Origin of the sequence: Corynebacterium sp. sy017, assembly GCF_017918135.1 — a bacterium.
Classification (GTDB): Bacteria; Actinomycetota; Actinomycetes; order Mycobacteriales; family Mycobacteriaceae; genus Corynebacterium.
In genome coordinates this window covers 1-57,671 of record NZ_RZUE01000004.1, presented here as the reverse complement: position 1 = coordinate 57,671, position 57,671 = coordinate 1, and the positions used below count along the sequence as shown (strand labels likewise).

Genomic DNA, 57,671 nt, shown 5'->3' with positions numbered 1-57,671 from the left:
TTATCCGCATATGACCGTGCGGGAAAATATGGGCTTTGCGCTAAAAATCGCTGGTGAGCCTAAGGATGTCATCAATCAGCGAGTGGAGCAGGCGGCGAAAACTCTTGATCTGACTGAGCTATTGGATCGGAAACCAAAAGCGCTTTCTGGTGGTCAGCGTCAGCGTGTTGCAATGGGGCGCGCTATTGTGCGTGAGCCGCAGGTGTTCCTCATGGATGAGCCATTGTCAAACTTGGATGCTAAATTGCGTGTGCAAACCCGTACCCAAATAGCTAGTTTGCAGCGTCGTTTAGGCGTTACCACGGTGTATGTTACCCATGATCAGACTGAGGCTTTGACAATGGGGGATCGTATTGCGGTGCTTAACCAGGGAGAATTGCAGCAGGTGGGTACTCCTCGGGAGCTTTATGAGCACCCTAATAATGTGTTTGTGGCAGGATTCATTGGTTCGCCTGCTATGAATATCGGCACCTTTGCTCTAGACGATGATGGTTATGCCACTTTAGGGCAAGCACGAGTCCGGGTCCCTGAGCAGGTGCGTCAAGCCTTGACAGCTGAGGATAAGTCCCAGGTAGTGATTGGGTTCCGTCCGGAGGCGTTGGAGTTGGTTTCTGAGGCAGAGGCGGCGAGTGCTACCGAGGGCATTATTCCGGTGCAGTTGGATTTCGTCGAGGAGCTTGGTTCGGATTCTTATCTGTATGGGCGTCTTGTTGGTGGCGGGCAGTTGAGTTCTGGTGCTGAGCAGAATCCGGAAAAGAGTGATCAGATTGTGGTTCGTGCGTTGCCTCACGTGGCACCTCAACCAGGTACTGTGGTGTATGCCCGTATTCGGGAAGATGGTCAGCATTTCTTCTCGTCAACAACAGGGCAGCGTCTTGTAGACTAATGTCCCTTGCACTTTCGACGCCTACCCTATGATTTGGTTAATCCCAAGATCATAGGGTAGTGTGTCTTTTTGATCCCGATTATCTATGGGAACCTGTCATCATTTCTTATGGATTTCTTGTAAAACCATGAGGCGTGATGTTCTGGGAATCTCGGAAGTGGCCCCGATAAAGAGCCCCTTTTTTGTCGTGTTTGGGGTCATTTCCATGTAAAAGTCATTGGTGCTGCACTGTGCAGTGCTGGGGCGTTAAGAAAATTACAGAAAGACGGTTCATGCCTACTATTCAGCAACTTGTTCGCAAGGGCCGCCACGATAAAGCAGCTAAGGTAAAGACAGCTGCGCTGAAGGGTTCTCCTCAGCGTCGTGGCGTGTGTACTCGTGTTTACACAACTACACCTAAGAAGCCTAACTCAGCTATTCGTAAACTCGCTCGTGTGCGTTTGACCTCTGGTATTGAGGTTTCTGCGTATATCCCAGGTGAGGGTCACAACCTCCAGGAGCACTCAATGGTGCTTGTTCGTGGTGGTCGTGTAAAGGACCTTCCAGGTATTCGTTACAAGGTTATCCGTGGCGCACTTGATACTCAGGGCGTAAAAGACCGTAAGCAGGCTCGTTCTCGTTACGGTGCAAAGAAGGAGAAGTAATCAATGCGTAAAAATGCAGCTCCAAAGCGTCCTATTGTTAAAGATCCAGTGTACGGCTCTCAGGTTGTTACTCAGCTGGTAAACAAAGTGCTTCTCGACGGTAAGAAGTCCACTGCAGAGCGTATCGTCTACGGTGCACTTGACATCTGCAAAGAAAAGACTGGTACCGACCCAGTGCTTACCTTGGAAAAGGCTCTTGGAAACATCAAGCCTGACCTCGAGGTTCGTTCTCGTCGTGTTGGTGGTGCAACCTACCAGGTTCCTGTTGAGGTTCGTCCTGATCGTGCTAACACTCTTGCACTTCGCTGGTTGGTAACTTTTACTCGTCAGCGTCGTGAGCACACCATGATCGAGCGTCTTGCTAATGAGATTCTTGATGCAGCTAATGGTCTTGGTGCTTCTGTGAAGCGTCGTGAAGACACTCACAAGATGGCTGAAGCTAACCGTGCATTCGCACACTACCGCTGGTAAAATATCTTATGCAGAAACTAACCCAACCATGTATGCGTCATCTATGGCTCAGTGCATTAGATGTTATGCCCTGTGGTTGGGTTCTTTTTCCGTCTGCTTAAACTCGTGCTGAAAGTTCAGCAGTTTTTTGGCAAGATAAATAATTACTAAACAGACATATCCGTATAACGGGCGCTTTCGGGCGCTTGGGCTACACAGTTAGGGAATAACGTGGCACCTCAAGAAGTGCTTAAAGACCTCAACAAGGTTCGCAACATTGGCATCATGGCTCACATCGATGCTGGTAAAACTACTACTACTGAACGTATCCTCTTCTACACCGGTATCAACCGTAAAGTAGGCGAGACTCACGACGGCGCCTCCACCACAGACTGGATGGAGCAGGAAAAAGAGCGCGGTATTACTATTACCTCCGCTGCTGTTACTTGTTTCTGGAATGGTAACCAGATCAACATCATCGACACCCCAGGTCACGTGGACTTCACCGTTGAGGTTGAGCGTTCTTTGCGTGTTCTTGATGGTGCAGTTGCTGTGTTCGACGGTAAAGAGGGTGTTGAGCCTCAGTCCGAGCAGGTGTGGCGTCAGGCTGCTAAGTACGACGTTCCACGTATCTGCTTCGTGAACAAGATGGATAAACTTGGTGCAGACTTCTACTACACCGTTCAGACCATTATCGACCGCCTTGGTGCAAAGCCATTGGTATTGCAACTTCCAATCGGTGCTGAAGATGACTTCGACGGTGTTGTCGATTTGCTAGAAATGAAGGCAATTACTTGGCGCGGTAAAGTAGAGACTGGTGCTGAGCCTACAATCGAGGAAATCCCAGCTGACCTTCAGGAAAAGGCTGAGGAATACCGCGAGAAGCTCCTTGAAGCTGTTGCTGAGTCTGATGAAGAACTCATGGAGAAGTATTTTGGTGGCGAGGAGCTTACTCTTGAAGAAATCAAGGGTGCTATCCGCAAGCTCACCATTGCGTCTGAAATTTACCCAGTTCTTTGTGGTACTGCATACCGCAACAAGGGTGTTCAGCCACTTCTCGACGCAGTTATCGACTTCCTTCCAACTCCACTAGACATTGGTGAGGTACACGGTACTGCTGTTGGTGATGAGTCCAAGGAAATCACTCGTAAGCCTTCTGTTGATGAGCCTTTCTCTGCTCTTGCTTTCAAGATTGCTGCGCACCCATTCTTTGGTAAGCTCACCTTCGTTCGTGTGTACTCCGGTATTGTTGAGCCTGGTACTCAGGTTGCTAACTCCACCAAGGGTAAGAACGAGCGTATCGGTAAGCTATTCCAGATGCACGCTAACAAGGAAAACCCTGTTGAAGAAGCGCGCGCGGGTAACATTTACGCTTTCATTGGTCTGAAAGACACCACCACCGGTGACACCCTATGTGATAAGAACAACCAAATCATCTTGGAGTCTATGGACTTCCCAGATCCTGTGATTAAGGTTTCCATCGAGCCTAAGACTAAGTCTGACCAGGAGAAGCTCGGTACTGCTATTCAGAAGCTCGCTGAAGAAGATCCAACATTCACCGTTGAGCTTGATGAGGAATCAGGTCAGACCGTTATTGGTGGTATGGGTGAGCTCCACCTCGACGTTCTCGTCGATCGTATGAAGCGTGAGTTCAAGGTTGAAGCTAATGTGGGTAACCCACAGGTTGCTTACCGCGAGACTATCCGCAAGGCTGTGGAGAAGGTCGAGTACACTCACAAGAAGCAGACTGGTGGTTCAGGTCAGTTCGCTAAGGTTATCATTGCCCTTGAGCCATATAACCCAGATCCAGAGACTCTGGAAGAGGGCGAGAGTGCAACTTACACCTTCGAGAATGCTGTTACCGGTGGTCGTGTGCCAAAAGAGTACATTCCTTCTGTGGATGCTGGTATCCAAGACGCTATGCAGTATGGTTACCTTGCAGGCTACCCATTGGTAAACATCAAGGCTACGTTGCTTGATGGTGCTTACCACGAGGTTGACTCCTCTGAAATGGCCTTCAAGCTCGCTGGTTCCCAGGCGCTCAAAGAAGCTGTGGCAAAGGCAAAGCCAGTATTGCTTGAGCCTTTGATGATGGTTGAAGTTATCACTCCTGAGGACTACATGGGTGATGTTATTGGTGACATCAACTCACGTCGTGGCGAGATTGCTTCTATGGATGATCGCGCAGGAGCTAAGGTTGTGAAGGCTAAGGTTCCTCTTTCTGAGATGTTCGGATATGTTGGTGACTTGCGTTCCCGTACTCAGGGTCGTGCACAGTACACCATGATCTTCGACTCTTATGCAGAGGTGCCAACTAACGTTTCAGCTGAAATTGTTGCTGAGCGTAATGGTACTGCCTAGAATTTAATTAGGTACTGCTGCCTGCATTTTCTCAGTTGCGTGTCAGTTGCTGGGGAAATGCGAATCGGGTAGTGGTCTGCTGATTATTCAGAGTTCTGTTCGTGCGTTATTGCTGTAGAAAACTGAGTAATGAGCAGGCCGTTACCCGCTATGATTCCCTAATAGTGCTGCGCGGCTTGAAAAATTAGGCGTGTGGGAATAGCATTATGTAACTGGCACAATTTTGTAATGTGCTGTGTTTGCCAGGCTGCCGAATTAGCAGCTGAAAGCACAGTGTTTGTAAACCATGTGGCTGCGAGAGTCGTGGTCACCGCGAAGTCCAGGAGGACATACAGTGGCAAAGGCTAAGTTCGAGCGTACTAAGCCGCACGTAAACATCGGTACTATCGGTCACGTTGACCACGGTAAGACTACCACCACCGCTGCTATTACCAAGGTGTTGGCTGACGCTTACCCAGATCTCAACGAGGCTTTCGCTTTCGACGCTATTGACAAGGCGCCAGAAGAGAAAGAACGCGGTATTACCATTAACATCTCCCACGTGGAGTACCAGACCGAGAAGCGCCACTACGCACACGTTGATGCGCCAGGTCACGCTGACTACATCAAGAACATGATTACCGGTGCTGCTCAGATGGACGGCGCTATTCTTGTTGTTGCTGCTACCGACGGTCCAATGCCTCAGACCCGCGAGCACGTTCTTCTTGCTCGTCAGGTTGGTGTTCCTTACATCCTCGTTGCACTTAACAAGTGTGACATGGTTGACGATGAGGAAATCATCGAGCTCGTTGAGATGGAAGTTCGTGAACTTCTTGCTGAGCAGGAATACGATGAGGAAGCTCCAATCATCCACATCTCTGCATTGAAGGCTCTTGAGGGTGACGAGAAGTGGACTCAGTCCATCATCGACCTCATGCAGGCTTGTGACGACTCTATCCCAGATCCAGAGCGTGAGACTGATAAGCCATTCTTGATGCCTATCGAGGATATCTTCACCATTACTGGTCGTGGTACTGTTGTTACCGGTCGTGTTGAGCGCGGTTCCCTCAACGTTAACGAAGAAGTTGAGATCATCGGTATCCGTGAGCAGGCTCAGAAGACTACCGTTACCGGTATCGAGATGTTCCGTAAGCTTCTTGACTACACCGAGGCAGGCGACAACTGTGGTCTTCTTCTTCGTGGTCTTAAGCGTGAAGATGTTGAGCGTGGACAGGTTGTTGTTAAGCCAGGTGCTTACACTCCTCACACCGAGTTCGAGGGTTCTGTGTACGTTCTTTCTAAGGATGAAGGTGGACGCCACACCCCATTCTTCGATAACTACCGTCCACAGTTCTACTTCCGCACCACCGACGTTACCGGTGTTGTGAAGTTGCCAGAGGGTACCGAGATGGTTATGCCTGGTGACAACGTAGATATGTCTGTTACTTTGATCCAGCCAGTTGCTATGGACGAGGGTCTACGCTTCGCTATCCGCGAGGGTTCCCGTACTGTTGGTGCTGGTCGCGTTACCAAGATCATCAAGTAATATCCCTAGAATCTAGGATTAAAACCGCTCTGCTTGTCAGGGCGGTTTTTCTTATTGTTCTATGCCATAATGAGCTGCGTGCCCTTTTCACAGAAAATATCCAATCCCAGGCTCGCCATACTATGTTGCGGTATCCTCAGCGCATTCGTAACATTGCTGGCGCAATGGGCTTCACGACGAGGTGCGGAACCATTTTCCCCATCACTATTGATGAATGCTACCGAAGATGATCCGATAGCTAGTTATATCCAAACACGTGACCCTAGTTTTCGGCTTTCGTCTAACCCGGAAGATCACTATGACGGGGTATATCTATGGGCAATGGCAGCTGATCCTTTTGCTCGCGGCAGCGCACATGATCTCATTGACCTGGCGGCTTATCGCTATGGGCACCCGTTTTATGCGTGGTTGATCCGTGTTTGTGCATTGGGGCAGGAGCATCTTTTTGACACCGTTGCATGGGTTTTGGCGATAGGGTCTGCAGCGGCAGCGGCCATGAGCATTGCCTATCTTGCTTATCGCCTTGGGGGAAGTCCTTGGTGGGGGCTGCTTGTTCCCATGAGCCCGGGTTTGTTGTTTTCTACCACTACGGTGCTTACGGAACCTTTCCAAGTATTTATGCTTGCATTGGTACTTCTGGTGTATGGTAGTCGACGTTCGCGATGGCTACTCATGCCCTTGAGCATTGCAGTGTGCTTAACAAAAGAGCAGCTTAGCCTCGCAATTTTGGCGCTGATAGCCCTAACTGTATGGCGATGGCTTGTAGAGCATAACCTTTCTTGGCAGCGGGCAAGGACGACAATTTTTGCCCTTGCTATAGGGCCACTTAGTTTATTGTGCTGGTTGGTGTATGTGCGTAGTAATTTTGATGCTCAGCAGCAGGAGTATGATAGCGGCAATATCGGAATCCCATTTTCTGGTTTCTTGGGCATTGTTGACTACGCAGCGCAGTTACGAGCAGGGGATGCACTCTCGAATCAAATCGGCAGCACCACGACGTCGTTTAGCATTGCACTCATTGTTGTAATCGTTGTGGGGATCATTGTGGGACTCTGGCGTCGCGACGCACTGGGGTGGGTGGTTGCCTCGCAATTGGTGATGATGTCTATGCTTGGTTGGCGCACACTGGTCTATCCGCACGAAATGTTCCGCATACCGGCTATGACCTTAGTATTCTTTGCGCTTATGCTGATTGTTCACTTGCCGAGTCAGAGGGGTGGTGCTGCTAGGAAAGTTAATACATGATAAATAATGGATAAAATGTTACCTCAATCACTTGCCCGCATGAACGGAGTGAGCCATACTAACTGTAGTTGTATAGGCTATGCCCAGAGCTAACCGTGATGGATACACAATATGCCGTGGCAAGTAATTTTTGAGTTGGGAGATCATCATGCATGGGAATTCTTCTAAAATGTTTTTACCTTTTTTGATAATCTTGCTTGCAACGCAAGTCACGTTTCTCGTGCGAAGTCCGTCGGTAGAGCACTTTGTATTCTCTGCTGTGGTGGTGCTTGTTTGTTGCGCAGCCTACTTCGCAATTGTTAAATTAGCGGAATCCTTGAGGAACCGTCGGAAACAGCGCTGATAGCTGGTAAAGTGCATGCAACTACAATTAGCGGTCGTTGATTTGGAGCGCTAAACCAGACGGATCAATCACTCGTAGGGAAGTGCCGAAGTCTTCTTCTACGATTGTGCCTGGATCAAACCCAGCAGCTTGTAGTGATTCTTGTATTTCGGTTAGGGCGGTGTCGGCGACGAAGCACAGCTCAATTCCTTCTTTAGGGTAGTTCGCGCCTGATGCTGTGTGTAGTGCAAGAATGCTCTGGTCGCCACTGAGCTCTACCCAAGAATCTCCGTCACTTCCGACGCTGAGGCTAAGCCCTAGCGCCTCATAAAATTTGATAGAAGCCGCTGTTTCATCTGTGTACCGAATAGCCAAAAGTTTCATACGACCACGCTCCTTCTAGTTTTGTTGAGTTGCCTATGTGGCGATGACGCTTGTATTTTTGCAGTTCAGTGGTAGTGTTTGTCGTTAACGAATACACAATCTTTATTTTCTATAGTTCAATAGAGTAATACATAGAACATGATTATGTAGTGCTTTGAGTAAAAAACTCGTTGTTGTTTGTATTTGTTTTAAGGAATGGTTCACATAAAAGAGACAAAAGAGACATTCTCTCGCCAAGAGAAACTATTTTTCGCTGCTACGTTTGTTTCTATCTGTGGTGATGTGCTTATCCCCACCGCATTCATTCTGGAATCGCTGAGAGTGGAACCACAGGGGACAGGTTTCACATTAGTGCTAATCGCGCTATGGCTTGGTCGTTTTGGTGGTACGCTAGGGTTTCGTCGAATACCGCATATTGCACTCAAAAGTATTCTGATTGGCGCTGATAGCGTGCGTCTTATCGCTCAACTTGGGCTGGTGGCATGGATTATGCTGCGTCAGGATTCCATTGTGGCAATGTGTATATCTTCTCTGCTCTACGGGATCGCTACGTCATTTTTTATGCCGGCACGTTTTGCCATTACACCTGATATCGTCGTCAGGTCACGCTTGCAACGTTTCAACTCCGCCGCAGATTTGGCGCATAATATATTGATGTTCGCGGCACCCGCTGCCGCTACCTTTTTCTTTCTCAAAGCCGGGTTTGTACCGATTCTGCTTTTCGACGCTCTCACTTTCCTCATTGGGATTGCACTATTGCTCAGCATCAAGATTGATCCTCGTATCCAGGAAGAATATGAGTATGAGGAGGAATATAGTGCTGGCTCGACGTCGGAAAGCGAGCCTAGGCGGATCCGTGATATGCGTTTCTTTCCTCGTTGGGCAGTGTGGGGTTTGTGTTCATGGGCGTGTATCACATTGCTGATGGGGTACTCCGGGGCAGCAGGTCCAGCGCTGGTGATCCAACGCTTCGATGCGACCGGCTGGGCAATTATTTCCACTGCTTTGGCCTTAGGCGGGGTAGTAGGTTCTGCGGGGCAACTAATGGGTATGCTGCAAAAGTTTTCTTGGCCACTATTGCAGACCGCCACAGCGACGCTTATCGCTGCTCAAGTAGTATCTTTTTCCCTGAGTCGGTCCGTGATGGTGATTGCGCTACTTGCATTTAGCACCGCATTTATGATGAGTGCTGCCGGTATTGCTTGGGATACTCGGATTCAGCAAAGCCTGGAACCCGGCAGGCTGCGTGCTTTTGCAAACTGGGAAGAATTCCTGACCACAGGAACTATTCCGCTGGGTATGGTTGCTTTTGGGTTGGCAACGACATTTAGTGTGCAATTGCCAGTGAGCGTGGTCATGGCACTAGCGTGTGTGCTGGTCTTATGCCCAATTATGGTGAAGTCGAAAAGCTCTGGTGGTTCGTAGCGTACTGCCCAGGTAGGGATTTTCGTCGAAAGCGTAGCGGATTGCTTATCGACGGATTATGCTAAGAACATTCTTATTCCGCTTACTCAAGGAGAATGCCTTATGTCAGTCGATGGTTTCTCTGCGCAGTTCATGCCGCAGAACAAGAAAAAGAAGGAACATCCCATGACAGCATAAGGACTAAGAATGAGGTTTAGGTGTGAGTAATTCCCCAGCTTTATTGGTAGAAGAAATATCAAGAACGTACCAGCGTGGGGAAATAATCGCATTAAAAAATGTATCTTTTTCGCTAGCACCTGGTGAGATTCTCGGCCTGGTCGGGATCAATGGTGCTGGTAAAACTACCACGCTAAAAATATGCGCCACCATTTTAGCTCCCAGCAGTGGTCGCGTAGCAATAACCGGGATTGACGCTGTTGCCTACCCAGAACGCGCACGCGCGCACATCGGCATGATGTTTGGGGTAGAACGTGGCTTTTATGCTCGCGCTTCATTGCACAGTAACCTAAGGTTCTTTGCTGATTTAGCAGATGTACCCTATCGGGCGCAGCGGGCGGAAATTGACCGCGTATTGTCCTTGGTCGGGTTGTCTGAGCTGCGTAAACGCGCAGTGTCTACGTTGTCGCATGGGCAAAGACAACGCGCGCATATTGCGCGAGCACTGCTCGGCAATCCTGCCTTAGTGCTTCTCGACGAACCAACAAGCGGTTTAGACCCTGATGTCTCGGTACAGATTCGTAATGTGGTGCGTCAGGTAGCCGACTCTGGAACTGCCATTGTGCTAAGTTCGCACTCCATGGCTGAGATTGCACAGCTGAGCAATAACATTGTGCTGCTCGACCAAGGTGAAGTGCTCGTCTCTGGCAGCGAGCAGCACATATTTGATTTTGCACAATTAGCAACAGTGGTGCAGTTCTCCCATATTCCGCACTCGGAAACAGAGGTCGTTGCCCTGCGTACTGCTTTGGCTTCTCTGGGAGTATGCTCACTCCACGCGCAGGGTGGAACATGGTGTTTTAGCATTTATGTGCCGCCACCATACAACCGGGCAGAGATTTATCATCGGATACAACAGGCGTGTGCGTCAGCTCGAGTAGCTATGCCTCACGATGTGACTATTCGCGATGCTGTATTTGAGGACGCTTTCCTTGCTTTAGCAGCAAGGAGAGCACAATGAAACACATTGCCAGATTTGTGCGTATGTCATGCTTTCACATACGTGAGCTCGCCCGCACTAGCTATTTCCTGGAATTGGTACTGAGTGCCACTCTTGCCACCGCACTCATCCAGCTCCTTGCACTTAACGCATGGGGTGGGCAACCGTGGGTGGGTTTTATCCGAACAATTGCGATTGGGATGTGGACTGTGACTGTCACTGCCTCCGGTATTTTAGGCTTTGAGCGTGTCAAGGGCACATTAGTATTTTTAGCCCATAGTCGACTTGGCACCTTTGCTGGTATTGCGCCAAGCATTACTGCCTGCGCTACATTCGGGCTGCTAGCCATTCCGATTTCTGCTGCTATATGGTTTTTCCCTGGGGCTGTGCGTACGTTGCCGACACCCCAAGTATTCCCGACATTCCGGTGGAATCAGTGCTTATTATGCGTGCTAGGCGCATTATTGCTGTGGCTGTCCTTGGTGGTGATGAGTTACATCATTGCCGTGGTTTTTCTCGCCACTCCACACGCCTTAGTGTACGAGGGGTTGCTACTTGTCCCACTCATAGCATTGAGTGGGATTTTCGACATCTCTCTCGGCGGCACCAGCTTGAGCCAATGGAGCAGATTCTTTGTGCCCAGCGCTGGCAGTGTTCGATTCCTGATGGATTTTCAGCTTCTCGACGCCGCCCTATGCGTTGTGGTGTGCGTCGTCTGGCTGATTGCAGCGAAAATGATTGTGCGACGCACTGCGAGTCTGGCACGCAAAAATGCGACGATTGAGCTGGTGTAATGATGGGTATCTACGCGATCATAAACGCTGTGCGAGTGTTGGCACGGTCGTCGAACGCTACTTTTGCGAGTGTGCGTACTTTTATTGTCACAGTTTTTTGTGTCCCAGCTTTGGGCATAAGCCTCGACGTACTCCTCGGCAATGGAGTTGGGGCGCCAGAATTGGTGCCGATTGTGGTGGCGTCTTTGGTCATTAGTTCGTTTTCGTTGGCGGCAGCGATTGTGGTGGGTATTGTGGTTCACGATCGCAATACCGGAATCGCACTGGAGATCTTTTCTCGCAGGCGCATTCCGCTTGCATATTGGTGTGGGGCAAGCATTCTTGCCTGTGCTACCTCAGTGCTGGGCAGTGTAGTGGTGCTGGCAGTATTGACGCTCACCGCAGGGGTGTCATGGTCTTTGCTTTTCCAACTTGTTGTCCCCAGTGCGTTATGCGGAGTTGGCTTTGGTATGTGCGCTGCTGGTGTTGGATTATTGCGCGCTAACCCCTACGTGCTGCTCAATTGGGTGGTCGCCTTATTGCCGCTGAGTAGCGGTGTGGTGGTACCACTTGAGTTTTATCCACCACCCGCTGCTGCATTGTTGCGTATGCTACCGCTGACGCAGGTTGTGCAGGCATGGCGTGGTGGCAGAGTGCCAACCTACCACGATAACTTTGCGACGTTACTCTCTTGTGCTTTGCTTGCTGTTTTAGGCTGCTTGATTGCCCAAAGGTTTAGCGCGCGTATGCGCAAAGGGGTATTGCTACAAACCTAGAAGTGCTAGTGGAATGACAGCTACGCCGTCTGCTCGTCGATAAGCACGCTCACCTGTCGTGAGGATAATGGTATCGGTGATGTCTTGGGGTAGCTGTTTTTTCAACCATAATAGATGTCGAACATCCTCATCACGCACGTGAGCGGTGAGTTTTACCTCGATAGCGAGTAGGGAACCATTTTGATCTTGAGCGATAAGATCTACTTCATGATCTCCTTTTTGAGTTCGGAAATGGCTCACAGTCCCCAATAAGGCATGGGTAGCTACGCGCACTGACAGGGTAGCCAGTGACTCAAATAATGGCCCTATGAGGTGCGAGAATCGGGAACTGAGTAGTTGTGATTCATTGATGTTGAGCAAGCGCAGCACAAAAGCAGGGTCGGCAAGCTGGTGCTTCGGGGCACGCGCTAGACCGGTAAAAGGCGAGCGACTAAAGTCCCACGCAGGTACTTCATCGAGCATCCATATTTCTGCTAGTTTTTCTCGGTACACCAGGGTGGTGGTTTTTGCCGGTTTTTGACCTTTATCAGAAATAGCCATATTGCGGATTGTGGAATAACTGGTGGTAGTGGAACTAGCAGCTGCATAGGCACGTAACCACTGCAGTAGACCTGCGCGATTGCGTACCGTATAGCCTTGGTCGGGTAAGTCACGGTCGACGATTCGATTCAAGTAGGAATCTAACTGAGCGTTGCGCACGGGTTCTGGAGCTTCATAAAAACCCGGAAAACCACTGCTTGCTATGGCATGCACATAGTTTTCTAGTGTGAAATGTGTTTGCCCAGAGATAGTGGCAGTACCAGAGAAAAGCTCGCGCAAGGAGATTGTTGCGTGTTGGGGTGTTCGCTCAAAAAGTGCCAGTGGACGCATTCTTAGCGAGAGGATTCTTCCTGCCCCACTGTGGGTATCTGTTCCTGCAATGGGAGTTGCTGAACCAGTCAAAATGAATCTTTCGGCAGGTGCGCCAGCATCAATGTTTCGACGTACATAGTCCCATGTCTGAGGGAGTTTTTGCCATTCGTCGAGCAGAATTGTTCCTTCTGGTGCGAAAGTAAAATATGGATCAGCGGCGATGATTTGTTGGTCGCTTGGGTAGTCAAGTTTTAAGGTGGTGGTACTTCTGCGCTGTGCAGTTTCAGTTTTTCCCACTCCTTTGAGCCCCTCAATGGCAATAGCGCTTACATAAGGAAGAAGTTGGTCGAGTTGCTGGTCTGCTGCTCGGTGTAAATAGGACATAATCTGCTTCTTTACATTTTCTATTTGACGTATGCTACCAATTTTCCGTAACTTACGCTACCAATTTTCCTTTTTTATTCCTGTCCTGCTCTTAATTGGATAACTGTATAATGATAGTTATTTATTGAAAGGGGATGCTATGCCACAGGATGCAACGTCGAAGTCAAAGCCGACAAACCGTGAGTTTCAGCTGTATCTTTTCTCTGGCGTAGCGTCGCAGGTAGTGGGTGTTGCTGTAGCTTTAGCGATTCCGTTAGTTATTTATCGGCATACTCAAAGCCTGGTAGCTGCCGGAATTATCGAGACTATTCTGGCACTGGTATCCCTGGTAGCAGGAATTATTGGTGGCAGCTTGGCTGATATGAAGCAACGGAAAAAGATCATTCCTATTGGTGAGGTTCTTGCTGCTCTTACTGCTTGTGCCACGGCGGTACTTATTGCTAGTGATACGTTCAATATCATTGCTTTTGGTGCACTGTTGTCGCTAGAAGTGTCGTGTAGTGCTGTTTCGGGAGCCAGCATCGGTTCTTCTTTGCCGCAGCTAGTGCCTAGGGAAAAACTTGCTAGTGCAGAAGGACTGATGCAAGCCCGTATGCAGGCAGCAGGATTAGTGGGACCTGTGTTCGGTGGTTTTCTGCTTAGCATCAATGATTGGTTGCCCTTTCTGGCTAGTGGGCTAAGTGCTCTTATTTCTGCTGCGTGTTTTGTGCTCATCAAGAGTCCGTTGGAACCACAACAACGAGCACAAACCTCATTGCTGAAAACCACAATGGGTGGTTTATCCCTCGTCATTCGCAATGCCTTTGTGCGTAACTTAATTATTGTGCAGCTATTTCTCAATAGCGCGATGTCGGGAGCTCTCTTTTTATCTGTCATAGCTTTGGAAGAAGCGGAATACAATAACTACATTATTGGTTTTGCTAGGGCGGCAATTGGCGTGATTGGTGTTCTTGGAGCGTTGGCAACGGGCTATTTACAGAAAAGATTTTCCTTGCGTACGCTCATGTTCCTCAATGGAATCAACCTGACGGTTATGCTTTCTGCCGTGGCACTGCTGACTCCTACATTAGCTATGGTTATCCCCTTGGGATTATGCGTAATTTTTGCTCCAGCTGCTAATGCTGTGGTGTATGCGAAAATGTATGACCTACTTGATGAAGATATATTCGGGCGGGCAACAAATACTCAGGTAGAGATTGTTACTGCTGGTAGTGGGTTATGGAGTACGCCGCTAGGCTATATTTCTCACGCATGGTCAATTACCATAGGCGTGTGGTCGTGTGCCTTACTTGCGTTGGGTGGATTGTGTAGCACATTTTTCTTTGACAAGGCAGTGCGTGCTCTTGAAGTAGAGCAGAACTAAACAGAAATTGTTAATCTTGGGCAGACAGGCGCACTACTTTATCGTCTGCGCGTATCGGTGCGGAGCTGTCGTGTGTCGCAATAATAACAGTGTTTTCGTACGCTTTTTCTTCGATAAAATCCCATGCCAAGGCGCGTGCGGTGGCATCCAGACCACTTGTTGGCTCATCAAGAACAATAAGAGTTCCTGGTGCGTCGCTCAATGCCCGAGCAATGGCGATGCGTTGGCGTTCTCCACCGGATACTCCACCTTCTTCACCAGCGACGTCACGCCCATGCGCGGAACCATCCAGAGCAAACATCTCCAAGCCAAGGCGAGAAAGCGCGGAACTTGCAGTTTCTACGGGTATCTCTCGACCAAAAATAACATTATCCATTGCGGTTGCGTTGAGTAACCCTGGTGTTTGCTGTGCATAACCACGCTTGACGACGTCAGTCTGAGGCTGTGAAGTGTTAAGCCCGAGAAGTCCCTCAAGAACAGTGGTTTTCCCGGTGCCACTGGCACCTAGTACCCAAATTGGTCTGCCTGAGTGTTGTGCCTGCTCAGATGTAAGAAGTTGTGCGAGTTCGTGAATGTGCTTTTGCCAAGGTGCTTGCGAGGATTCTTCGTTAGGAAGATCTGTATCTGAACGTGTGGGGTTGATTTTTGCTCTGGACTCTTTCTCATGGGTAATGGCAACCGCAAGGGAGGAGAACCCAAAGCCTACGGTTTGGAGTGGGGAAATGGCTGCAATGGCGATACCGACAGTGGACACAATAGTGCCGATTGCGGTAGCAGGGTCAGAATGGGTGCGGAAACTAATTGTGAATATGAGTGCACAAATGGTCAGTGCCAAAATAGAATTTTGTGCAACATATAATTTTCTGGTGGCTGCGTAAGCATTTTTGCCAGCATTTTCCACTGGAATGCGATCTTCCCGATAACGCGTTGCCAGAAAATGAGGGACAGAAAAGACCATAGCCTCTTTCCATAAGGAAAGAGAGTTTCCCAATACCCCAAAACTACGCATATTCTGCTGGAACATCTCTGTTTGTGCCGCCTGATGTTGACCAATGAGACTGCGAGTTATGAAGCCATAGAGCACAATAGCTGCAAGGAGGATCAGTCCCTCAACCCAAGTGCTTGCATAGATGACTGTACCGATACCAGCGGTAAGAGAAATAAAAGCAGGTAGTAGTGATAGATAAAGCCCGCTTAATGTGTCTCGATATGCCCCTGCCTCGGTGTCGATAGCAAAGGAAACTTCTGTATTGTCAATGCGATGGCGCATCTGCGCATCTGCTGTAATGCTATCCGACAAGGAACGAGCCATAACATCGGATTGCAGTTTCTGCTCGATAAGCCCATAAATTGGATAAGCCATATAGCGCAAAGTGGAGCCAATAAACCACAATAGCGAGTATGCGATAGCCATAATGCTGGCTGATCGGAGAAATTCGCCCCTATCGGAGATTAAAACTATCGACGCAACTCCTTGACCTAAAACATATGGTGCTATTACTGAGCATAGTGCCGATAGGATAATCATGAGTACCATGACCGCATTACGCCACGGTGATAACCTCCATGCTTGTGTTATGACGCGAACAAGAAAATTCATGATACCTCCTGCATGGTAGAGGTTTGTAACGGCAGGTAATCAGTATGTTAGATAACTGTCGATTGATAGTAAAGGGGTGGGGGTAACAAAAATGCCTAGGCTATTGCAGCCTAGGCACCTTAAAAGAAACCTTATGAACTATTAGCTCTCTTTGAGATATCCAATATCTTCTTTAGGTACTGTTGCGAAAGTAAGTGGACCGAAGTTCACTAAACCTTTCTTCATTGCTGAGATACTTACGCCAGTGAGAACTGGGATTAAGCCATATTCTGCAAGAGCTTCTTTCTCTAGTTCATTGCCGCGTTTGTATTGTTCTTCTATTGTAGGAAGTTTTTGTAATTCACGGATTTTTTCATCAAACTCTGCAGAACCAAGACCTGATTTATTGAGTTCAGAATCAGAGAGATATTGCTGACCGAAATTCTGTACGGCATTAGCTGAACCACCACCAACACCAGAGAGGAGCATATCAAAGTCTCGATTAGCCATAGTGTTGGAAAATTCGGATCCAGGGCGTTGGTCTATTTGTAGATCAACGCCAATATCCTTGAGCATTTTTTGGATAGCAGAGTCCATTGCTTTGCCATTCGCATCATCCGAGAAAGATACAAAGTGTATAGTCAGCTTCTGGCCATCTTTTTCGCGGATACCATCGGAGCCTTCGACCCAACCGACCTCATCCAGGATTTTTTTTGCTTCCTCTTGATTGTATTCTGCTACTTCACCGAAATTATCTTCATAGTATTCCTGGAATGGCTTAGCAATAAAGGAACCTGGCAAATCCTCAGTGTAATCCAAACCGTTATAGCGGATGGTAGCAATTTGCTTGCGGTCGACAGCTTTAACTATTGCTTCGCGAACTTTAATATCTCCAAGTAAAGGTGATTTGGAGTTGAGTGTATAGTAGAACACAGAGTTACGGCTTGCTGCCCGGATATCTACACTATCTCCCATATCCTTAGCGACTTTAAGACGATCTTTGGTGGAAACACCGGTAGCATCAATTTCTCCAGCCTGGAAAGCATTAATAGAGGCATCAGAACTCATGTACTTGTAGGTGATTTTTTCCAGTTTTGCTGGATCTCCCCACCATTTTTCATTACGCACAAATGTAGCAATGCCAGCCTGGCGATCGATTTTTTCTACCTTGAATGGTCCTGCACCTAGTTCAGACGCCGTAGCATCGAGATAAAGCGTATTAAATTGTTCTGCTGTGGTGATACTTGGATGCAAAATTGAAGTGAACATATCTTCCCAGAAAGGGAACTCATGAGTATAAGTAACAACAGCTTGTTTGTCATTCTCTCCTGGTGTCACTGACTCAATATCAATATATCCATCTGTACTACTAGGTACTGCACCTTCTACGGAACCGCTCATGAACTTGCGTGTAGTCTCAAAGCTGCGCCAGTCAATAGGAGTTCCATCATTGAATGTTGCTTTTTCATTGAATGTGTAGGTGACTTTTGTTTTCCCATCCACTACTTCTTGTTTCATGTCGGTAATGTAGTCTTCATTTGGATAGGCTTTACCTGCGCCATCTGACAAAATAAGGACAGGGTTATATGTCTGCCACAGTGTGCGACCATCTAACACGCTATCTGCTTGTAAGTCATTGAGCTGAGCTGGAATCTCATCAATCGCAAGCGTGAGCGTGCCGCCGTCTTTGATCTTATCGCGCTCAGTAGGAGCATAGTTTCCTGCTTGCTCAACGCTAATGCTAGCGCCACCAGCGGCAGAATCAGAACCATTGCTACTACATGCAGTCAGTGTAATGGATAGGGTTGCTGCCATAGCGATGGCAGTGGAACGAAGAAGTGACTTCATCAATCTCATCTCCTTTTTTCGTAGTGAGGGGTATCGTCGTGAAGCAAAAATCTTTTAAGGAACTCTCGACGAATAGTCTTGTTTTTCCCGCTGAATTGTGGGATCGGGGATGGGGATAGCCGCTAGTAATTTTTGGGTGTATTCATGCTGTGGATTATCAAAAATTTCGTCGACGCTGCCTTCTTCAACGAACTCCCCTTGATACATCACAGCAACTCGGTCGGAAAGGTGCCGAACTACAGAGAGATCATGGGAGACAAAAAGATAAGACAATCCAAGTTTGCGTTTTAGCTCATCGAGAAGATTGATAACGCCTGCCTGGATAGACACATCCAGTGCGGACACTGGTTCGTCGAGGGCGATAATTGATGGATTGGTGGCCAGGGCACGTGCTAGGCCGATGCGTTGGCGTTGACCACCAGAGAAATGGCCAGGGAATCGGTCTATCTGGGAGGCGTCTAGCCCAACAAGACCCATCAACTCGGATACACGCTCGTCGATATTGCCCTGGTAGCCGAGGGAATGAAGCGGTTCGGCTAGAACTTCTTTAATAGTCATGCGTGGGTTGAGGGAGCTCATGGGATCCTGGAACACCATTTGGATGTGGGATCGTGCCTTGCGCCGTTGGCTGCGAGACATTGCGTGAGCGTCCTGTCCATTGAGGATCACGGTGCCGTCGCTGGGATTCAGGTCCATAATTTCGCGCAGAGTGGTTGTTTTACCGCAGCCGGATTCCCCCACGATAGACATACATTCACCAGCGCGAATATCAAAGGTTAGACCATTAACCGCCTTTTTAACACCCACTTTGCGCTTTAAGAAAGCACCTTTAAGAATGGGGAATTCTTTTTTTAATTCCGTTACTGAAAGCACGCTATCGCGCTGTTGCCTTGGTATATCCGCGTACATATCGTCGGGAAGCTCCGGCAGTGGAAAGAGGCGCTGACCATTGATTTTCTGGTCGTGAATATCGGCACTGCGCACACACGCAGCATGGTGCGCAGGCTGTGTGGTGATTGTTTCTAGCGTCGGTTCGGCATGAGTACATTCATCAATCGCGATGGGGCAACGGTTAGCGAATTGGCATCGCTGCTCAAGGTTCACCAGGATCGGCGGAGAACCCTCAATGGGGGTTAGCGGTTGGTGTGTTTTCTGATCCACCCGTGGAGTGGAACCCAAAAGGCCAATGGTATAAGGCATTTTTGGTTGCTTGAAGATGGTGTACACGTCCGCTTTTTCTACCGGGCGCCCGGCATACATCACCATGACATCATCAGCGATACCCGCAACCACACCCATATCGTGTGTAATCATAATGGTCGCCGCGCCTGTTTCTTTCTGAGCCAGCTTGATCACATCAAGAATCTGCGCCTGGATTGTGACATCCAAAGCAGTAGTTGGCTCATCGGCAATGAGCACCCGAGGATTATTCGCGATTGCCATAGCAATCACCACGCGCTGGCGCATACCACCAGAAAATTGGTGTGGGAAAGAATGAACCTGCACATCAGGATTGGGGATACCCACAAGATCTAAAAGCTCAATGGCTTGTTTCAAGGCTTGTTTTTTGGAGATATGCTGGTGTGCCTGAATTGCCTCGATGAGTTGCGCGCCCACGGTGAGTACCGGGGTGAGCGCGGACAGTGGATCCTGGAAAATCATACCGACGCCATTGCCCCGGATTTTAGACATTTGTTTGTCGTTGAGATCTAGGAGCTCGGTGCCGTCGAATGAGATGGAACCCGTGACCTTTGCATACTGCGGCAGTAGTCCCATGACTGCCAATGAGGTGACAGATTTACCGGAGCCGGATTCTCCCACAATACCGAGGGTGCGCCCTGGGTAGAGGTCAAAATCTACTCCGCGTACTGCGGAGACTGTTCCTGCTTCTGAGGGGAAGGATACGGTGAGGTCACGCACGGACAGGACGGGTTGCTGGGCGGTCGCCTGTTGCGGTGTAGCTGCTTGTGGACTGCCGGTGTGTGGCGTGTTCATCTTGTTCTCGCTCATGCTCGGCCTCCAGATTTGGAATTAGGATCAAGTGCGTCACGAAGCCCATCGGAAATAAAAGCCATGGACACTGTGAGGAGGGTCAACACCGCAGCAGGGAAATAGAACTGCCACGGTGCGGTGTTGAGCGTGCCAGTGCCACCGGAGAGCAGCGTACCGAGTGAAACATCAGGGATTTTAATACCCAAACCAAGGAAAGATAATGCGGTTTCGGACATCACAGTGGAGACAATTCCCAATGTGAACTGGATAATTAGCAAGGAACCGATATTGGGAATGATATGCCGAGCGATAATCCGCAGACGGGACACACCCATATAATCCGCGGCGCGAACATAATCATTTTCACGAATAGACAATGCCAACGTCCAGATAACTCGGGACTGATACATCCAACCGAACAGGATCAGCACCACAATGAGCAATTTCCAATCTCCACCTGAACCGGAAACCAACAAAGCAATGAATAAGAAAGAGGGAATGGCTAAGAGGAAGTGAATAATCGCCAAAACTACTTTTTCTACCCGCCCGCCATACAGCGCAGCACCGGCACCGATAAACGAAGAAATGATTGTGGTGCTCAGCGATACTGACACTGCAATAATGAGCGAACGCCTCAGTCCATGCATGGTCTGAGCAAAGAGGTCATTGCCTGAGTCTGTAGTACCAAACCAGTGCTCATTAGAAGGGGGAGTGGCTAAGTTAAGGAAGTCCGGGTCGTCGAAAGCCCACGAAGTGAGTTTCTCGCCAATGAGCGCAGCCACTGCCAATAGAACGAAAATAATAAGCCCGACGACGGCAATCCTATTGCGTAAAAAGCGCTTGGTGTATAGCTTGAGCTTGGAAGTTCCTCGGGTCACTTGTGTTTTAGTCTCAGACATTTAGCTCACCCTCACTCGTGGGTCGAGGATCACAACAACAATATCTGCCAAAATTGCCGATACAGCAGTGGTGGCAGCACCAAAAGCAGCCACGGCAACCATAGCATGCACATCATTTTTGGCCAGTGCATCGGTGAAATACACACCCATGCCGTTCCACGCGAAAATGCGTTCTGTCATCACTGCACCAGTGAAGATACCCGGTAATGAAAATGCCACAGAGGTAGCGACTGGAATGATAGAGGTGCGTAGGGCGTGACGTCGAACAGCCTGAGCGCGAGTTAAACCTTTGGCGCGGGCTGTACGGACATAATCAGCGTTGAGATTATCGAGCAAAAGCGAACGCTGCGTGAGGTGGTAGCCCGCATAAGAAATAATAAGCAGGGAAATTGTGGGCAATGCTAAGTGTTGCGCCAAATCCACGAGGTGGGGGAAGAAACCGGAAACATCAGGATTAGTGCTACCGGTCACGTAGAAAACGCGGTGCCCGCTCCACTCATTGATTTTCAGTGCTGCCCATACTACCAGCAAAGAAGCCACCACAATGTGGATATTCATGGTGATAATAGATGCACCCTGCCAAAAGCGATCCGCTATTTTATATTGGCGCGAGGCGGTATAAACGCCCAACGCAACACCGATAATCACAGAAAGAATCGTGGCGAGCAAGAGAAGTTCTGCTGATACCCAAATGCGGTGTGCAATCTGACTGTTCACGGACTCACCCACAGGAGATTTGCCCCAATCCCAGTGCAAAATTACTCCTTTGAGCCATGTCCACCAGCGTTGGATAAGTGGAGTTTCTGGGTTGAGGTTGAGTGGGGTAAGGATTGTTTCGATTTGTTCTGAGGAAAGTGGCGGACGACGCCCACGATAATTTGACCGTGGGTCAAGAAAGAGCGACGCCAAGAAATAGGCGATATTGGTTGCTAGGAAAATAATAAGCAACCAGCTCGCCACTTTCTTCACGATGTACTTAATCATCTCTGAAATCCTTAAGTTGGGAGTCAGTTTAAGGAATACCTGTAATTTAATCTATATTGCTATCAAAAAGGTATTCAGTGGGTATGTGTTTTGGGTGATTTTTCTGGTGAACTGTGGCTAAAAATACATCTCATAGGTTATTTATTGTGTAAAAAATGCATTTTCTTATTTACCCCCAAACGGTTGGGTATTCCCCCTATCGGAATGTGCTGATGGTGCGATATGGATGGGCGTCGAAAAGCGTTATTGCCCTGAGTATTTCTGCCTGAAAATTACGGCTTGCGTTCCTGTGTTATTTATGTTTTACTATTCAGGTTGCTTTGACATATAAACACTCCATGCTCATGCGAGTTCATGTGATGTTTACGTGGCTTAGTGACCATGACACCTTTCATGGTGGCAAGCGTAAAAGCTGGCCACAGAGGATCCTTAAGGGGTATGCACAGGGCAATCGCCTGTTCTACCTTGAGGGTCGGAGTGAAGGGAGTATGGCAAATAAACAGCGGCAGTATTACCTCAAGGGTTCGCGTCATGCGAATATCCCTTCTGGCTTGTTTTCATGGGGTAGCTCATGGAAGATGTGTGGCGTGTGTTTGTGCCTTACGCCCCATCTCCACCAAGCAAAGTAAAGAACTGGCGTTGCGCCCATACTCCTTAAGGTATCGGACAACGTTATAGAGTAAAGAATGAGCGATTCTCACCAAGCCTTCATTTATGAAGGAAGTGAGACAAGCGAGGAAGAGGATAAGCGTGGCGGGACAAAAGATCCGCATTCGGCTCAAGGCTTATGACCACGAGGCTATCGACGCTTCTGCAAAGAAGATCGTTGAGACAGTCACCCGTACTGGTGCTCGTGTAGTTGGACCTGTGCCATTGCCTACCGAAAAGAACGTATATGCCGTTATTCGTTCTCCACATAAGTACAAGGATTCTCGCGAGCACTTCGAGATGCGCACGCACAAGCGCCTCATCGACATTCTCGACCCGACGCCTAAGACGGTTGATGCACTTATGCGCATCGATCTTCCAGCTAGCGTCGATGTGAATATCCAGTGATCGACGAAAATTTGGCAGCGGAGAATAAATAATGAGTGAAACTGAGATCAAGGGCATTCTGGGTACTAAGCTCGGCATGACTCAGATCTTCGACGAGGAGAACCGCGTTATCCCGGTTACTGTCGTTGAAGCTGGTCCATGTGTCGTTACCCAGATTCGCACTGTAGAAACCGATGGCTACAACGCTATCCAAATCGCATATGGCGAGATCGACCCACGCAAGGTAAATAAGCCTGCAGCTGGTCACTTCAAGAAAGCTGGTGTTACCCCACGCCGCCACCTCACCGAAATTCGTCTCGACGATGTTTCAGGCTACGAGGTTGGTCAAGAAGTTACCGCGTCCATCTTCGAGGGAATTACCTACGTTGATGTAACCGGTATCACCAAAGGTAAGGGCTTCGCCGGTGGTATGAAGCGTCACGGCTTTGCCGGACAAGGTGCATCTCACGGTAACCAAGCAGCTCACCGCCGTGTTGGTGGTATTGGTGCTTGTGCTACCCCAGGTCGCATCTTCAAGGGTAAGCGCATGGCTGGTCGCATGGGTCAAGATCGCGTTACAACCCAGAACCTTAAGGTTCAGAAAATCGACGCCGATGCTAACCTCATTTTGATCAAGGGAGCTATCCCTGGCAACCGTGGTGGCATTGTTACCGTTAAGACCGCAGTGAAGGGCGGTGCACACGCATGACCAATCTAAAATTGGACGTTCACACCGCTGAAGGCAAGACTGATGGTGTAGTGGAACTACCTGCAGACATCTTCGATCGCGAAGCATCTGTTGCTCTTATGCACCAGGTTGTTACTGCACAGCTTGCTGCAAAGCGTCAAGGAACCCATTCAACAAAAACTCGTGGTGAAGTTCGCGGTGGTGGCCGTAAGCCATTCCGTCAGAAAGGTACCGGTCGTGCTCGTCAGGGTTCGATTCGTGCCCCTCACTTTACCGGTGGTGGTATTTCACATGGCCCTAAGCCACGTGACTACTCCCAGCGTACTCCGAAGAAAATGATCAAGGCTGCTCTTTATGGCGCATTGAGCGATCGTGCACGTCACGAGCGCATTCATGTGGTATCTGAGCTTGTTCCTGGTCAGACCCCTTCAACCAAGTCCGCACGTGCGTTCATTGAGCGTTTGACTGACCGCAAGAATGTATTGTTCGTTGTTGGTCGTGAAGATGTAACCTCACAGAAGAGTGCTCGCAACTTGCCAGGTGTGCACATTTTGCACGATGACCAGTTGAATACTTACGACGTACTCAAGTCTGATGACGTTATCTTCTCTCTCGAAGCTCTTAACGCTTTCATCGACCGTACTGCGGCGAAAGAGGAGGAGAAGTAATGGCTAAAATTACAGATCCACGAGACATCATTCTCGCCCCTGTTGTATCTGAAAAGTCTTATGGACTCATGGAAGAAAACACCTACGTTTTCTTCGTAGCTCCAACTGCAAATAAGACTGAAATCAAGATTGCTGTTGAGCAAATCTTCGGCGTGAAAGTTGCTTCCGTTAATACTCTTAACCGTGCAGGTAAGCGTAAGCGTTCCCGCACTGGTTTCGGTACTCGTAAAGCAACAAAGCGCGCTTATGTGACACTTCGTGAGGGCAGCGACGCAATCGACATCTTCGGCGGATCAGCCGCTTAAGAAAGGTCGAGGTAAGGACAAACTATGGCTATTCGTAAATACAAGCCGACAACTCCAGGTCGTCGCCAGAGTTCTGTTTCCACTTTCGACGAAATCACTCGCTCGAAGCCGGAAAAATCTTTGGTGCGCCCACTTCCAAAGAAAGGTGGCCGTAACGTACACGGTCACATCACCGTTCGCCACAAGGGTGGTGGACACAAGCGCCAGTACCGTCTCATCGACTTCCGTCGTAACGACAAAGACGGTATCCCAGCAAAGGTTGCGCATATTGAGTACGATCCAAACCGTACTGCAAATATCGCATTGCTTCACTACATCGATGGTGAAAAGCGCTACATCGTAGCACCAAAGGGTCTTACCCAAGGACAAATGGTTGAGGCTGGCCCAAATGCAGATATCAAAGTTGGAAACAACTTGCCATTGCGCAATATCCCAGCTGGTACTGTTATCCACAACGTAGAACTCAAGCCAGGCGCTGGTGCAAAACTAGCTCGTTCTGCTGGTTCTTCTATCCAGTTGCTGGGTAAAGCAGGTAAATACGCTATCTTGCGTATGCCTTCTTCAGAAATCCGCCGTGTTGACATCCGTTGCCGCGCAACCGTTGGTGAAGTCGGAAACGCCGATCAGATCAACATCCGCTGGGGTAAAGCTGGACGTATGCGCTGGAAGGGCGTACGCCCAACCGTTCGTGGTGTCGTCATGAACCCTGTGGATCACCCACATGGTGGTGGTGAGGGTAAGACCTCCGGTGGACGTCACCCAGTATCCCCTTGGGGTAAGAAAGAGGGTCGCACTCGCAACCCTAACCGTTATAGCAACAACATGATTGTTTCTCGTCGTAAGACGAAGAGCAGCAAGAAGCGCTAAGAGGAGGTAACGAAAGATGCCACGCAGCCTTAAGAAAGGTCCATTCGTCGATGAGCACCTCCTCGCAAAAGTTGATGCTCAAAACGAAAAGGGAACCAAGCAGGTTATCAAGACCTGGTCTCGCCGTTCTACCATTCTTCCAGACTTCATTGGTCACACCTTTGCTGTCCACGATGGACGCAAGCACGTACCAGTGTTCGTGGATGATTCAATGGTCGGACACAAGTTGGGCGAGTTTGCACCAACCAAGACCTTTAAGGGTCACATCCAGGACAAGAAGGGACGTCGATAAGCGATGAGTGAAGTAGATATCACTTCAGCACGCGCAACCGCTCGTTTCGTCCGTGTCTCTCCGATGAAAGCTCGTCGCGTGATTGATCTAGTACGCGGCAAGTCCGTCGAAGAAGCATTGGCTATCTTGAAGTATGCGCCACAAGCTGCTTCAGAGCCGGTTGCTAAAGTTGTTGCATCTGCTGCAGCAAATGCAGAAAACAACTTCGGCTTGGATCGCCGTTCACTGGTTGTTTCTGAAGCATTTGCTGATGAAGGACCAACAATGAAGCGTTTCCGTCCACGCGCACAGGGTCGTGCATTCCAGATCCGTAAGCGCACCAGCCACATCACTGTGGTTGTCGAGAGCCAGAAGGAAGGGGCCAAGTAGTGGGCCAGAAAATCCACCCGCACGGCCTCCGGTTGGGCATTACTTCCGACTGGAAGTCCCACTGGTACGCCGACAAAAACTATGCTGAGTACCTCGCAGAGGACATCAAAATCCGCGAGTTCCTCACCAACACTCTAGATCGCGCTGGTCTTGCTGACATCGTCATCGAGCGCACCCGTGATCGAGTTCGCGTTGATATTCACACCGCACGCCCAGGTATTGTTATTGGTCGTCGTGGATCTGAGGCAGATCGTTTGCGTCGTGAGCTCGAAAAGCTCACCGGTAAGCAAGTTGCCCTCAACATCCTCGAGGTAAAGAATGTTGATGCTAACGCTCAGCTCGTAGCGCAGTCTATTGCTGAGCAGCTGACCAACCGTGTGGCATTCCGTCGCGCGATGCGTAAAGCAATCCAAGGTGCAATGCGCCAACCTCACGTAAAGGGTATTAAAGTTGTATGCTCTGGTCGTCTTGGCGGTGCTGAAATGGCACGTACCGAGCGTTACCACGAGGGTCGCGTTCCATTGCACACTCTCCGTGCAGAAATCGACTACGGTATCTACGAGGCTCACACCACTTTCGGACGCATTGGCGTTAAGGTGTGGATCTACAAGGGTGACGTTGTCGGTGGTCGTCGTGAGAGCGAAATCAACGCATCTGAACAACGCCGCAACCGCGGTGGCAACGGGCGTCCTCGTAGTCGCCAACGTCGCAACCGTGCTGAACAGAAGCAGGAGGGCTAAGAAATGCTTATCCCTAAGCGCGTAAAGTACCGCCGCCAGCACCGTCCAACTCGTTCTGGTGTATCCAAAGGCGGTAACCGCATCAATTTCGGTGATTACGGTATCCAGGCACTAGAGCCTGCTTACATCACCAACCGCCAGATCGAATCTGCGCGTATTGCTATCAACCGTCACGTTAAACGTGGTGGTAAAGTGTGGATCAACATCTTCCCAGACCGTCCTTTGACCCAAAAACCACTTGGTGTTCGTATGGGTTCAGGTAAAGGTCCAGTGGAGAAGTGGATCGCCAACGTTAAGCCAGGTCGCATTCTCTTCGAGATGAGCTACCCTAACGAGGAAATTGCACTAGAAGCTCTACGCCGCGCAGGTCAGAAACTACCTTGCAAGGTTCGCATTGTTAAGAAGGAGGACCAGTTCTAATGGCTACCGGTACCCCTGCACATGAGCTTCGCGAGCTAAACACCGAGGAGCTAAAGACCAGGCTGGCTGAGGCTAAAGAAGAGCTATTCAACTTGCGCTTCCAAGCCGCAACAGGTCAATTAACCAATAACCGTCGCCTACGCACGGTCAAGCGCGACATCGCCCGCATCTTCACCGTTATCCGCGAGCGTGAACTGGGCTTGTCTGTGGTTCCGGGAGCTGAGGCTTAATCATGAGTGAGGCAAACGTGAACAAGAAAGAAAAGGGTGCTCGTAAAGTTCGCACCGGCTACGTTGTTTCTGACAAAATGCAGAAAACCATCGTAGTTGAGCTCGAAAACCGTAAGCAGCACTCTCTATACGGTAAGACGATTCGTACCAACTCCAAAGTGAAAGCTCACGATGAGGAAGAAATCGCTGGTGTAGGCGATCACGTACGTATCGAGGAAACTCGTCCACTATCCAAGGACAAGCACTTCCGTTTGGTAGAGATTATCGAAAAAGCTCGCTAAGAGTTTTTCCGCAATCACTATTTGCAAAAACCGCCCCGCAGAGGGCGGTTTTTGCTATTCCACCACAAAAGCCCCATGAACACTACAGCCTTGGCTCACCAGAGAATTAGCACCCCAGCTGTGCTAACTTTGGAGCATGACCAGTGAGCAAAGTAAAAAATTACCGGACAAACCTCAAACCCCCTCAACTGCCTACCTCGACTACCTCTCAGAGAAGATCGCCACCGACGCTCGACGCAGCGTCGAAAGCACTGAAAAAGGGAAAGAGAATACTGCCACGGTTTTCCACGGCGCACCCTCGCAATGGCATGAGCGTGTTGTCGCAGTAGTAGAGCAGCTCGAAGAGGATCTAGCGCAGATTGTCCGTGAGCTTCATGCTCACCCTGAGGAAGGTTTTGCGGAGTACCAATCCTCGGCACTATTAGTGCGTATTCTAGAAAAGCATGGCTGCCAGGTAGATCATGGTTGCTATGGATTGGACACAGCGTTTCGCAGCGAGTGGGCAAGCCAGGATTTTGAGGAAAACACTCACCCCACCATTGCTATTTGTGCAGAGTATGATGCCCTTCCGGGCATCGGTCACGCCTGTGGGCACAATATCATTGCGGCCAGTGGCATAGGCGCATATTTAGCAGCCCGGCAGGTGCTTGCAGAAAATAACGCAGCCGCCCGAGTAGTTCTTTACGGCACGCCTGCTGAAGAAGGCGGTTCAGGTAAGCAGCTTATGATTGAGCAGGGCGCATTCCGTGAATGTGATGCCGCAGTGATGGTGCACCCATTCAATATGGATGTGGCAGAGCACGCTTGGGTAGGGCGCAGATTTCTCAAGGCCACGTTCAGTGGAATTGCTGCCCATGCCAGTGCTCAGCCTTTTATGGGTAGAAATGCTCTCGACGCCGCCTCTTTGGCTTATCAGGGCATTGGGTTATTGCGTCAGCAAATGCCGCCCTCAGACCGAGTGCATGCCATTATTGCCGATGGCGGCAAACGCCCATCGATTATCGTCGATAGTGCAATTATGGAACTCAATGTGCGTTCGACGATGATTCCCACGCTCGTAGATTTATCTGAGCGCATTGAAGATATTATGCACGGTGCTGCCTTGATGACAGGCTGTGCAGTGCGCATTGAATGGGATGATAATCCCGCTACTTTGCCAGTGCGTAATAATCATGTTTTGGCGCAAAGCTGGACTCGTGCTCAACAGGGTTGTCAGCGCAATCCAGTGCCTGCGGGGGTAGTGCCAGATACGGTTGCTGCTTCGACAGATTTTGGTAATGTGAGCCAGATTATTCCTGGTATTCACCCCATGATTGCTGTTTCTGATTCTGGTGTGGCTTTGCATACCACAGACTTTGCTCAAGCTGCGATTTCTCCAGCAGCCTATCGTGCAATGCGTGATGGCAGCATTGGTCTTGCTGCGGTGGTGCTTGATGGTGTTTATGACGCACAGTTATTGCAGGCAGCTCGGGTGGAGTTTGAGCAATCGGGTGGGCAAGTTTTCGCAACTGAGCTGTTTTAGTTTATGGTTAAGGGCAATACAAAACCTGTTGAACAATAGGGGAGGCTGTCTCGATGTCCGAGTCCGACCACAACACACATAACGCTACTGCAGTTGCTCAAGGGGATAATCACCCCCCAAAACAAAGTGCTTGGGCACGGCTGGGGGATAAAACACTCAACGGCATTGAACGCGTAGGTAATAAATTACCTGAGCCGTTTACGCTCTTTTTGATTCTATTCTTCCTCACCGCCATTGCCTCGACGATCATGGCATGGACACATCAAAGCGTCACCGTGCCTGGGGATCAACCTCAAGAAGTAGCCGTGAAAGGCTTTTTCACCAAAGAGGGTCTTGCCTGGATCAGTACCACAATCGGAGCGAACTATGTGGGATTCCCACCGCTTCTTACAGTGTTGCCCATTTTGTTGGCAGTAGGCATTGCCGAGCGTTCTGGTATGCTCTCTGCTTTGGTGCGCAAAATCTTCGGTTCCTCGCCTAAGTGGGTGTTGCCTTATGCAGTGGGTATCGTTGGTGTGACCGGTTCTATCATGGCTGACTCTGCTTTTGTGGTTATTCCGCCTCTTGCTGCGATGGTGTTCAAGGCGAGTGGTCGTCACCCTGTTGCGGGTTTGCTTGGTGCCTTTGCCGCGGTAGGAGCTGGTTATTCTACAGCATTGGTGCCTACCTCTCTGGACGCATTATTTGCCGGTATTACGACCTCGGTGATGGAGAACCTGCCTGATTCTGCAGCTAGCCCAGTTAATGCGCTCTCGAATTACTACTTCAACATTGCGTCTTCGGTGGTGCTTGGTCTTGCTGCTGGTTTCATCATTGATAGGGTCTTGGAGCCGCGTATGTGGCGCCAAAGCGTGCCTGCGGAAGAAACTTTCGACGAAACCGAAGACCTTTCCGCTCGTGGCGACCGCGACGCCGAGGGCAATGAATTATCTGCTACGTTGACAAAGACCGAGTCAAAAGGTTTGCTCTGGTCCTTGCTTGCTGCCGTATTAGTGACTATCGCTATCGTCGGAGTGTGCTTTATGCCTGGTTCGCCGTGGCGTAATGAACAAGGGCAGTTCTTACCGAAATCGCCTTTGCTTGATTCCATTGTGTTTATCGTGGTGCTGTATTTTGCTGTGCTCGGTTTGGTTTATGGTGTGGTTGTTGGCTCCATTAAACGCATGGAAGACGTAGTGAAGATGATGTCTGATTCCATGAAAGATATGCTCAGCTTCTTAGTATTGGCCTTTATCCTGGGGCAATTCGTTGCGCTATTTTCTTGGACTGGTATTGGCACCTGGACGGCAGTCAAAGGCGCTGCCTTACTTGAAACCATTGGTTTGACTGGGTTTACTGCTATTTTTGCGTTCATTCTATTGGCAGCAGTATTGAACTTGCTGATTATTTCCGGTTCTGCCATGTGGACGCTCATGGCGGCGGTCTTTGTGCCAATGTTTGCTCTGCTTGGCTATGAGCCGGCGTTCATTCAGGCGGCATTCCGTGTGGGTGACTCTGCAACGCAGATTATTACGCCATTGAATCCTTATATGATTGTGATTTTGGGACTATTGCGTCGTTATGAACCTAAGGCGGGTATTGGTACGTTGATGAGCCGCCTGCTACCGTTTACCCCGGTGTATTTCCTCCTCTGGGCTGCGCTCTTGGCATTGTGGTTCTATGCAGATTTGCCGCTGGGTCCGGCCAATGGCATTTTCCTTGGTCAATAAGGTCTGATAAAGCGCCTGCTGTTGCAGCAGGCGCTTTATTTATGTGGTTATGCTTTTCGACGCTTACCCAAACCTAGCAGCATCTACTTCCTGGATTGCGCTGTTGTTCTTGCCATCTGTGCTGCCAATACTGCTTTTCGCTAGGAATAGGCTGCTCTGGGTGGTGCGCGCGCATATGGGCAACATATTTGTGATAATCATGTTCGCCCATCATCTCGCCAAGACCATGCCAGGTGCGACGGATTAGCCCAGTAATGTGTGTGAATTTCATGTGTTATGTGTGGGATAGCGTCGTATAGTTGCGGCTGAGTTGGTATTGCGAGTGGAGCGGTTCAATGCGTGAGGCAATGAATGCGGATTCGCTTTCAGTACACACTTCACCGTGACTTTCTGCTTCGAGTGGCTTGCGTGCCACCTGCATGATTTTCACCAATGCAGCAAGCACTACGACGATAACACTGAGTGCAAAGATGATTGACAAGGATGTTTGTAGGGCAGTATTCCTTACCACTGCTTGCATTGCTTCGACACCAACTGTTGTGCCAAGCTCAGTTTTTCCTGCAGCAAGAGCTTCTTGGTAGCGATTGTGCTGTGCCCAGTAGCCAATTTTCGGGTCGGAGGAGAAAATCTTTTGCCAAGAGGCCGTTAACGTGATGAGCAAATCCCACGCCAGTGGCAGTGCGGGTATCCATATCCACCGCCATAGTGCTTTCTTGGCAAAAACCACGATGCACAGAGTCAATGCTACTGCGGCAAGGAGCTGGTTGGCGATGCCAAAGAGTGGGAATAGGGCGTTAATACCACCGAGTGGATCGGTGACACCAATCACCAAAATGCTGCCCCAACCTGCACAAACCAATAAGGTAGCAATCCAGCCACCCAGTGACCAACTTTGATCCTTGAACTTGCCCAGCCCCGGCACATTACCCATGACTTCGCTCATCATAAAGCGGGCGACACGAGTGCCAGCGTCGACGGTGGTCAGGATGAATAGTGCCTCAAACATGATGGCAAAGTGATACCAAAAAGCCTGGAGTGCGGAGCTGCCAAAGACGCTACTCAAAATAGCAGACATACCAAATGCAAAGGTGGGGGCGCCACCTGTGCGTGAGATGATAGAATGCTCGCCCACGGCGTCGGCATGGGCAGCAAGAGTTTCAGCACTGATATTGCCGGCACCCAACCCGAGAGAATTAACATAGGCAGCGGCACTTTCTGGGGTGCCACCAGTGAGGGTTGCTGGTGCATTCATGGCGAAGTAGAGGTGTTGGTCAAGGATAACTGCCGTGATCATTGCCATGATGGCTACGAAAGATTCAACAAGCATGGCGCCATAACCGATGGTACGCATATGTGATTCTTTTTCAATGAGTTTTGGCGTGGTGCCCGATGCGATAAGCGCATGGAATCCTGAAAGAGCACCGCAGGCAATGGTGATGAAGAGGAAGGGGAAAAGGTCGCCAGCAAAAACTGGTCCCGTGCCGTCGGTAGCAAATTGGGTTAGTGCTGGCATGGTGATGTTGGGGCGTGCAAGGATAATGCCCACGGCAAGTAGGCCGATAACTCCGATTTTCATGAATGTTGATAAATAATCGCGTGGTGCCAGCAAAAGCCATACCGGCAATACAGCTGCCACAAAACCATAACCAATCAAGGCAAGCGATAAGGTGAGCTTAGACCAGGTAAAATACTCCACACCCCAGTCAGTGTTTGCGATCTGTCCGCCACCAATAATGGCAAGCAGCAATAACGCCACCCCAATGAGGGAGACTTCCCGAATTTTTCCAGGGCGCAGATAACGCAAGTAAACACCCATAAACAGTGCGATGGGGATAGTCATGGAGATAGAGAACACACCCCACGGTGATTCAGCAAGAGCATTGACGACGACCAACCCAAGAACCGCAATGAGAATGATCATGATGCTCAAAATGGCAAGCATTCCGGCGATGCCACCCACTCTGCCGACCTCGTCGCGCAGCATTTGTCCGAGGGTGCGGCCACCGCGTCTCGTGGAGATCCATAGTACGAGATAATCTTGAACAGCACCGGCAAAGATTACGCCGAGAATGATCCAGAGAGTGCCTGGTAAGTAGCCCATTTGAGCTGCCATGATGGGGCCGACCAACGGTCCTGCTCCTGCGATGGCGGCAAAGTGATGTCCAAAGAGTACGCTCTTATTGGTAGGCATATAGTTTTTGCCGTCTGACATATATTCGGCAGGGGTGGCTCGGTCATTGCGAGGGCGCACAACCTTATATTCAATCAGGCGTGCGTAGAGGGTAAATCCAATGATGTAAGAGCCGATTGCGGCTAGGACAATCCACAGGGTGTTGATACTTTCGCCGCGCCCGAGGGCGATAGCGCCCCAGCCTAATGCTGCCAGTATTGCCGCGCCAAGGATGACAAGGCGTGTTGTGGTGTTGGCAGTTTGATGTGTAGAACCGCGCACAGGTTTATGTGTGTTGCTGCGCGGGTGTTCGGATTTATGAAGAACATCGCTTTCCATGTGATGAGACTACCATCTCATATAGTAAGAAACGAAAATGCTTTTGGAGGGAATCTGTGAATAGCCTAGGAAAGTACCCAAAGTTAGGGGTAAGAGTGAGAGGTAAGGAAAGCGGGAAGGCTGTTCCATGTCGTTTCCTAACCATAGAAAAAGAGCGAAAGCGATGCTTTCGCTCTTTTAGGCAAGAGGTTTAGTTCTTGGAATAAGGATCTGCAGAATCATCCTCAGAGTCTTCTTCAATCCAATCTGCATACTTTGCATATTGGTCTTCGTAATCAGAGTAATCATCTGAATAATCCCCGTAACCATCGTAGTCCTTGTCATTGGTACGGTCAGAGGAGTTACGATGGGATTGCTCTGCGAGCTCTCGTTGCAACGAGTCCAAGTCCATACTTGGTGTGTTGTATTTGAGTTGGCGTGCGACTTTGGTCTGTTTAGCCTTCGCGCGACCACGTCCCATGGCATGACCCCCTTGGAGTTGCTCGGGTGTTCCTGGGAATTTGGACACCCCATAATTTATCTAGTTAATCTTTTCCTGTTACATAGGATAGCGTGAGTACAACAATTTTGCTGAATCTTAACGCCCAATCCACATATTTTCTTGTAAAAACTCAAAAATATCAGCAAAAGCGTTTGGTGGAAAGTGCTATACTCAGTTTCCTTTTAATTTGTTAATCGCAGCACGACCCGGTTTGATACTTTCCTCATGTGGCAGGCTATCCGGATCAATAACAACACCTGCCTCGGCAACACTCAACTCACTACTTGCCAAAGCACTGCGTTTAATCAAAGCAAGCGCAATGGGGCCATAGTCATGGTCATGCACAACTGAGCCAACTCTGCCCACGCTACGATTTCTCACCATTACTGGTTCACCAGTACGCGGCAGACGCGGAGCAGAGCCGTCGAGCTGCAATAACACCAATGCTCGGGGTGATTGCCCTAAGTTTGCCACCCGTGCCACAGTTTCTTGCCCACGGTAACATCCCTTATTCAGACATACTGCCTGCTCAACTAATAACGCAGATTCATGCGGAATGGACTTATCATCCAGGTCGATGCCAGCCATTGGTGCTAATGCCTTGACTCGCTCGGCAGTATAAGCCATAAAACCAACCGGCATATATTCCAAGGAAATGAGCGTATGTGCTACGTCGAGCAGCTCAGAACGCTCCACAATGACGTCGTAAGTGGGTACACCCCAGTGTGAATACCGGCTCGCCACAAGTAAGTGGGCAGTATTGAGCTTGTCGACGATGTCCTGGTGCTGCGTAACCTCACCTCCGACCAAGCTCAAAAACCCAAGATCAGGGGTGCTGATACTTACCTGGGACCAAAACACCATTCTGGTGAGGTACGTGACCAGACTTTCCCATTGTGGGGCACTGACATCGAGATAAAAATCCTCCCCAATCCTACTGACAGTAATCTGGTGCAGAATACGCCCTTGAGCATCTAAATCAAGTGCCTGGGTGGTGGTACCAGGGGCAAGGTCGTCAAGTTTCTGGGAAAAGAGTGTGTGGAGATAAGTAGCAGCGTCTGTGCCGCTAACTTTAATAAACCGCCTATGAGATTGATCAACAAAACCCCTGTTAGCTTTGCTAAAAGCGCGTTGCTCGCGCAGTGGATCGCCATAATGCCATGCCACTGCCCGGTATTCTGGCAGGTCATCGTCTCCCTGGGGTAAACTTGCATGAGGTAAGTGAAGCAAGGGCGACTGATAGCTTTGATGAGAATCACGTAGTTCCTGGGTCACAATTACTTATGATAGCGCTAGCTGAAAGGGCATAAGAGACAATGGCAGCTGACCATACCGTACCTGGTGCGCACAGGGAACACGGGGAGCATAAGCACAAACCAGCTGAACCTATCATCATTGCGATTGAGCCTTTTGGTGGTTCAATCAGAAACCACCGACCACAATTGCCGCTTATCTATTGGGATGATGCAGCCGTTACACGCGGTGACGGTATCTTTGAGACTTTTCTCCTCCACAATGGCAAGCTCTGTAATTTTGAGCGCCATAGTGCGCGTTTCCAATCCTCGGCTGCTCTTTTAGATTTGCCGGAACCACATCTTGCCGATTGGGTGCGCGCTACCGAACTTGCCGCCCAACAGTGGCAAGAGCAATGGTTGCGTCGCAAAGCAAGCGGAGCTGATAATAGAACACAATGCCCAGATGCCCGATGCGTATGGACCTATACTCGCGGCAGAGAATCAACCGGACAACCTAGTGCCTGGCTGAGCCTTACCGAAGTAAGCAGTACAATTACACAACAGCGAAAGCATGGAGTAAAAGCCATGACCGCTGCCCGCGGCTATCGCATGAGTGCCACTGAAGAAGAAACTACCATGCCATCGTGGCTGGCAGTAGGAGCAAAAACCCTCAACTATGCTGCGAATATGGCGGCATTGCGCTATGCCAAAAACCACGGCTTTGATGATGTCATTTATGTGGAGGGAGAAAAAATCCTGGAAGGTGCCACCTCAAATGTCGTGCTTGTTCGCGGTGACAAAATACGCACTCCCATACCCGGCGGAGACATTCTAGCCGGTACCGCACAAGCAGCGCTTTTTGACTATGCCAGCACAAGAGGGTGGCGCTGCAAAGCCAAAGACCTATACCTGGAAGATCTCTACAGGGCAGATAGCGTATGGTTGCTCAGCTCTGTGCGCATGGGAGTGCGGGTGCGCAAAATCAATGACATGAAACTTGCGCGCCCTGACAATGAACAGGACATACAGTCCCTGATTGTTTCGGCGCTATCCCAGCCCTAAACGCTACACCGCCAAAGCTGGGGTGCGCCCCCAAAAATTAGCCAATGACCCGGTGGAGCTCTGCAGACATACGAGGACGCAGCTCATTATTAACCAGACGCTCATCGACCCACCCCAAGTTGTTATTAGGCATAAGACCAAACAGCCGCTTACCTGGACCTAAGGTTTGTGGCCCAGTGGCAGTGACCATAGTAGAGGCTGATTCTATTTGCCAAGCGCGTTCATTAACTGGTTGACCATAAAAAATCTCGATAGCACCAGTGGAATGAGCGCACACAACCTCAATTTCATCTTTGAGGTTAATGCGCCAGAAACCAGTTTCTCGCTGGTCAAGACCGGTTGGATTGCCTTGTTCATCGAGTTTCCAGATGCGCGATTCATAAGTGAGGTAATTCTCGCCGTCGTGAGCAAAAGTAATTTGTTGCCCAAAGTTGTACTGTCCGCTTTCTGGAATATCCGCTTGACCAGTGCCGCGCCATACCCCAACTAGCGGCAAGAGAGCGAGCAGACCGTCATGAAGATTAGGACCTTCGCGCAGGTTCGCGGTGTCATCAGGAATGGGAAGATCTCCCAGACCAGGGATATTGCGATGTGCAGTATCTTTCCACTGCTGGGCAGCTTGGTTAACTGCTTCACTACCTGCTAAAGAAATACGTGGTTGCCCACCGGCTGCGGCAGCGTCGCCAGGAGTATCCTGGTGCGGACTCTCAGAAGTGCCAGAAGTATTATCAGAATTCATATAGACAACCCTAAGGGTTTAGCGCAAAAAGTCCAATCACTATCCCACAAACAGCACTGTGCGGCACAATACCGCCCAGCGTAATATGCGTAAGCTCAGCACAATACGATAAAGTGCTAATACGTGCGAGCTTTATTAATCTCCAATCCCCATTCCACCACCCAGACTGCCACGCTCTTTAGTCGCATTATCCCTATTTTGCGTGCAGTGCCGGGAATGGAATTGCTGTCTGTTTTCACTCAACGCGCCGGACACGCGCGCCAGATGTGTGAACAACTCATGGCAGCGCGTAGACAAAGTACACCACTTGCCACCAACGCTGACCCTACGCTGGAGAAAATTATCCGCTTCAACCCTGACACAATCATCGCCGTCGGTGGCGACGGCACGGTCAATGAGGTTATCAATGGGCTTTTAGGCACTGTTTCCTCAGCGACCACCACAACCCAAGGTACTCAAACCATAACGCTCGACGATGTGCCTACGCTGGGAGTCATTCCCACCGGCTCGGCTAATGTTTTTGTGCGTGCGCTTGGATTCCCCCAAGATCCGATTCATGCGACCCAGGTACTTGCACACACTCTTGAACATCAGCAGAAGCGACGCATTGAGCTGGGCACTTGGGAAGATCAGTGGTTTGCGGTCAATGCAGGTTTTGGCATTGACGCCAATGTTATCGCTGAGGTAGAGCGTGCTCGCGAGCGTGGCTTTGCTGCAACACCATTGCGTTATTTGCGTGTGGCATTGCGCGCCTGGTTGAAAACGCGTCGGCAGCCACCGCATATTGATGTGCACGCGGTCAATCGTGATAATGAGGTGCTGGAATTGCAGGAATTGCCGATCTGCATGGCGTCCAATACTAACCCGTGGACATTTCTTGGCCCTTTGCCGGTGGTAACCAATCCGCGCAATTCCTTTGATCTGGGCTTGAGTATTTTTGCCTTGGAAGACATCAGCGGTATTGGCGGTGTAGCAAGTATGATTCACCTGGTTGGTATCGGCAAGCACCAGAAAATCAAAAAGCTTATCGACGGTCGGACTCGGACATTTGACGACGCTACGAGCATTATTCTCGATTGTCATGCGCAGCAGCGATTCCAGGTTGATGGTGAATATGCTGGTAAATACGAGAAAATACGTTTGGGTGCCGTCGCAGATGCACTGTGCGTGTACGCGCCAATAGAGAAAGTACAGCCGACACCGTTGTCGAAGTTGCGCGTTGCGTTTAGTTTCTTTGACTTCCGGCTCTAAGCAGTTCTCTCAGCAGCTCTAGTTTTCGCGGGTTGCCTGAGGATGCGAGACGATGGGGGATAGGTCGTCTTTGGTGATGGTTACATTGCGCTTTTGGGATTGGAAATAGATATTGCCACCAGAAAGATACACATAACTTGCTTGATCTCCCATCGGGAGGGTGGTGGTATCAAATGTGAGGCTAAAAGTCTTGAATATCTCTGCTTTTTTATGTTCATCACCAGCAATGAGGGTGGTGGGGGTGAGATAGAACGCGGAGCCAATGAGCCTCAGAGATGCGGTAACTGTTACAGGTTTTTCATAGTGAGCTGGCGTTCCTCTCAGCTGTACTTCGCTTGCTGTTCCGCCTGACGGGGAGATGTCATAGGGGTTGGATAGCTCTAGATCATGAATGCCGATTAACGAGCCTATGGCAACAGCGTCGAGTCCAATGGTGCGGGAGATAAGTTGTGCAGTGCTGCCTTCGAGTTGACCATTAAGGATATGGTTGCGATCAACTGCTACTTCGGTAAGCACTGTATTGGCGCGAACTAAGCCAAAAGTAGGCACCGAAATATCTGAGATTCCGATTGATACTTCTTTTAGTTTGTTCTGGGCAAACCCAGCGCTAAACGGAACACCACCAACTCGTACATGAGGTGCTATATCAAGACCAGCCGTGTGCTGAACATCATCAGAGATTGCTTTTTCTGCCACAACAGCCAACGAGGCATCGCCAAGAAAGGCAAAGCACGTAACAACCGCTATGCTACTGGCTGTGGTGAGTAAGGCACGAAGAAAAGCATTCACAACTTATATCTTTACTGTATTTTGAGTTTTTGAGCCAGCGGCGCACTGCTGCACCCCGCCCCCTCAAATATGCTACAAAGGCTACAAAAGATTACTGAGAAACTTGTCAGAGGATCATCAATGAGCGCCACCTATCAACTCAGCCAGCATCTCAACCCAGAACAAGCAGTGCACCTTTGTGCCGCTGCCCAACAGCATGATCAGATTGCCCCATTATCAGAGCAATACTTGCGTGGTATCAGTGATAGCACCCTGGGGCATAAGCATATATGCGTCTATCACCCTGACCCTGACACCGATGAGATGATCGCCCTGCTCGCCATTGCTCAACAGAGCGCTGAGCTTGTTGTTGCCCCAGCTTTCCGACGCCAAGGCATTGCCACAACACTCATTGAGTATGGGCAAGAGCACGGGGTAAAAAAGTGGTGGGCGCATGGTAATTTTCCAGCTGTAACACACTTGGCGCAGCGCTTTGGATTAGCAAAGACTCGTGAGCTTTTTGTGATGGGCACGAATACGGGTGGCATGAGCGTCGAAAAGCATATTCCCGCAGGCTTTGTTCAGCTCGATTTGTCTACATTGCGCCAGCGCTATGCAGACGCGGATCAGCAGTGGCTGCGAGTGAATAACGAGGCTTTTTCCTGGCATCCAGAGCAAGGGGGATGGGATGGGCAACGTCTGGCACGTGCTCAGGATACTGAGTGGTTTAATCCTCATGATGTGCTGTTTTTGGTTGAAGAATCAACAGGAGGCATTGCTGGTTTTCATTGGGTGAAGCAGCATGATGAACGCGTCGGAGAAATTTATGTCGTGGGCTTGGCGGATGCGTATCGTGGTCGTGGTCTTGGGCAGCCGCTTATTGTGATGGGAGTCAAACAGTTGATGGCTCATGGGGTTCAGGAGATTATTCTCTATGTTGAATCTGATAATGTGCCTGCTATTCGTGCCTATGAGTCATTGGGTTTTCAGGTACAGCAGCGTCATGGATTATATTCTGCCGCTGAATAACACGTGGGTAAACGGGGATAAGCGCGAGTAAGTGCCAGTAAGCGCAATGAGAAAGTGTGCGCGTGGTGTGCGTTTGCTTAATGCTTTGCGGAAGTTCATGCACAATTAACCCCGGTGGCAATCATTGGACACATAGGGTGCATAAGTTCTTGTGAGGATACAGTCAGATACAGAACTGTCTGTTATTTAGTTAGTAACTTTCTTCGTGAACTTACCGAAAGGTTTTTTGTGAATACCTCATCTATGACTAAGCGTTCTCTTCGTATAAAGGGACTCGGCATTGCTTCTATCGTTGCAGCGAGCGCACTTGTACTTTCTGGTTGCTCCGAGACTGGCTCTCAGTCTGGTTCTTCAAGCTCTGAAGGTTCCTCCAGCAATGGTGCTGCAATCGAAGGCTTGTCAAATACTCAAGGACAGCTTGTTGGTGAAGGCGCTTCTTCTCAGCAAAAAGCAATGGACTACTTCAACGTGAAGTACCAGACTGCTGTTCCAGGTGCTTCTCTTGCATATAACCCAACCGGTTCTGGTTCTGGTCAAGAGCAGTTCATCAACGGTCAGGTAGTATTTGCTGGTTCTGACTCTGCTCTTAAAGAGGAGCAGGTTGCTAAGGCTAAAGAGCGCTGTGGTGGGGCAGATGTATGGCACCTTCCATTCGTGATTGGTCCAGTTGCTATTGCGTATAACGTTCCTGGTGTAGACGACGTAGCGCTCACCACCGACGCTTTGGCAAAGATTTTCAAGGGCGAGATCACTAAGTGGAATGATCCTGCTATTGCTGAGGCAAATGAAGGCGCTGAGCTTCCTGACAAGGACATCAAGGTTGTGTACCGCTCTGATGAGTCTGGTACTTCTGATAACTTCCAGAAGTTCCTTTCTGCTGCGGCACCTGGTGTATGGACATCTGAAGGTAAAGCATTCCCAACTGAGGTTGGTTCCGGTGCTAATGGTTCTTCCGGTGTTGCTAACGAAGTAGAAGCAACTGAAGGTGCAATCACCTATGTTGAGTCTGGCTTCGCTAAAGAAAAGGGACTTTCTGTAGCAAAGATCGACTTCGGTGCAGGCCCAGTAGAGCTTAATGCTGAAACTGTTGGTGCAGCAATCGACGGTTTGGTATTCAAGAGCGAGGGCAATGACATGGTTGTGGATTCAGCTGCATTGTTCTCTCAGAAAGAGGAAGGTCGTTACCCACTCGTTTTGACCACCTACGAGATTGTTTGCTCTGATTACTCCAACACTGATGACACTGAAGGCAGCGGTGCAATGGTGAAAGACTTCCTCACCGTAGCATTGAACAGCCAGGATTCTGAGCTAGAAAACCAAGGCTTCATCCCAGTTGCTCCTGAATCTGCACACGGTAAGCGTCTTGCTGAGGCAGTTGCCGCAATCAAGTAATTCTCTAATTTTCGCATTCAGCCCGGAACTGTATTATGCAGCTTCCGGGTGTGGTGTATAGCCGTCGATAAGCACAGAAAACACGTGCAGCTAGTGCACATGAGTTGCATAAGACATAAGACGCAGACAACTGTGAGGAATGAAATGAGTCCATCCACTCGGCAGGATCTTGCCGAACAACAAGAAACGATAGCAACTGCCTCGCCGGTTGGTGCTGCCGCAGAGACTACTGAGCAGCCGGCGCAACCTGTCGAAAAAGTAAAAAAGTCAGGCAAAAAGCGTTTAGGCGATACTTTCTTTGAGTTTTTCTCTACTGCAGGCGCAACAATTATTACTGTGCTTATCACAGCAATCGCAGCATTCTTGATTTGGCGTGCGGTGCCGGCACTTACTCGAAACGCCGATGGTTTCATTGGCTTTTTTACCTACAGTGATGCTTGGGATACCAGCAATATCGACTCAATGAAATTCGGTATTCCTAATCTTTTCGCTGTGACAGTCCTTATCTCTGTGGTTGCCTTGGCAATCGCCATGCCTATCGCTCTTGGCGTAGCGATCTTCTTGACTAACTATGCGCCAAAGTCGGCGGTGAAACCCCTGGGATTCTTGGTAGATATGCTTGCTGCTATCCCATCCATTGTTTATGGTTTGTGGGGCTGGCAGGTACTCGGTCCTGCTTTGTCTGGATTCTACGAGTGGCTCAACGGCTGGGCAGGCGGCTTCTTCCTCTTTGCCACCTATTCCAACTCGCCATCATTCGACACGGCACGCAACATTATGACTGGTGGCGTGGTATTGGCAGTGATGATTTTGCCTATTATTGCAGCAACTGCTCGTGAGGTATTTGTGCAAACCCCGCGCGGTCATGTGGAATCTGCGTTGGCGTTGGGTGCAACACGTTGGGAAGTGGTGCGCATGAGTGTATTGCCTTTCGGTATGCCAGGTTTCGTTTCTGGTTCCATGCTTGGTCTTGGTCGTGCTCTTGGTGAAACGATGGCATTGTATATGGTTGTCTCACCTTCTTCTGCGTTCCGTTTCTCGCTTTTCGACGGTGGTACTACCTTTGCGACAGCTATTGCTAATGCGGCACCTGAGTTCAATAATGATATTAAAGCGGGCGCATATATTGCAGCTGGTCTAGTGCTTTTCGCCTTGACATTCGTCGTTAATGCCTTTGCCCGTTCTTTAGTCTCGAAGAAGAAATAATCAGGGGGAAAAATGACTACAGCTCTTGCTAAGAAACCGACTTTCACTGGGATTTCTGGTTCCCGTAAAGCCGTCGATAAAGTTATGACCGGCATTATCTACTTCTGTATGTTGCTGGCTTTGGTGCCGTTGGTATGGGTACTGTTTGAGTTGATTAAGCGTGGATTGACGCCAGTGCTTTCACCGCAATGGTGGACTACTTCGCAGTTGGGCATCATGTATACGTCCGCTGGTGGTGGTGCTTTGCACGCTATTGTCGGTACGCTCGTTCAGGTTGGTATCGCCTCCCTTGTTTCCATTCCTATCGGTATTTTTACTGCTATTTACTTGGTGGAGTATGACCGTGGTGGAGCACTTGGTCGTATGACTACCTTTATGGTCGATATTCTCTCTGGTGTGCCGTCGATTGTTGCTGCATTGTTCGTGTACTCAATGTGGATTGTGATGTTTGGTTTTGAGCGCTCTGGTATGGCGGTTGCTATTTCCTTGGTTCTGCTGATGATTCCAGTGGTAGTGCGTAATACAGAAGAAATGCTGCGCATTGTGCCAGTGGAATTGCGTGAATCTTCCTATGCCTTGGGTGTGCCAAAGTGGAAAACCATCATGCGCATTGTGCTGCCGACGGCGCTATCTGGAATCGTGACCGGTATCATGCTTGCGATTGCTCGTGTGATGGGTGAGTCGGCACCAGTGCTGATTTTGGTCGGTGCTACCCAGGCGATTAACTGGGATGCTATGACTGGTCCGCAGTCGTCATTGCCATTGATGATGCTTGATATGTATAAGGCAGGAACCTCAGATGCTGTTTTGGACAAGCTATGGGGAGCTGCATTCACCTTGGTTCTCATTATTGCTGTGCTCAATATCGCGGCACGGTTTATCTCTGCAAAGTTCTCAATCAAACAATAGTTCTGGAGTAATTCATGTCTAAGCTGTCTATTCAAGATCTCAACATCTACTACGACAATGGCAATAAGCATGCTGTAGAAAACGTCAATCTGGAAATTCCTGCACGTGCGGTAACAGCATTCATTGGGCCATCTGGTTGTGGTAAATCTACCGTTTTGCGTTCCCTGAACCGAATGCATGAAGTAACCCCTGGAACTATGGTTAAGGGCAAAATTTTGCTTGATGGGGAAGACATCTACGCCGCAAATGTAGATCCTGTGTCCGTGCGCAGCACCATTGGTATGGTGTTCCAGAAGGCTAATCCTTTTCCAACCATGTCTATTGAAGACAATGTGGTGGCAGGGCTTAAACTTGCTGGCGAAAAGAATAAAAAGAAACTGAAAGAAGTTGCTGAGCGTTCTTTGCGCGGCGCTAACTTGTGGGAAGAAGTCAAAGACCGCTTGGATCAGCCTGCCAACAAGCTCTCTGGTGGTCAGCAGCAGCGTCTATGTATTGCGCGTGCGATTGCGGTAGAGCCAGAAATTTTGCTCATGGACGAGCCTTGTTCTGCCCTTGACCCTCACTCCACTCTTGCGGTGGAAGATTTGATTCATGAGCTCAAGGAAGAGCTGACCATCATTATTGTTACGCACAATATGGAGCAAGCTCGACGAGTTTCTGATCAAACAGCTTTCTTCTCTATTCAGAAGCAGGGCGAGCCTGGTCGTTTGATTGAGGTTGCTGATACAAAGAAGATCTTTAATAATCCTGATTGCAAAGAAACAGAAGATTATGTTTCTGGTCGTTTTGGGTAATCGAGTGGATTAACACCCTAGAGTGCCCCTAAAGAGCACACCCCTGCGGGGGTGTTTTCTTTTATGTCGTTATGTCGATGGGGGTAACCATATGAGTGAGATGAAAATTAAATGCTCTTCTTGCCCTATTGAATGCGATTTTATCCTGAGAGCAGATATTATGTAGGGACAATAGCTTAGGTTGTTAAAACTAAGCGATTGCACATAGAAGATTAGAGTGGGTCATAAGGAATATCAGGTATGAATACTTCGTCATCCGGATTACATCGGATACTAGATTGGCGTCCCCGTAGCGCTTTTGCTCGGACTCTCATTGTGTTACTTCTTGTGGTGCCACTGGCTGTCGCCGTGGCATATATGTGGACAATGTGGGATCCACGTCATTACCTTCATGATGTGAAGCTGGCAGTGGTCAATAAAGATACTGGTGCTGCACAAAATGGTAAGCAAGAGCAATTTGGGCAAAAAGTTGCTGAGGGATTGATCGATACTGAGTATCTCAATTTTGAGCCGGTAAGCGTCGAGGAAGCAGAAAAGGGTTTGGTAGAAGGGAAGTATCTTTTTACTGTGGAGATCCCAGAGGATTTCTCGCAAAAAGTGCTTACCGTTGTGAGCGATCAACCCCAGCAGCCTGTGATTGATGTTTCGTATAACGATTACAACGGTACAAATACGCCATTGCTCACCAATGCGTTGGTATCAGAGATCCAAAAGAGTGTGTCTAAAGGTATTCAGCGAGGTTATGCTGAGCAGATTTTGAGCGGAATGAAGCAGCTCGGTGAGGGGCTTGGCACCGCAGCTGATGGTGCCGCTCAATTGGATAATGGTGCTACCAAATTGCATGACGGTACTACTCAGGGCGTTGATGGTGCGCGCCAGCTCAAAGAGGGCACCACAAAGCTACTAGATGGCTCCAACCAACTTGTCTCGGGGCAGGATCAGATACTAGATGGTACCCGTCAGCTTGGCGACGGCATGACGCAAATTGATGATGGTGTCGGGAAATTGACAGATACCATGTTGCCTTTAGTGGAGCAGGTGCAAAATCTGGCTAGCACAATTCAACCCATGATTGATTCCATGCGCATGATTGGTCTTAATGCTCAAGCAGATCAGCTCCAAAGCCAGTTGGCGCAGCTCAATAACTCTAATCCAGAAAATATGGCAGCACAGTTGCGCAAATTAAAAGATGGTACTGCCCAGGTGCGCTACAACCTCACTGATCCTTCATCGCAATATCTTGGTGGTATGCTCAAGCTCAACGATGGGCAGCACCAGCTTAACGACGGTATCGTCCAGCTTGATAATGGAGTAGGTCGTCTTTATGACGGAACTCAACAGCTCAACGCGGGAACTCAACAACTCAAAGACGGTACCACTCAGCTTTCTACTGGCCTAAGTGCTGGTGCAGCCCAGGCGCCAAAGATCAATGATTTGCCAGGCTCTGTGCAGCAAATGTCCGTGCCTATTATTTATGAGAGCAACAACGCTCACGCGGTACAGACTCAAATGGATGAGCATGACCCCACTCAGCTAAAGCTCAACGGTGGTGTGTCTATGATTTTGATTCTGGTCTTTGGATTCTTGCTCATGGCGGTTGTGGCAATGTTGTTGCCGGATGTACTGGGACGTATGCGCAAGACTAAGGCAATGATTCCAGCAATATGGTCGTTCTTTGTGACATCGGTAGTTAATATGATTGTGCTCTTGGTTATGGCAGGTGTATCGACCACAATGAACTGGAAACCGGAAAATTGGGGTGCGGTGCTACTCGTTCTTGCCCTCATTGCTATGACTGGTGCTGCCGTCTACCAGTTCTTCCTGGTACTCTTTGGTCGCCTCGTCGGTGGTATTTTCTCCTTAGGCTTCTTAGGCTATGGTGCTTTCTCCTTCGGTGGCATTTGGCCACTATCGCTGACCCCAAGCGCACTAAAGATATTCCACAGTGTGCACCCTATGTCCTATGCTCGTTATGCTTTCGTGCGTGCCACCGACGGCATTATTGACTCAACATTCTGGGTTGGCATTATCGGGCTTGTGCTGAGCATTGTGCTTTCTCTCGCACTGACCTATCTTGTTCGAGTATTGCGCGTTCGACGCAATAAGGAACAAGAACTGCTCAGCGCCCAGCACACTCAGCAGTTCGGCATTGCCTAATGGGTATTGCCTAATGAATGCGGACTGGCTGGTGCCAGTTGAGGCATGAAGAAAAAACTCGGTGTCTTGCTTTTGCCAAGGCACCGAGTTTTCTTAATTTTTTATTGCCGTTATTCTTCCGAGGGCAGAGAACCGCGATAAGAGCGACTAAATTGCTTCTCTAGCTGCTGGAACCTCTGGGCAAATTCCTTTTCTGCTTCTTGTGCTTTTCGCTCATCGAGATAAGCGGAAGAGTCTAGTCCTGTGACCAAGAAAATGATTTGCGCTGCCACATTGACGCAGTGGTCGGCAAACCGCTCAAAGTATCGGGCGATAAGCGCCATGTCTACTGCTTCTTTGGTGGTGTATTTCCACGGGCGCGTGGTCAAAATCGCCATGAGATGACGATGTAAATCATCAACAGCATCATCATCTTCCTGGAGTTTTAGCGCATCTTCTGGGTCAGGTGCAATGAGAATATCTCGAATTTGCCCTAACATACTGGTGCATAAGCGAATTATCTCTTGAAAATAACCCAAGTATTCCTCAGGAACGGTGAACTCTGGGTAGCGTCGTCGCGCCGACTTAGCAGTGTGCTGCATAAGAGTACCCATGCGGCTGAAATCCTGCACGATATGAATTGAGCTAATCACCTGTCGCAGATCACGTGCAATGGGTGCTTCTAGCACTAGCAAATCAATGGCGCGCTGAGTACATCGTGCTTGTATTTCGTTTAGATCATCAGAAAGAGAAAGAGCGTCTTCAGCTTCTTGAAGTGACTGCCCAATTAATGCTTTCGACGCTTTGCCAAGGAGAACCGACACGGTATCACACATAATGATGAGGTCGTGAGCAAAGACATCGAGACTTTCCTGATAAGCAGTACGCATGAGGACACTATAGAACAATCGCTATATTTTCGCGTGTCGAGCGAAAAGGGTTTGCTTAGGGTTTACCAGCTATTAACCGCCCGAATGCATAATATCGGCGCCTTCCGGTACCCGGTCATCTTCTGGATCATCTAACCAACCTTCAGGGAGTAGCACTTTTGCAGGGGATCCTTGGCGTCCTCGCGCGCCATCGGCATCATCTGCCAAGGCAGTGCTGTCTTGCCACGGAGCCAGAGCTTCCCGCAATTGCTCAAGTGTGCTTATTCGAGATAACGCTGCGCGTACTTCGCCACCCACAGGGAAACCACGCAAATACCAACCCATATGTTTGCGCAGATCACGGCAGCCTTTTTCCTCGCCGTCGTGTGCCACTAATAACTGTGCATGGCGATAAATGATGCGAGTTACCTCACCTAAAGTGGGTTGCGCCGGCAATTCTTTGCCGCTCAACGCTGCGCTAAGCTCGGGGAATAACCACGGGCGACCAAGGCAGCCGCGACCCACGACCACCCCATCGCAACCAGTCTCTGCCATCATTTTCTGGGCGTCGTAAGCATTAAAAATATCGCCATTGCCGAGTACGGGAATGCCGGTGTGCGCCAAATGCTGCTTGAGTGCGGTGATTTCTTGCCAATCAGCGTTGCCGGAATAGCGTTGTGCTGCGGTTCTGGCGTGGAGGGCTACGGCTGCCGCCCCTTCTTCCACAGCGATACGTCCTGCGTCGAGATGTGTTTTGTGTTCCTCATCAATGCCTACGCGGAACTTTACTGTGACAGGAATATCTGTGCCCTCGGTTGCGCGCACTGCTGCTGCAACGATATTGCCGAATAAGCGTCGTTTATAGGGGAGGGCGGAGCCGCCACCGCGCCTGGTTACTTTGGGTACTGGGCATCCAAAGTTCATGTCGATATGGTCGGCGAGATTTTCCTCGACGATCATCTTTGCGGCTTTATAGGTGTATTCCGGGTCGGTGGTGTAGAGCTGTAGGCTGCGTGGATTCTCGCTGGGGGCAAAGGTAATCATGTGCATTGTTTTTTCGTTGCGTTCTACCAAAGCGCGCGCGGTAATCATTTCGCATACGTAAAGACCAGCTACAGTGCCTGTTTTCTCGATTTCTTGTTCTCGGCACAGGGTGCGGAAAGCGACATTTGTCACTCCTGCCATGGGTGCAAGAACCACGGGGGAGTGCAGTGTTAAAGAACCGATTGCAAGACTCACTGTAGCCATTGTTCTCTTTTCTTGCGATGAATACAAATGCGTGTGCGGAATGTGTTGTGGATTATGTGAGGAATGACGGATTCGCAAAAAGTAAAAAAAAAGGGGGTGAGGTTATGGGGGTGATAGCTAAGGTAAAACGTGTTATGGGTTACTATTGTGGCTGTCATAACTAAAAACCTATGCTTTGTGATGTTTCACAGTTCATATGAGGAGGATTGATGTCTGAGCGTATTGCGAATGCCAAGCTAAGCAGCAAGGTAATGACTGCCCAAGAAGCCGCTCAATTCGTTAATAACGGTGACACCGTCGGAATGTCTGGCTTTACTGGCGCAGGCTATCCAAAAGCACTTCCAACTGCTATTGCTGAGCGTGCGAAAGAAGCTCATGCTCGTGGTGATGAGTACAAGATCAATGTATTCACAGGTGCATCTACTGCTCCTGATTGTGATGGTGTGCTTGCAGAAGCAGATGCTATTGGCCTGCGTATGCCTTACCAGTCTGACCCAATTTTGCGTAGCAAAATTAACGAGGGCGTGAGTGAGTATGTTGACTACCACCTATCTGAGTCTGGTCTTTATGTAGAGCAGGGTTTCTTCGGCAAGATGGATGTTGCCATTGTTGAGGCTGTGCGCATTACTGAAGATGGCAGCATTGTTCCTTCTTCCTCAATTGGTAATAACGTGGAATACCTTGATAATGCAGAAAAAATCATTATCGAGGTGAACTCCTGGCAGTCCTTGGAGCTAGAGGGTATGGCGGATATTTACCGCATTAACCGCTTGCCTAATCGTCAGCCAATCCCATTGACTGCACCTGAGCAGCGCATTGGTACCACCACCATCGACATTGATCTTGACAAAGTCATCGCTGTGGTAGAAACAGACGCCCCAGATCGCAATGCGCCATTCAAGCCTATTGACGACCAATCACGTCAGATTGCTGGTCACTTCCTTGACTTCCTTGAGGGTGAGGTTGCAGCTGGTCGCCTCAGCTATGACGGCTACATTATGCAGTCTGGTGTAGGTAATGTGCCTAATGCTGTGATGGCAGGTTTGTTGGACTCCAAGTTTGAGAACATCAAGGCATACACTGAGGTTATTCAGGACGGTATGGTTGATCTTATCGACGCAGGTAAGATGACTGTGGCTTCTGCAACTTCCTTCTCCTTGTCGCCTGAGTATGCAGAGCGCATGAATAATGAAGCATCACGGTATGCAAAGCAAATTATTTTGCGTCCGCAGCAGATTTCTAACCACCCAGAGTTGGTGCGTCGTCTTGGCTTGATCGCTACTAATGGTTTGATCGAGGCAGATATTTACGGAAACGTAAACTCCACCAATGTTGTTGGTTCTCGCATTATGAATGGTGTCGGTGGTTCCGCAGACTTCACTCGTAATGGATTCATCTCCTCATTCATCACGCCTTCCGACGCTAAGGGCGGAGCTATTTCCGCTATTGTTCCTTTCGTATCTCACGTGGATCACACTGAGCAAGATGTCAAGGTCATTATCACTGAGTATGGTTATGCGGATCTTCGTGGTTTGCCACCACGTCGTCGTGCGCAAAAGATTATTGACATTGCACATCCTGATTACCGTCCACTCTTGCAGGATTACTATGATCGTGCCCTTGCATACGCTCAGGAGAACAAGCTCATGCATACTCCACACTTGCTTGGTGAAGCATTGAGTTTCCATCAGCGTTTCCAAGAGACTGGAACGATGAAGAAGTAAAAGAGAAGTAAAGATTTGCTTTCTCCTATTTACACCCACATAGCTGTGATGTAGTATCCCTCAATGGCTATGTGGGTTTCTTTATGGAAAATCCTGAGTAAAAGTGACATAAACCCCGAAGGGTAAATGAAGGGTAAAAAGATGAATGCACAGTTTGTGCCAGAAAAAAGCCAAAAATCAAAAGGAATACTCATCGCGTTAGCTGCGGCAGTTGTGGTGATTATTGCGGTTGTGAGCTTTATTTTCTTGGGGAAGAATACTGATTCCACTTCCACTCAAACAAGCGCTGCGAGTGTTTCTGAAACTACAGAGAGTTTCGAGCGTCCCAGCGACGGCTATGTGGATGACTCAGGTGCACAGCAGTCATTAGAAGCTCCGGCAGTAGGTGAAGCTGAAAACGTAACCACAATGTCCATGATGATTGCTGGCGCGCAGGCTCCTATTGATTTTGTGCAGCTTACCGACACGGGCACTCTCTTGCCTCCTGAGGACGTTAGTCGGCTGGGCTGGTATTCTGCCTCTGCTGTTCCAGGCAGTAACGCCAATGACGGCACCACTGTGATCACTGGACACGTTAATGACGCCTCCCAAGGTGCTGGATACGCTTTCCAATTCACAAAACTACAGCTTGGCGACGAAATCTCAATTAACGTCGATGGTCAAGAACGGAAATTCCGAGTATCCATCGCACCACAGCACTATCTCAAAGGCTCAGAAATGCCTGAGGTTGTGAATCGGGATCAAGGTGCAAACCAGTTGGTGCTCATTACCTGTGGCGGTCGCTTTGTGGGTGGAACTTTAGGTTATGAGGACAATATCATCACCGTTGCTGATCCGGTGTAGCTCATGAGCGCATAAAGAGTAATCCTAGAAACTACTCCAGTGGGGAAGAATCACCCCTGGGGTAGTTTTTTCATTTTGGACTTTTGAGGAGGTGTTGTGGCTGCTTGATTGATGGTTTAGTGAGGTGATAAGTGGGTAAATTTTTATGAAACTTTCAGTTTGGGGCTTGACTGAGCGAATTTTATTCACAACAATGGTTACTGGTCTGACATGAAGACAAGCGCTTTATCTGCGTAGATGAAGTTGCTTAGATCCGTTTAAGAATAAAAAGAAAAAGGATAGGAAGTACCTATGTCCCACTTCTCTCGACGTGCACTAGCTGTTGCTGCTGCATCAACTTTGGCTGTTTCCTCTTTGACCGGCGTTGCTTTCGCTTCTTCAGGAAGTGGCGCTTCTCTTCAAGGAGCTTCTGAAAAGTCTTCTGATGCTTCAACTCCGGATGCTGGCGATGCAAGCGTTAAGTCTTCTACTCCTGTTGCTCCTGCTCAGGGGGGGGGTAACGAGTCCGAGGATGTAGCGCCTCAGTCTCCTGCGCCTTCTACTACTCCTGCTAAGGACGCTCCTGCTGAGTCTGAGACTCCTGCTGCGGGTGAAGAGTCTGCTGATTCCGAGGCTCCTGCTAGCACCAAAGAAGAAGCTCCTTCTGAGGACGTAAAGCCTTCTGAATCTGAGGCTGCTGCTGCGGATGCAGAGCCTTCTGAGTCCAAGGCTGCTTCCTCTTCTGCTGCTTCTGAGTCCAAGGCTGCTGCTACCACTTCTGCTAAGGAAGAGGAGAAGAAGGAAGAGCCAAAGCCTGTTGTTCCTGCTCCTGTTGCTCCTGCCAAGGAAGAGAAGAAAGAAGAGAAGAAGGAGGCTCCAAAGCCTGCTGCTTCTGTAAAGAAAGAAGCTCCTAAGGCTAAAGCTAAGGCTACTTCCTCTGCCGCTAAGAAGGCTCCTACCGGTAAGCCACTAGCTTCTAACGCTAAGCGTAAGGCTGTGAAGTCTGTACCTTCTGGTGCTACCGGTGACAACGCAGCTGTTCCTGCTTACATCGGCTAAGCATTTTCTTTCTGTATAACTACTCCGCGCAAGCATGACGAAGTGTTTGCCCGGAGTATTATCTATTTTTCTCGTTGTGGGTTCGTGTGTTTTTCTAGATGAATTTTAGCTAAACTTTCCTCAAGCGACTTGCAAGTAACTTGACTGAGAAAATCTTATTAACCACAATAATGAATGTTCGATATGTTGGCTAAGTTCCTCATTATTACAGGAAATCTAAATATCTTGTATTGGTCGGGTGCTTAGAGAATCTAAGAATAAATAGGATGTATTCATGTTTCATTTCTCTCGACGTGCACTAGCTGTTGCTGCTGCGTCAACTTTGACTGTTTCTTCTCTTACCGGTGTAACTATCGCTAATGCTCAAGCTGGTGGCGGTAATGGCAACTCCCCAGGTTTTATTGTGACAGAAACAGTCAATGCTCAGCCTACCGGTGCTATTTGCGCTTCAACTGGTGGTAAAGATGGTCTTACAGCCTGCACTGATGGCAAGGACGATAAAAAAGAAGACACTCCTGCTGCTCCTGCTGCTTCTACTCCTGCAACAACTTCTCCTGCGCCAAAGGAATCAGTAGTGACTACCACTGTCACCACAACTGACAAAGAGGAAGTTGCTGACCAGAAGCCTGCTAAAGAAGACAATAACCCTGCTATTAGCCAGGGAACTTCTAATGGTGAAACATGTCAGGTAATTGGTGGCATTAAGCAATGCGCACCAGCTCCTGCTGCACCTGAAAATTCTCCTGCTCAAGAGGCGCCTACTTCTCCAGCTGACGTAGCTGCTACGACAAGCGCTGCAGAGCTTACTTCAGAGAAGAAAGAGGAGCCTGCTGCTCCAGCTACCACTCCTGCTAAGGAAGAGGAGAAGAAGGAAGAGCCAAAGCCTGCTGCTCCAGCTCCTGCTCCTGTCAAGGAAGAGAAGAAGGAGGCTCCAAAGCCTGCTGCTCCTGCAAAGAAAGAAGCTCCTAAAGCTAAGGCTACTACCTCTGCCGCTAAGAAAGCTCCTACTGGTAAGCCACTAGCTTCTAACGCTAAGCGTAAGGCTGTGAAGTCTGTACCTTCTGGTGCTACTGGTGACAACGCAGCTGTTCCTGCTTACATCGGCTAAAGTTTAGGCAAAACTGACTGTCTTTCGCTTTTTATTCATGCTCTGTATTGCGTTTTCCGCAGTGCAGAGCATTTTTGTATGTTTCCCCAAAAACATATTGGACTAATTAGGTTAGCCTAGCTAAAATGTACGCGGTAATGAGATGTATGTGCTTGTCGACGAACACCCAAGCCAAAAATTTAGGTGAGCGTCGATAAGCAAAAATCTGTGACTCCTCGAGAAAAGGAAAGAATGTTTACTAAGTTTTCTAAACTCGCCGTCGTCGTTGCTACCGCAAGTATTGCGCTAACTGGTTGTTCCCAAGGCGCTTCGGATTCTGCTCAAGAAAAATCCAGCGAGAAAACCTCGAACGCCACATCGGCTGCGGCGGAGAATACAACCCTGAGTATCACCGATAACCACGGCACTGTGGAAATCAAAACTCCAGTTTCACGCCCTGTGTCCACTGATAACCGCACTTTTGAGGTTCTCGACCAGTGGGGTGTGAAACTGGTAGCTGCCCCCAAAATGCTTGTTCCGTCCACCATTCCTGACTACAAAAACGATGATGAGATTCTCGACATTGGTTCTCATAAAGAACCAAATCTTGAGGTGATCGTCGCAGCGGAACCTGACCTCATTATCAATGGTCAGCGTTTTGGGCGCTCCTACGAGCAAATCAAGGAAATGAATCCAGATACCCCTATTGTTGAGTTGGAGCCTCGCGAAGGGGAGCCATTTGCCGATGAGCTTAAGCGCCAAGTCACCGAGCTAGGAAAAATCTTCGACAAAGAAGATGAAGCCCAGAAGTTGATCGAAGACTTTGATAAAGCTGTAGAGCGCGCTAAGAAAGCATATAACGGCAACGATACCGTCATGGCTGTGAATGTTTCCGGTGGTCAGATTGGGTATGTAGCGCCTAGCACTGGCCGTGTATGGGGTCCGGTATTTGACCTGCTAGGTCTTAAGCCTGCACTAGAGGTTCCTAATGCTTCTGATAACCACAAGGGTGATGACATTTCCCCAGAAACAATCGCTGAATCTAACCCTGACTGGATTTTTGTTCTTGACCGCGACGGCGCCATCAGCAAAGGCAAGGACGGCTACACCCCGGCTTTGGATGTCATCAAGAACAACCCAGCACTGGGTAATGTGGCGGCAATTAAAGATGAGAAAACTGTGTTGGCTCCTGAGGATACCTACACCAATGAGTCCATCATCACCTACACCGAGATCTTGAACTCTATTGCTGATTCTTTCGAGGCGAAGAAATAACGCTACATGAGCACCCAACCCCAACTCAGCCCTGTTTCTCGTGCTTCCGCTACGCCTCGTGGTTCTGGTACTTTTCGTGCGGGCGGCGCACTTTTTAACTGGACACTCCTGCTAGGCATAGTGGCAGTAGCGTTTTTGCTCCTACTGTCCCTGCTGACAGGCGAGTACGATATTTTCAGCAAAGGCGATGGGCGCGAGATTTTCCTCAGTATCCGCATCCCACGCACTGTGGCTCTTGTCCTCTCCGGTGCGGCTATGGCAATGAGCGGTCTGGTTATGCAGCTCATCACCCAGAACCGCTTTGTGGAACCCACAACCACAGGCACGACCGAGTGGGCTGGGTTGGGTTTGCTCTTCGCTATGGTCTTTGTACCAGGTTCTTCCATCCTGGGGAAGATGGTGTGCGCAGTGATTTTTTCTTTCATTGGCACCATGGTTTTCTTTTTATTCTTACGACGCATCTCTTTGCGTTCTTCCCTCGTCGTTCCCATTATCGGAATCATGCTGGGGGCGGTGGTGAGCTCCGTGTCCATGTTCTTTGCTCTCAAAACGGACACTTTGCAATCCCTCGGAGTGTGGTTTCAGGGGAGTTTCACCTCCGTCTATAAAGGACAATATGAGGTGTTATGGCTGGTCTTAGCTATTGTGATCGCTGTTTTTATTCTTGCTGACCGTTTGACCATTGCTGGTCTTGGTGAGGATGTAGCAACTAATGTGGGCTTGAACTATAACCGCATTGTGATTATTGCTACTGGGCTTATTGCTATTGCTACTGGCGTGGTCACTGTTGTTGTCGGAAGTTTGCCCTTTCTGGGATTGATTGTGCCTAATATCGTCAGCATGTGGCGCGGCGACGATGTTCGCAGCAATCTACCTTGGGTGTGCCTTGCTGGAATTGCTCTGATTACCACCTGTGACCTGCTGGCTCGCACCATTATTTCTCCTTTTGAGATTCCTGTATCTGTCATTCTTGGTGTCATTGGTGCTGTTGTGTTTGTGGTGCTGATTGTGAGGGGAGCTCGTCGTGGCTAAAGCAGTTTCAGTGGCTAGAACTGCCAGCTCAGGGCCTTTTCATTCCACACAAGCCAGGTGGCGTTATTGGTTGATTTTGTGTGCGGTGCTCGTCGTGGGCGTGGGGTGTGCGGCTGGACTGTTGGCGTACAAGAACCCTGTGGAGTTTGGAACCAGGGCGTTTTGGCTTATCGCTAAGCATCGTCTCGACGGTGTGATCGCTATGGCGATTGTGGCTTTCTGTCAAGGAATAGCCACAGTTGCTTTCCAAACAGTGACCAATAACCGCATTGTCACCCCCTCCATCATGGGCTTTGAGTCCCTCTACCGGGCTATCCACACCACCACGATTTTTCTCTTCGGCGCCGTTGGCTTCATTCAAGCCAGCACCACAGGAATGTTTGTGCTGCAAATAGTGCTCATGGTGGCGTTGTCTCTGCTACTGTATTCCTGGCTGCTGACAAGCAAGCACGCCAATATCCATGCCATGCTCTTAATCGGTGTGGTCATCGGCGGGGGATTAGGTTCCCTATCTGCATTTATGCAAAGACTGCTCACCCCCAGTGAGTTTGATTTGCTCACGACGCGCCTCTTCGGCTCAGTCACCAATGCAGACTCTGAGTATTATCCCATTGCCATTCCGCTGTGCCTCTGCGCCGGGGTTGCTATTGTGTTGTGTTCTCGGAAAATGAATGTGCTCTTGCTAGGGCGTGAGGCAGCAACAAATCTAGGAGTCAACCATAAAAGACTATCCATTTTTATTCTTGTGATGGTGTCTATCCTCATGGCGGTGTCCACAGCCCTTGTGGGGCCCATGACTTTCCTAGGTTTCCTCGTTGCTACCTTGACTTACCAGTTAGCTGGGTCTTTTGATCATCGCTATATTTTTCCTCTTGCTGTGGCATTAGGATTTGTTATTTTGACTGGCGCATATTTTGTGATGAATCACATTTTCTATGCTCAAGGCACAGTATCCATCATTATTGAATTCGTCGGAGGCTCTGTGTTTTTGTTTGTACTGCTGAGAAGGGGACGTTTGTGATAAAACTCAACGCCGTTAGCAAAAAATATGATTCCCGCTCAGAAGAATCAGTGCAGATCGGTCCAGTGACTTTAGAGATTCCCGCAGGCGGTATCACTGCTTTAGTGGGGCCCAATGGTGCTGGAAAATCTACCCTCCTGACCATGATTGGGCGCTTACTGGGCATTGACAGTGGGCAGATCTCTGTTGCTGGTTTGGATGTATCCAGCACAAAAAGCGCTGATCTAGCTAAGATTCTTAGTATTTTGCGCCAAGAAAATCACTTTGTGACCCGTCTGACGGTACGGCAGCTTGTGGGCTTTGGGCGTTTTCCCTATAGCAAAGGGCGTTTAACTGCCGCAGATGAGGAGATTATCTCCCGCTATATTGACTTCTTCAATTTGAGTTCTTTGGAAACCCGCTACCTCGATGAGCTTTCAGGAGGGCAACGCCAACGCGCCTACGTAGCGATGGTGCTGTGCCAAGAAACGGATTATATTCTTCTCGACGAACCCCTGAATAACCTCGACATTGCTCATTCTGTTGAGATGATGAAGCATTTGGAGCAGGCTGCCCGTCAGTTTGGGCGCACTATTATCGTCGTACTGCATGATATTAATTTTGCCGCACGTTATGCGCAGTATATTTGTGCAGTTAAAGATGGCCGTATTGCCCGCTTTGGTTCTGCCGCAGAAATTATGGACGACGCTACCCTCAGCGAGATTTTCAATACTCCTATCCAGGTTATTGACGGCCCGGACGGTCCCATCGCCTGCTATCACTAGAGTTCGGCGCTAACACAGTGAATGCCGAACGTGTCGAAATTTTGCCGTTTTTTCGACATATCCCTCTCACATCTGCGGATTAAAAACATCGTTTCAGAACTTCTTGAACCCTATTTGAGATGCCGCTTCCACATTGATTTATATTTTTCTTTCGACGTGTTTTTGTGGTGTTGTGGTGGGGATTTGTGTTTTTTTGTTGGGGTGTGTAACTTTGTGTGAGTCGCTCAGGGCGGTTGTGCTTGTGGGTGGTGGGGGATTCCATTGTGATGCATGGTTTGTTGTGTG

The 57,671-nt window shown here is 49.2% G+C and carries 55 protein-coding genes (1 of these 55 running past the window's edge); 40 read left to right on the top strand and 15 right to left on the bottom strand.

The genetic code is table 11. The features are described from left to right. From ugpC to EML15_RS08845, 6 genes are all read left to right on the top strand, one after another. Positions 1 to 886, top strand: partial view of a sn-glycerol-3-phosphate ABC transporter ATP-binding protein UgpC gene (gene ugpC, locus EML15_RS08870; protein WP_144275413.1) — the 3' portion only. 263 nt of this gene lie to the left of the window's left edge; only the last 886 of its 1,149 coding nucleotides appear in the window; its start codon lies beyond the left edge, outside the window; the stop codon is at positions 884 to 886. A 272-nt stretch (positions 887 to 1,158) separates the two neighbouring features. After that, positions 1,159 to 1,530 carry a 30S ribosomal protein S12 gene (gene rpsL / locus EML15_RS08865; protein WP_144275415.1) on the top strand — a complete coding sequence of 124 codons (372 nt, stop codon included), beginning with the start codon at positions 1,159 to 1,161 and terminating at the stop codon, positions 1,528 to 1,530. A 3-nt stretch (positions 1,531 to 1,533) separates the two neighbouring features. After that, on the top strand, positions 1,534 to 2,001 hold the full coding sequence (gene rpsG, locus EML15_RS08860) for a 30S ribosomal protein S7 (protein ID WP_144275417.1): 468 nt from the start codon (positions 1,534 to 1,536) through the stop codon (positions 1,999 to 2,001). A 210-nt stretch (positions 2,002 to 2,211) separates the two neighbouring features. Beyond that, entirely contained in the window at positions 2,212 to 4,341 is a 2,130-nt protein-coding gene (gene fusA / locus EML15_RS08855; RefSeq protein WP_144275419.1) for an elongation factor G, read from the top strand. A 334-nt stretch (positions 4,342 to 4,675) separates the two neighbouring features. Next, positions 4,676 to 5,866: an elongation factor Tu gene (tuf, locus tag EML15_RS08850; RefSeq protein ID WP_144275421.1), complete on the top strand. Its 1,191-nt coding sequence runs from the start codon at positions 4,676 to 4,678 to the stop codon at positions 5,864 to 5,866. Between the two features lie 78 nt (positions 5,867 to 5,944). Continuing rightward, positions 5,945 to 7,111, top strand: a complete 1,167-nt coding sequence (locus EML15_RS08845; protein WP_144275423.1) for a hypothetical protein — start codon at positions 5,945 to 5,947, stop codon at positions 7,109 to 7,111. 370 nt (positions 7,112 to 7,481) lie between these two features. Here the strand turns inward: EML15_RS08845 and EML15_RS08840 are convergent, their stop codons facing one another. Next, entirely contained in the window at positions 7,482 to 7,817 is a 336-nt protein-coding gene (locus tag EML15_RS08840) for a VOC family protein (protein WP_144275425.1), read from the bottom strand. A gap of 195 nt (positions 7,818 to 8,012) precedes the next feature. On the opposite strand from EML15_RS08840, the gene EML15_RS08835 reads away from it, so the two are divergent. From EML15_RS08835 to EML15_RS08820, 4 genes are all read left to right on the top strand, one after another. Further along, positions 8,013 to 9,242 carry an MFS transporter gene (locus EML15_RS08835; RefSeq protein ID WP_144275426.1) on the top strand — a complete coding sequence of 410 codons (1,230 nt, stop codon included), beginning with the start codon at positions 8,013 to 8,015 and terminating at the stop codon, positions 9,240 to 9,242. 199 nt (positions 9,243 to 9,441) lie between these two features. Further along, the gene (locus EML15_RS08830) at positions 9,442 to 10,419 is read left to right on the top strand and encodes an ABC transporter ATP-binding protein (protein WP_144275428.1); all 978 of its coding nucleotides are present in this window, start codon (positions 9,442 to 9,444) and stop codon (positions 10,417 to 10,419) included. Then, on the top strand, positions 10,416 to 11,192 hold the full coding sequence (locus tag EML15_RS08825; RefSeq protein ID WP_144275430.1) for a hypothetical protein: 777 nt from the start codon (positions 10,416 to 10,418) through the stop codon (positions 11,190 to 11,192). The genes EML15_RS08830 and EML15_RS08825 overlap by 4 nt, the downstream gene beginning before the upstream one ends. After that, positions 11,192 to 11,947, top strand: coding sequence for a hypothetical protein (locus EML15_RS08820; RefSeq protein WP_144275432.1), 756 nt, complete (start codon positions 11,192 to 11,194; stop codon positions 11,945 to 11,947). The genes EML15_RS08825 and EML15_RS08820 overlap by 1 nt, the downstream gene beginning before the upstream one ends. Here EML15_RS08820 and EML15_RS08815 read toward each other — a convergent pair. Then, positions 11,936 to 13,183: a DUF4143 domain-containing protein gene (locus EML15_RS08815; protein WP_144275434.1), complete on the bottom strand. Its 1,248-nt coding sequence runs from the start codon at positions 13,181 to 13,183 to the stop codon at positions 11,936 to 11,938. The two genes, EML15_RS08820 and EML15_RS08815, sit on opposite strands and share 12 nt — an antisense overlap. A gap of 139 nt (positions 13,184 to 13,322) precedes the next feature. Here EML15_RS08815 and EML15_RS08810 point away from each other — a divergent pair, with 139 nt between their 5' ends. Further along, positions 13,323 to 14,546, top strand: a complete 1,224-nt coding sequence (locus EML15_RS08810) for an MFS transporter (protein ID WP_144275436.1) — start codon at positions 13,323 to 13,325, stop codon at positions 14,544 to 14,546. Positions 14,547 to 14,556: 10 nt separating this feature from the next. Here EML15_RS08810 and EML15_RS08805 read toward each other — a convergent pair whose 3' ends face one another. From EML15_RS08805 to EML15_RS08785, 5 genes are all read right to left on the bottom strand, one after another. Beyond that, complete coding sequence (locus EML15_RS08805; RefSeq protein ID WP_144275438.1) at positions 14,557 to 16,146, bottom strand: ABC transporter ATP-binding protein; 1,590 nt, start codon at positions 16,144 to 16,146, stop codon at positions 14,557 to 14,559. A gap of 141 nt (positions 16,147 to 16,287) precedes the next feature. Beyond that, positions 16,288 to 17,973 (bottom strand): ABC transporter family substrate-binding protein, encoded by a 1,686-nt coding sequence (locus tag EML15_RS08800; RefSeq protein ID WP_144275440.1) that lies wholly within the window; start codon positions 17,971 to 17,973, stop codon positions 16,288 to 16,290. A 54-nt stretch (positions 17,974 to 18,027) separates the two neighbouring features. After that, the gene (locus EML15_RS08795; RefSeq protein WP_210415268.1) at positions 18,028 to 19,968 is read right to left on the bottom strand and encodes an ABC transporter ATP-binding protein; all 1,941 of its coding nucleotides are present in this window, start codon (positions 19,966 to 19,968) and stop codon (positions 18,028 to 18,030) included. 11 nt (positions 19,969 to 19,979) lie between these two features. Beyond that, positions 19,980 to 20,864, bottom strand: coding sequence for an ABC transporter permease (locus EML15_RS08790; RefSeq protein WP_144275444.1), 885 nt, complete (start codon positions 20,862 to 20,864; stop codon positions 19,980 to 19,982). After that, positions 20,865 to 21,848: an ABC transporter permease gene (locus EML15_RS08785; RefSeq protein WP_144275446.1), complete on the bottom strand. Its 984-nt coding sequence runs from the start codon at positions 21,846 to 21,848 to the stop codon at positions 20,865 to 20,867. It abuts the gene before it with no gap. 750 nt (positions 21,849 to 22,598) lie between these two features. Between EML15_RS08785 and rpsJ the strand changes: the two genes are divergently transcribed. The 13 genes from rpsJ (at position 22,599) to EML15_RS08720 (ending at position 30,974) form a co-directional block, all read left to right on the top strand. Further along, complete coding sequence (gene rpsJ, locus EML15_RS08780; protein ID WP_003848085.1) at positions 22,599 to 22,904, top strand: 30S ribosomal protein S10; 306 nt, start codon at positions 22,599 to 22,601, stop codon at positions 22,902 to 22,904. Positions 22,905 to 22,935: 31 nt separating this feature from the next. Continuing rightward, positions 22,936 to 23,592: a 50S ribosomal protein L3 gene (gene rplC, locus EML15_RS08775; protein WP_144275448.1), complete on the top strand. Its 657-nt coding sequence runs from the start codon at positions 22,936 to 22,938 to the stop codon at positions 23,590 to 23,592. Then, complete coding sequence (gene rplD, locus EML15_RS08770) at positions 23,589 to 24,239, top strand: 50S ribosomal protein L4 (RefSeq protein ID WP_144275450.1); 651 nt, start codon at positions 23,589 to 23,591, stop codon at positions 24,237 to 24,239. The genes rplC and rplD overlap by 4 nt, the downstream gene beginning before the upstream one ends. Then, positions 24,239 to 24,544 (top strand): 50S ribosomal protein L23, encoded by a 306-nt coding sequence (gene rplW / locus EML15_RS08765; protein ID WP_144275453.1) that lies wholly within the window; start codon positions 24,239 to 24,241, stop codon positions 24,542 to 24,544. The genes rplD and rplW overlap by 1 nt, the downstream gene beginning before the upstream one ends. 24 nt (positions 24,545 to 24,568) lie before the next feature. Then, the gene (rplB, locus tag EML15_RS08760) at positions 24,569 to 25,411 is read left to right on the top strand and encodes a 50S ribosomal protein L2 (protein ID WP_144275455.1); all 843 of its coding nucleotides are present in this window, start codon (positions 24,569 to 24,571) and stop codon (positions 25,409 to 25,411) included. 16 nt (positions 25,412 to 25,427) lie between these two features. Beyond that, on the top strand, positions 25,428 to 25,703 hold the full coding sequence (gene rpsS / locus EML15_RS08755) for a 30S ribosomal protein S19 (protein WP_144275457.1): 276 nt from the start codon (positions 25,428 to 25,430) through the stop codon (positions 25,701 to 25,703). A gap of 3 nt (positions 25,704 to 25,706) precedes the next feature. Continuing rightward, complete coding sequence (rplV, locus tag EML15_RS08750; RefSeq protein WP_144275459.1) at positions 25,707 to 26,072, top strand: 50S ribosomal protein L22; 366 nt, start codon at positions 25,707 to 25,709, stop codon at positions 26,070 to 26,072. Next, positions 26,072 to 26,812: a 30S ribosomal protein S3 gene (gene rpsC, locus EML15_RS08745; RefSeq protein WP_144275461.1), complete on the top strand. Its 741-nt coding sequence runs from the start codon at positions 26,072 to 26,074 to the stop codon at positions 26,810 to 26,812. The genes rplV and rpsC overlap by 1 nt, the downstream gene beginning before the upstream one ends. 3 nt (positions 26,813 to 26,815) lie before the next feature. After that, positions 26,816 to 27,232: a 50S ribosomal protein L16 gene (rplP, locus tag EML15_RS08740; protein ID WP_144275463.1), complete on the top strand. Its 417-nt coding sequence runs from the start codon at positions 26,816 to 26,818 to the stop codon at positions 27,230 to 27,232. Continuing rightward, entirely contained in the window at positions 27,232 to 27,462 is a 231-nt protein-coding gene (gene rpmC / locus EML15_RS08735; RefSeq protein ID WP_144275465.1) for a 50S ribosomal protein L29, read from the top strand. Before rplP ends, rpmC begins: the two co-directional genes overlap by 1 nt. Before the next feature lie 2 nt (positions 27,463 to 27,464). Further along, positions 27,465 to 27,743 (top strand): 30S ribosomal protein S17, encoded by a 279-nt coding sequence (gene rpsQ / locus EML15_RS08730; RefSeq protein ID WP_144275467.1) that lies wholly within the window; start codon positions 27,465 to 27,467, stop codon positions 27,741 to 27,743. A gap of 136 nt (positions 27,744 to 27,879) precedes the next feature. Further along, complete coding sequence (locus EML15_RS08725; RefSeq protein ID WP_144275469.1) at positions 27,880 to 29,265, top strand: M20 family metallopeptidase; 1,386 nt, start codon at positions 27,880 to 27,882, stop codon at positions 29,263 to 29,265. 53 nt (positions 29,266 to 29,318) lie between these two features. Then, positions 29,319 to 30,974, top strand: a complete 1,656-nt coding sequence (locus tag EML15_RS08720) for an AbgT family transporter (protein ID WP_144275471.1) — start codon at positions 29,319 to 29,321, stop codon at positions 30,972 to 30,974. Positions 30,975 to 31,047: 73 nt separating this feature from the next. On the opposite strand, the gene EML15_RS08715 is transcribed toward EML15_RS08720, so the two are convergent. The 4 genes from EML15_RS08715 to EML15_RS08700 all read right to left on the bottom strand — a co-directional run bounded on the left by EML15_RS08715 (position 31,048) and on the right by EML15_RS08700 (position 35,239). Then, entirely contained in the window at positions 31,048 to 31,245 is a 198-nt protein-coding gene (locus EML15_RS08715; RefSeq protein WP_144275473.1) for a YbdD/YjiX family protein, read from the bottom strand. Between the two features lie 3 nt (positions 31,246 to 31,248). Continuing rightward, positions 31,249 to 33,483, bottom strand: coding sequence for a carbon starvation CstA family protein (locus EML15_RS08710; RefSeq protein ID WP_144275475.1), 2,235 nt, complete (start codon positions 33,481 to 33,483; stop codon positions 31,249 to 31,251). 190 nt (positions 33,484 to 33,673) lie between these two features. Further along, positions 33,674 to 33,943: a DUF3073 domain-containing protein gene (locus EML15_RS08705; protein WP_144275477.1), complete on the bottom strand. Its 270-nt coding sequence runs from the start codon at positions 33,941 to 33,943 to the stop codon at positions 33,674 to 33,676. Between the two features lie 192 nt (positions 33,944 to 34,135). Then, positions 34,136 to 35,239, bottom strand: a complete 1,104-nt coding sequence (locus tag EML15_RS08700; RefSeq protein WP_255456010.1) for a folate-binding protein — start codon at positions 35,237 to 35,239, stop codon at positions 34,136 to 34,138. Between the two features lie 41 nt (positions 35,240 to 35,280). Here EML15_RS08700 and EML15_RS08695 point away from each other — a divergent pair, with 41 nt between their 5' ends. Beyond that, positions 35,281 to 36,261 carry an aminodeoxychorismate lyase gene (locus EML15_RS08695; protein WP_144275482.1) on the top strand — a complete coding sequence of 327 codons (981 nt, stop codon included), beginning with the start codon at positions 35,281 to 35,283 and terminating at the stop codon, positions 36,259 to 36,261. A gap of 37 nt (positions 36,262 to 36,298) precedes the next feature. Here the strand turns inward: EML15_RS08695 and EML15_RS08690 are convergent, their stop codons facing one another. After that, entirely contained in the window at positions 36,299 to 37,000 is a 702-nt protein-coding gene (locus EML15_RS08690; RefSeq protein ID WP_144275484.1) for an FABP family protein, read from the bottom strand. A gap of 123 nt (positions 37,001 to 37,123) precedes the next feature. Here EML15_RS08690 and EML15_RS08685 point away from each other — a divergent pair, with 123 nt between their 5' ends. Then, positions 37,124 to 38,251 (top strand): diacylglycerol kinase family protein, encoded by a 1,128-nt coding sequence (locus EML15_RS08685; protein WP_144275486.1) that lies wholly within the window; start codon positions 37,124 to 37,126, stop codon positions 38,249 to 38,251. Positions 38,252 to 38,269: 18 nt separating this feature from the next. Here the strand turns inward: EML15_RS08685 and EML15_RS08680 are convergent, their stop codons facing one another. Beyond that, positions 38,270 to 39,040: an LmeA family phospholipid-binding protein gene (locus EML15_RS08680; protein WP_144275488.1), complete on the bottom strand. Its 771-nt coding sequence runs from the start codon at positions 39,038 to 39,040 to the stop codon at positions 38,270 to 38,272. A gap of 120 nt (positions 39,041 to 39,160) precedes the next feature. On the opposite strand from EML15_RS08680, the gene mshD reads away from it, so the two are divergent. The 6 genes from mshD to EML15_RS08650 all read left to right on the top strand — a co-directional run bounded on the left by mshD (position 39,161) and on the right by EML15_RS08650 (position 46,506). Then, a complete protein-coding gene (gene mshD / locus EML15_RS08675; RefSeq protein ID WP_144275490.1) occupies positions 39,161 to 40,048 on the top strand; it encodes a mycothiol synthase in 888 nt (295 codons plus the stop codon). Positions 40,049 to 40,291: 243 nt separating this feature from the next. Continuing rightward, entirely contained in the window at positions 40,292 to 41,440 is a 1,149-nt protein-coding gene (gene pstS, locus EML15_RS08670) for a phosphate ABC transporter substrate-binding protein PstS (RefSeq protein ID WP_144275566.1), read from the top strand. A 144-nt stretch (positions 41,441 to 41,584) separates the two neighbouring features. After that, entirely contained in the window at positions 41,585 to 42,646 is a 1,062-nt protein-coding gene (gene pstC / locus EML15_RS08665; protein ID WP_144275492.1) for a phosphate ABC transporter permease subunit PstC, read from the top strand. A 12-nt stretch (positions 42,647 to 42,658) separates the two neighbouring features. Beyond that, positions 42,659 to 43,555, top strand: coding sequence for a phosphate ABC transporter permease PstA (gene pstA, locus EML15_RS08660; RefSeq protein WP_144275494.1), 897 nt, complete (start codon positions 42,659 to 42,661; stop codon positions 43,553 to 43,555). 14 nt (positions 43,556 to 43,569) lie between these two features. Then, a complete protein-coding gene (gene pstB / locus EML15_RS08655) occupies positions 43,570 to 44,349 on the top strand; it encodes a phosphate ABC transporter ATP-binding protein PstB (protein WP_144275496.1) in 780 nt (259 codons plus the stop codon). 240 nt (positions 44,350 to 44,589) lie between these two features. Next, positions 44,590 to 46,506 (top strand): YhgE/Pip family protein, encoded by a 1,917-nt coding sequence (locus EML15_RS08650; RefSeq protein WP_144275498.1) that lies wholly within the window; start codon positions 44,590 to 44,592, stop codon positions 46,504 to 46,506. A gap of 110 nt (positions 46,507 to 46,616) precedes the next feature. Here EML15_RS08650 and phoU read toward each other — a convergent pair whose 3' ends face one another. Together phoU and dusB are read right to left on the bottom strand one after the other, a co-directional pair. Further along, complete coding sequence (gene phoU, locus EML15_RS08645; RefSeq protein WP_144275500.1) at positions 46,617 to 47,375, bottom strand: phosphate signaling complex protein PhoU; 759 nt, start codon at positions 47,373 to 47,375, stop codon at positions 46,617 to 46,619. A gap of 72 nt (positions 47,376 to 47,447) precedes the next feature. Further along, positions 47,448 to 48,602 (bottom strand): tRNA dihydrouridine synthase DusB, encoded by a 1,155-nt coding sequence (dusB, locus tag EML15_RS08640; RefSeq protein ID WP_185967244.1) that lies wholly within the window; start codon positions 48,600 to 48,602, stop codon positions 47,448 to 47,450. A gap of 209 nt (positions 48,603 to 48,811) precedes the next feature. Here dusB and EML15_RS08635 point away from each other — a divergent pair, with 209 nt between their 5' ends. From EML15_RS08635 to EML15_RS08600, 8 genes are all read left to right on the top strand, one after another. After that, the gene (locus EML15_RS08635; protein ID WP_144275502.1) at positions 48,812 to 50,326 is read left to right on the top strand and encodes an acetyl-CoA hydrolase/transferase family protein; all 1,515 of its coding nucleotides are present in this window, start codon (positions 48,812 to 48,814) and stop codon (positions 50,324 to 50,326) included. 141 nt (positions 50,327 to 50,467) lie between these two features. Then, the gene (locus EML15_RS08630) at positions 50,468 to 51,169 is read left to right on the top strand and encodes a class F sortase (RefSeq protein ID WP_144275504.1); all 702 of its coding nucleotides are present in this window, start codon (positions 50,468 to 50,470) and stop codon (positions 51,167 to 51,169) included. Positions 51,170 to 51,460: 291 nt separating this feature from the next. Further along, complete coding sequence (locus tag EML15_RS08625; protein ID WP_210472004.1) at positions 51,461 to 52,207, top strand: hypothetical protein; 747 nt, start codon at positions 51,461 to 51,463, stop codon at positions 52,205 to 52,207. Between the two features lie 274 nt (positions 52,208 to 52,481). After that, the gene (locus EML15_RS08620; RefSeq protein WP_144275510.1) at positions 52,482 to 53,315 is read left to right on the top strand and encodes a hypothetical protein; all 834 of its coding nucleotides are present in this window, start codon (positions 52,482 to 52,484) and stop codon (positions 53,313 to 53,315) included. Between the two features lie 231 nt (positions 53,316 to 53,546). Next, the gene (locus EML15_RS08615; RefSeq protein WP_144275512.1) at positions 53,547 to 54,569 is read left to right on the top strand and encodes an ABC transporter substrate-binding protein; all 1,023 of its coding nucleotides are present in this window, start codon (positions 53,547 to 53,549) and stop codon (positions 54,567 to 54,569) included. A 6-nt stretch (positions 54,570 to 54,575) separates the two neighbouring features. Continuing rightward, a complete protein-coding gene (locus tag EML15_RS08610; protein ID WP_144275514.1) occupies positions 54,576 to 55,601 on the top strand; it encodes an iron chelate uptake ABC transporter family permease subunit in 1,026 nt (341 codons plus the stop codon). 10 nt (positions 55,602 to 55,611) lie between these two features. Continuing rightward, positions 55,612 to 56,622 (top strand): iron chelate uptake ABC transporter family permease subunit, encoded by a 1,011-nt coding sequence (locus EML15_RS08605; RefSeq protein WP_255456012.1) that lies wholly within the window; start codon positions 55,612 to 55,614, stop codon positions 56,620 to 56,622. Further along, positions 56,619 to 57,386 (top strand): ATP-binding cassette domain-containing protein, encoded by a 768-nt coding sequence (locus EML15_RS08600; RefSeq protein WP_144275518.1) that lies wholly within the window; start codon positions 56,619 to 56,621, stop codon positions 57,384 to 57,386. Before EML15_RS08605 ends, EML15_RS08600 begins: the two co-directional genes overlap by 4 nt. The last annotated feature ends 285 nt before the right edge of the window (positions 57,387 to 57,671 follow it).

Bases quoted from the DNA above. Each gene is read 5' to 3' on its own strand.
- rpsL (WP_144275415.1), top strand. From the start codon at position 1,159: ATGCCTACTATTCAGCAACTTGTTCGCAAGGGCCGCCACGATAAAGCA.
- rpsG (WP_144275417.1), top strand. From the start codon at position 1,534: ATGCGTAAAAATGCAGCTCCAAAGCGTCCTATTGTTAAAGATCCAGTG.
- EML15_RS08840 (WP_144275425.1), bottom strand. From the start codon at position 7,817: ATGAAACTTTTGGCTATTCGGTACACAGATGAAACAGCGGCTTCTATC.
- EML15_RS08835 (WP_144275426.1), top strand. From the start codon at position 8,013: ATGGTTCACATAAAAGAGACAAAAGAGACATTCTCTCGCCAAGAGAAA.
- EML15_RS08825 (WP_144275430.1), top strand. From the start codon at position 10,416: ATGAAACACATTGCCAGATTTGTGCGTATGTCATGCTTTCACATACGT.
- EML15_RS08820 (WP_144275432.1), top strand. From the start codon at position 11,192: ATGATGGGTATCTACGCGATCATAAACGCTGTGCGAGTGTTGGCACGG.
- EML15_RS08815 (WP_144275434.1), bottom strand. From the start codon at position 13,183: ATGTCCTATTTACACCGAGCAGCAGACCAGCAACTCGACCAACTTCTT.
- EML15_RS08810 (WP_144275436.1), top strand. From the start codon at position 13,323: ATGCCACAGGATGCAACGTCGAAGTCAAAGCCGACAAACCGTGAGTTT.
- EML15_RS08805 (WP_144275438.1), bottom strand. From the start codon at position 16,146: ATGAATTTTCTTGTTCGCGTCATAACACAAGCATGGAGGTTATCACCG.
- EML15_RS08800 (WP_144275440.1), bottom strand. From the start codon at position 17,973: ATGAAGTCACTTCTTCGTTCCACTGCCATCGCTATGGCAGCAACCCTA.
- EML15_RS08795 (WP_210415268.1), bottom strand. From the start codon at position 19,968: ATGAACACGCCACACACCGGCAGTCCACAAGCAGCTACACCGCAACAG.
- EML15_RS08790 (WP_144275444.1), bottom strand. From the start codon at position 20,864: ATGTCTGAGACTAAAACACAAGTGACCCGAGGAACTTCCAAGCTCAAG.
- EML15_RS08785 (WP_144275446.1), bottom strand. From the start codon at position 21,848: ATGATTAAGTACATCGTGAAGAAAGTGGCGAGCTGGTTGCTTATTATT.
- rplC (WP_144275448.1), top strand. From the start codon at position 22,936: ATGAGTGAAACTGAGATCAAGGGCATTCTGGGTACTAAGCTCGGCATG.
- rplD (WP_144275450.1), top strand. From the start codon at position 23,589: ATGACCAATCTAAAATTGGACGTTCACACCGCTGAAGGCAAGACTGAT.
- rplW (WP_144275453.1), top strand. From the start codon at position 24,239: ATGGCTAAAATTACAGATCCACGAGACATCATTCTCGCCCCTGTTGTA.
- rplB (WP_144275455.1), top strand. From the start codon at position 24,569: ATGGCTATTCGTAAATACAAGCCGACAACTCCAGGTCGTCGCCAGAGT.
- rpsS (WP_144275457.1), top strand. From the start codon at position 25,428: ATGCCACGCAGCCTTAAGAAAGGTCCATTCGTCGATGAGCACCTCCTC.
- rplV (WP_144275459.1), top strand. From the start codon at position 25,707: ATGAGTGAAGTAGATATCACTTCAGCACGCGCAACCGCTCGTTTCGTC.
- rplP (WP_144275463.1), top strand. From the start codon at position 26,816: ATGCTTATCCCTAAGCGCGTAAAGTACCGCCGCCAGCACCGTCCAACT.
- rpmC (WP_144275465.1), top strand. From the start codon at position 27,232: ATGGCTACCGGTACCCCTGCACATGAGCTTCGCGAGCTAAACACCGAG.
- rpsQ (WP_144275467.1), top strand. From the start codon at position 27,465: ATGAGTGAGGCAAACGTGAACAAGAAAGAAAAGGGTGCTCGTAAAGTT.
- EML15_RS08725 (WP_144275469.1), top strand. From the start codon at position 27,880: ATGACCAGTGAGCAAAGTAAAAAATTACCGGACAAACCTCAAACCCCC.
- EML15_RS08720 (WP_144275471.1), top strand. From the start codon at position 29,319: ATGTCCGAGTCCGACCACAACACACATAACGCTACTGCAGTTGCTCAA.
- EML15_RS08715 (WP_144275473.1), bottom strand. From the start codon at position 31,245: ATGAAATTCACACACATTACTGGGCTAATCCGTCGCACCTGGCATGGT.
- EML15_RS08710 (WP_144275475.1), bottom strand. From the start codon at position 33,483: ATGGAAAGCGATGTTCTTCATAAATCCGAACACCCGCGCAGCAACACA.
- EML15_RS08705 (WP_144275477.1), bottom strand. From the start codon at position 33,943: ATGGGACGTGGTCGCGCGAAGGCTAAACAGACCAAAGTCGCACGCCAA.
- EML15_RS08695 (WP_144275482.1), top strand. From the start codon at position 35,281: ATGGCAGCTGACCATACCGTACCTGGTGCGCACAGGGAACACGGGGAG.
- EML15_RS08690 (WP_144275484.1), bottom strand. From the start codon at position 37,000: ATGAATTCTGATAATACTTCTGGCACTTCTGAGAGTCCGCACCAGGAT.
- mshD (WP_144275490.1), top strand. From the start codon at position 39,161: ATGAGCGCCACCTATCAACTCAGCCAGCATCTCAACCCAGAACAAGCA.
- pstS (WP_144275566.1), top strand. From the start codon at position 40,292: ATGACTAAGCGTTCTCTTCGTATAAAGGGACTCGGCATTGCTTCTATC.
- pstC (WP_144275492.1), top strand. From the start codon at position 41,585: ATGAGTCCATCCACTCGGCAGGATCTTGCCGAACAACAAGAAACGATA.
- pstA (WP_144275494.1), top strand. From the start codon at position 42,659: ATGACTACAGCTCTTGCTAAGAAACCGACTTTCACTGGGATTTCTGGT.
- pstB (WP_144275496.1), top strand. From the start codon at position 43,570: ATGTCTAAGCTGTCTATTCAAGATCTCAACATCTACTACGACAATGGC.
- EML15_RS08650 (WP_144275498.1), top strand. From the start codon at position 44,590: ATGAATACTTCGTCATCCGGATTACATCGGATACTAGATTGGCGTCCC.
- phoU (WP_144275500.1), bottom strand. From the start codon at position 47,375: ATGCGTACTGCTTATCAGGAAAGTCTCGATGTCTTTGCTCACGACCTC.
- dusB (WP_185967244.1), bottom strand. From the start codon at position 48,602: ATGGCTACAGTGAGTCTTGCAATCGGTTCTTTAACACTGCACTCCCCC.
- EML15_RS08635 (WP_144275502.1), top strand. From the start codon at position 48,812: ATGTCTGAGCGTATTGCGAATGCCAAGCTAAGCAGCAAGGTAATGACT.
- EML15_RS08630 (WP_144275504.1), top strand. From the start codon at position 50,468: ATGAATGCACAGTTTGTGCCAGAAAAAAGCCAAAAATCAAAAGGAATA.
- EML15_RS08625 (WP_210472004.1), top strand. From the start codon at position 51,461: ATGTCCCACTTCTCTCGACGTGCACTAGCTGTTGCTGCTGCATCAACT.
- EML15_RS08620 (WP_144275510.1), top strand. From the start codon at position 52,482: ATGTTTCATTTCTCTCGACGTGCACTAGCTGTTGCTGCTGCGTCAACT.
- EML15_RS08615 (WP_144275512.1), top strand. From the start codon at position 53,547: ATGTTTACTAAGTTTTCTAAACTCGCCGTCGTCGTTGCTACCGCAAGT.
- EML15_RS08610 (WP_144275514.1), top strand. From the start codon at position 54,576: ATGAGCACCCAACCCCAACTCAGCCCTGTTTCTCGTGCTTCCGCTACG.